The 57671-nt window shown below is 40.1% G+C and carries 46 protein-coding genes and 1 tRNA gene (2 of these 47 cut by a window edge); 23 read left to right on the top strand and 24 right to left on the bottom strand.

All coding sequences use genetic code 11. The features are described 5' to 3' along the window. A protein-coding gene (locus A9970_RS07185) for an RsmB/NOP family class I SAM-dependent RNA methyltransferase (protein WP_182981792.1) crosses the window boundary here: on the top strand, positions 1 to 604 show its 3' portion. It extends 572 nt beyond the left edge of the window; 604 of the gene's 1176 nt are visible here — the last part of the coding sequence; the start codon falls outside the window, past its left edge; the stop codon is at positions 602 to 604. 77 nt (positions 605 to 681) lie between these two features. Here A9970_RS07185 and A9970_RS07180 read toward each other — a convergent pair whose 3' ends face one another. Beyond that, positions 682 to 1155: a universal stress protein gene (locus A9970_RS07180; protein WP_120334088.1), complete on the bottom strand. Its 474-nt coding sequence runs from the start codon at positions 1153 to 1155 to the stop codon at positions 682 to 684. Between the two features lie 73 nt (positions 1156 to 1228). Between A9970_RS07180 and A9970_RS07175 the strand changes: the two genes are divergently transcribed. Continuing rightward, positions 1229 to 2002: a C40 family peptidase gene (locus A9970_RS07175; protein ID WP_182981791.1), complete on the top strand. Its 774-nt coding sequence runs from the start codon at positions 1229 to 1231 to the stop codon at positions 2000 to 2002. 73 nt (positions 2003 to 2075) lie between these two features. On the opposite strand, the gene A9970_RS07170 is transcribed toward A9970_RS07175, so the two are convergent. The 6 genes from A9970_RS07170 to A9970_RS07145 form a co-directional block, all read right to left on the bottom strand. Then, positions 2076 to 2663 (bottom strand): outer membrane beta-barrel protein, encoded by a 588-nt coding sequence (locus A9970_RS07170; protein ID WP_153844710.1) that lies wholly within the window; start codon positions 2661 to 2663, stop codon positions 2076 to 2078. Positions 2664 to 2974: 311 nt separating this feature from the next. Beyond that, positions 2975 to 4129 (bottom strand): molecular chaperone DnaJ, encoded by a 1155-nt coding sequence (gene dnaJ / locus A9970_RS07165; protein WP_046672894.1) that lies wholly within the window; start codon positions 4127 to 4129, stop codon positions 2975 to 2977. A gap of 10 nt (positions 4130 to 4139) precedes the next feature. Next, positions 4140 to 4691: a nucleotide exchange factor GrpE gene (locus A9970_RS07160; RefSeq protein ID WP_046672893.1), complete on the bottom strand. Its 552-nt coding sequence runs from the start codon at positions 4689 to 4691 to the stop codon at positions 4140 to 4142. A 152-nt stretch (positions 4692 to 4843) separates the two neighbouring features. Beyond that, the gene (locus tag A9970_RS07155) at positions 4844 to 5524 is read right to left on the bottom strand and encodes a cell division ATP-binding protein FtsE (protein WP_046672892.1); all 681 of its coding nucleotides are present in this window, start codon (positions 5522 to 5524) and stop codon (positions 4844 to 4846) included. 5 nt (positions 5525 to 5529) lie between these two features. Further along, positions 5530 to 5733, bottom strand: coding sequence for a fructose-6-phosphate aldolase (locus A9970_RS07150; protein WP_153844709.1), 204 nt, complete (start codon positions 5731 to 5733; stop codon positions 5530 to 5532). 55 nt (positions 5734 to 5788) lie between these two features. Then, entirely contained in the window at positions 5789 to 6802 is a 1014-nt protein-coding gene (locus A9970_RS07145; RefSeq protein WP_182981790.1) for an acyl-CoA reductase, read from the bottom strand. A 156-nt stretch (positions 6803 to 6958) separates the two neighbouring features. On the opposite strand from A9970_RS07145, the gene A9970_RS07140 reads away from it, so the two are divergent. The 4 genes from A9970_RS07140 to A9970_RS07125 all read left to right on the top strand — a co-directional run bounded on the left by A9970_RS07140 (position 6959) and on the right by A9970_RS07125 (position 9692). Beyond that, the gene (locus A9970_RS07140) at positions 6959 to 7309 is read left to right on the top strand and encodes a 4Fe-4S dicluster domain-containing protein (protein WP_046672889.1); all 351 of its coding nucleotides are present in this window, start codon (positions 6959 to 6961) and stop codon (positions 7307 to 7309) included. 175 nt (positions 7310 to 7484) lie between these two features. Next, positions 7485 to 8921: a dicarboxylate/amino acid:cation symporter gene (locus A9970_RS07135; protein WP_075992868.1), complete on the top strand. Its 1437-nt coding sequence runs from the start codon at positions 7485 to 7487 to the stop codon at positions 8919 to 8921. Between the two features lie 132 nt (positions 8922 to 9053). Beyond that, positions 9054 to 9212, top strand: a complete 159-nt coding sequence (locus A9970_RS07130) for a hypothetical protein (RefSeq protein ID WP_182331852.1) — start codon at positions 9054 to 9056, stop codon at positions 9210 to 9212. Between the two features lie 51 nt (positions 9213 to 9263). After that, entirely contained in the window at positions 9264 to 9692 is a 429-nt protein-coding gene (locus A9970_RS07125; protein WP_182981789.1) for an alpha/beta fold hydrolase, read from the top strand. 189 nt (positions 9693 to 9881) lie between these two features. Here A9970_RS07125 and A9970_RS07120 read toward each other — a convergent pair whose 3' ends face one another. From A9970_RS07120 to A9970_RS07080, 9 genes are all read right to left on the bottom strand, one after another. After that, on the bottom strand, positions 9882 to 10301 hold the full coding sequence (locus A9970_RS07120; protein ID WP_182981788.1) for a YchJ family protein: 420 nt from the start codon (positions 10299 to 10301) through the stop codon (positions 9882 to 9884). After that, positions 10279 to 11091 carry a methionine ABC transporter substrate-binding lipoprotein MetQ gene (metQ, locus tag A9970_RS07115; RefSeq protein ID WP_088161762.1) on the bottom strand — a complete coding sequence of 271 codons (813 nt, stop codon included), beginning with the start codon at positions 11089 to 11091 and terminating at the stop codon, positions 10279 to 10281. Before metQ ends, A9970_RS07120 begins: the two co-directional genes overlap by 23 nt. 15 nt (positions 11092 to 11106) lie before the next feature. Then, the gene (metI, locus tag A9970_RS07110) at positions 11107 to 11760 is read right to left on the bottom strand and encodes a methionine ABC transporter permease MetI (protein ID WP_159726428.1); all 654 of its coding nucleotides are present in this window, start codon (positions 11758 to 11760) and stop codon (positions 11107 to 11109) included. After that, positions 11753 to 12772, bottom strand: a complete 1020-nt coding sequence (locus A9970_RS07105; protein WP_182981787.1) for a methionine ABC transporter ATP-binding protein — start codon at positions 12770 to 12772, stop codon at positions 11753 to 11755. Before A9970_RS07105 ends, metI begins: the two co-directional genes overlap by 8 nt. A 149-nt stretch (positions 12773 to 12921) precedes the next feature. Further along, positions 12922 to 13782 (bottom strand): fumarylacetoacetate hydrolase family protein, encoded by an 861-nt coding sequence (locus A9970_RS07100; protein WP_182981786.1) that lies wholly within the window; start codon positions 13780 to 13782, stop codon positions 12922 to 12924. A gap of 58 nt (positions 13783 to 13840) precedes the next feature. Next, positions 13841 to 14773: a TIGR01777 family oxidoreductase gene (locus A9970_RS07095; protein ID WP_182981785.1), complete on the bottom strand. Its 933-nt coding sequence runs from the start codon at positions 14771 to 14773 to the stop codon at positions 13841 to 13843. A 176-nt stretch (positions 14774 to 14949) separates the two neighbouring features. After that, positions 14950 to 15783: a DUF3347 domain-containing protein gene (locus tag A9970_RS07090; protein ID WP_182981784.1), complete on the bottom strand. Its 834-nt coding sequence runs from the start codon at positions 15781 to 15783 to the stop codon at positions 14950 to 14952. Positions 15784 to 16383: 600 nt separating this feature from the next. Next, the gene (locus A9970_RS07085) at positions 16384 to 18762 is read right to left on the bottom strand and encodes a hypothetical protein (RefSeq protein WP_182981783.1); all 2379 of its coding nucleotides are present in this window, start codon (positions 18760 to 18762) and stop codon (positions 16384 to 16386) included. 47 nt (positions 18763 to 18809) lie between these two features. Further along, positions 18810 to 19670 carry an SH3 domain-containing protein gene (locus tag A9970_RS07080; protein ID WP_182981782.1) on the bottom strand — a complete coding sequence of 287 codons (861 nt, stop codon included), beginning with the start codon at positions 19668 to 19670 and terminating at the stop codon, positions 18810 to 18812. A 281-nt stretch (positions 19671 to 19951) separates the two neighbouring features. Here A9970_RS07080 and A9970_RS07075 point away from each other — a divergent pair, with 281 nt between their 5' ends. The 3 genes from A9970_RS07075 (at position 19952) to A9970_RS07065 (ending at position 23980) form a co-directional block, all read left to right on the top strand. Next, a complete protein-coding gene (locus A9970_RS07075) occupies positions 19952 to 20764 on the top strand; it encodes an AraC family transcriptional regulator (protein WP_310889269.1) in 813 nt (270 codons plus the stop codon). A 110-nt stretch (positions 20765 to 20874) separates the two neighbouring features. Further along, positions 20875 to 22659: a DUF885 family protein gene (locus A9970_RS07070; protein WP_182981781.1), complete on the top strand. Its 1785-nt coding sequence runs from the start codon at positions 20875 to 20877 to the stop codon at positions 22657 to 22659. A 451-nt stretch (positions 22660 to 23110) separates the two neighbouring features. After that, positions 23111 to 23980, top strand: coding sequence for a helix-turn-helix domain-containing protein (locus A9970_RS07065; RefSeq protein WP_153844697.1), 870 nt, complete (start codon positions 23111 to 23113; stop codon positions 23978 to 23980). A 143-nt stretch (positions 23981 to 24123) separates the two neighbouring features. Here A9970_RS07065 and A9970_RS07060 read toward each other — a convergent pair whose 3' ends face one another. Next, positions 24124 to 25011 (bottom strand): MBL fold metallo-hydrolase, encoded by an 888-nt coding sequence (locus tag A9970_RS07060; protein WP_182981780.1) that lies wholly within the window; start codon positions 25009 to 25011, stop codon positions 24124 to 24126. Between the two features lie 630 nt (positions 25012 to 25641). On the opposite strand from A9970_RS07060, the gene A9970_RS07055 reads away from it, so the two are divergent. Beyond that, entirely contained in the window at positions 25642 to 26220 is a 579-nt protein-coding gene (locus A9970_RS07055) for a Crp/Fnr family transcriptional regulator (RefSeq protein ID WP_182981779.1), read from the top strand. 63 nt (positions 26221 to 26283) lie between these two features. Further along, positions 26284 to 27258 carry a zinc-binding dehydrogenase gene (locus tag A9970_RS07050; RefSeq protein ID WP_182981778.1) on the top strand — a complete coding sequence of 325 codons (975 nt, stop codon included), beginning with the start codon at positions 26284 to 26286 and terminating at the stop codon, positions 27256 to 27258. 151 nt (positions 27259 to 27409) lie between these two features. Here the strand turns inward: A9970_RS07050 and A9970_RS07045 are convergent, their stop codons facing one another. The 3 genes from A9970_RS07045 to A9970_RS07035 are packed head-to-tail and all read right to left on the bottom strand — an operon-like array spanning position 27410 to position 34164. Next, a complete protein-coding gene (locus tag A9970_RS07045) occupies positions 27410 to 29491 on the bottom strand; it encodes a RagB/SusD family nutrient uptake outer membrane protein (RefSeq protein ID WP_182981777.1) in 2082 nt (693 codons plus the stop codon). Between the two features lie 13 nt (positions 29492 to 29504). Beyond that, a complete protein-coding gene (locus A9970_RS07040; protein ID WP_259655339.1) occupies positions 29505 to 32717 on the bottom strand; it encodes a TonB-dependent receptor in 3213 nt (1070 codons plus the stop codon). 22 nt (positions 32718 to 32739) lie between these two features. After that, positions 32740 to 34164 carry a DUF5125 domain-containing protein gene (locus A9970_RS07035; RefSeq protein WP_182981775.1) on the bottom strand — a complete coding sequence of 475 codons (1425 nt, stop codon included), beginning with the start codon at positions 34162 to 34164 and terminating at the stop codon, positions 32740 to 32742. Between the two features lie 613 nt (positions 34165 to 34777). Between A9970_RS07035 and A9970_RS07030 the strand changes: the two genes are divergently transcribed. The 7 genes from A9970_RS07030 to A9970_RS07000 all read left to right on the top strand — a co-directional run bounded on the left by A9970_RS07030 (position 34778) and on the right by A9970_RS07000 (position 44128). Continuing rightward, positions 34778 to 36232 (top strand): glycoside hydrolase family 30 beta sandwich domain-containing protein, encoded by a 1455-nt coding sequence (locus A9970_RS07030; RefSeq protein ID WP_182981774.1) that lies wholly within the window; start codon positions 34778 to 34780, stop codon positions 36230 to 36232. Positions 36233 to 36254: 22 nt separating this feature from the next. Next, positions 36255 to 37466, top strand: a complete 1212-nt coding sequence (locus A9970_RS07025) for an alginate lyase family protein (RefSeq protein WP_182981773.1) — start codon at positions 36255 to 36257, stop codon at positions 37464 to 37466. A gap of 256 nt (positions 37467 to 37722) precedes the next feature. Beyond that, positions 37723 to 39375 (top strand): DUF6377 domain-containing protein, encoded by a 1653-nt coding sequence (locus A9970_RS07020; RefSeq protein ID WP_182981772.1) that lies wholly within the window; start codon positions 37723 to 37725, stop codon positions 39373 to 39375. A 65-nt stretch (positions 39376 to 39440) separates the two neighbouring features. Beyond that, a complete protein-coding gene (locus A9970_RS07015; protein WP_182981771.1) occupies positions 39441 to 39905 on the top strand; it encodes a hypothetical protein in 465 nt (154 codons plus the stop codon). Further along, complete coding sequence (locus A9970_RS07010; protein ID WP_153844686.1) at positions 39905 to 40831, top strand: ThuA domain-containing protein; 927 nt, start codon at positions 39905 to 39907, stop codon at positions 40829 to 40831. Before A9970_RS07015 ends, A9970_RS07010 begins: the two co-directional genes overlap by 1 nt. A 4-nt stretch (positions 40832 to 40835) precedes the next feature. Then, on the top strand, positions 40836 to 43301 hold the full coding sequence (locus tag A9970_RS07005; protein WP_182981770.1) for a glycoside hydrolase family 9 protein: 2466 nt from the start codon (positions 40836 to 40838) through the stop codon (positions 43299 to 43301). Between the two features lie 29 nt (positions 43302 to 43330). Beyond that, entirely contained in the window at positions 43331 to 44128 is a 798-nt protein-coding gene (locus tag A9970_RS07000; RefSeq protein ID WP_220801533.1) for a ThuA domain-containing protein, read from the top strand. 396 nt (positions 44129 to 44524) lie between these two features. On the opposite strand, the gene A9970_RS06995 is transcribed toward A9970_RS07000, so the two are convergent. Both A9970_RS06995 and A9970_RS06990 read right to left on the bottom strand, forming a co-directional pair. Next, positions 44525 to 44614, bottom strand: a tRNA-Ser gene (locus A9970_RS06995). A gap of 127 nt (positions 44615 to 44741) precedes the next feature. Further along, positions 44742 to 46859 (bottom strand): HD family phosphohydrolase, encoded by a 2118-nt coding sequence (locus A9970_RS06990; RefSeq protein WP_182981768.1) that lies wholly within the window; start codon positions 46857 to 46859, stop codon positions 44742 to 44744. Positions 46860 to 47008: 149 nt separating this feature from the next. On the opposite strand from A9970_RS06990, the gene rpe reads away from it, so the two are divergent. From rpe to A9970_RS06970, 4 genes are all read left to right on the top strand, one after another. Further along, positions 47009 to 47689 carry a ribulose-phosphate 3-epimerase gene (rpe, locus tag A9970_RS06985; RefSeq protein ID WP_145326877.1) on the top strand — a complete coding sequence of 227 codons (681 nt, stop codon included), beginning with the start codon at positions 47009 to 47011 and terminating at the stop codon, positions 47687 to 47689. Positions 47690 to 48049: 360 nt separating this feature from the next. Next, positions 48050 to 50812 (top strand): bifunctional aconitate hydratase 2/2-methylisocitrate dehydratase, encoded by a 2763-nt coding sequence (locus A9970_RS06980; protein WP_182981767.1) that lies wholly within the window; start codon positions 48050 to 48052, stop codon positions 50810 to 50812. Between the two features lie 50 nt (positions 50813 to 50862). After that, complete coding sequence (locus tag A9970_RS06975) at positions 50863 to 53127, top strand: aconitate hydratase (RefSeq protein WP_153844680.1); 2265 nt, start codon at positions 50863 to 50865, stop codon at positions 53125 to 53127. Positions 53128 to 53301: 174 nt separating this feature from the next. Further along, on the top strand, positions 53302 to 54174 hold the full coding sequence (locus A9970_RS06970; protein WP_153844679.1) for a hypothetical protein: 873 nt from the start codon (positions 53302 to 53304) through the stop codon (positions 54172 to 54174). Positions 54175 to 54268: 94 nt separating this feature from the next. Here the strand turns inward: A9970_RS06970 and A9970_RS06965 are convergent, their stop codons facing one another. Next, positions 54269 to 55105, bottom strand: a complete 837-nt coding sequence (locus tag A9970_RS06965; protein WP_153844678.1) for an MBL fold metallo-hydrolase — start codon at positions 55103 to 55105, stop codon at positions 54269 to 54271. Between the two features lie 473 nt (positions 55106 to 55578). Here A9970_RS06965 and pckA point away from each other — a divergent pair, with 473 nt between their 5' ends. Further along, positions 55579 to 57198: a phosphoenolpyruvate carboxykinase (ATP) gene (pckA, locus tag A9970_RS06960; RefSeq protein ID WP_182981766.1), complete on the top strand. Its 1620-nt coding sequence runs from the start codon at positions 55579 to 55581 to the stop codon at positions 57196 to 57198. Between the two features lie 82 nt (positions 57199 to 57280). On the opposite strand, the gene ppk2 is transcribed toward pckA, so the two are convergent. Beyond that, positions 57281 to 57671, bottom strand: partial view of a polyphosphate kinase 2 gene (ppk2, locus tag A9970_RS06955; protein WP_182981765.1) — the end only. 419 nt of this gene lie beyond the right edge of the window; 391 of the gene's 810 nt are visible here — the last part of the coding sequence; the start codon falls outside the window, past its right edge — the gene reads right to left on this strand; the stop codon is at positions 57281 to 57283.

Here is a 57671-nt window from a genome sequence, read left to right as displayed (position 1 = left end):
ATTGGAAGGGATGATAGAAGTGCAGGATCTTTCTTCGCAACGCACTTTGGATTATATGGAGCCCGCTGAAAGAGAATCATGGTGGGATGCATGTGCTGCTTCGGGTGGCAAATCGCTCTTATTGATGGATGCTTGTCCAACTGTTAATCTTTTAGTATCCGATGTTCGCATGAGTATTCTCCGAAATCTCGATGAACGTTTTGACCGTGCCGGAATAAAGCATTACCGAAAAAAAATACTCGATCTTACCAAGGATAGCTTCGCAATTCTTGGGAGCGAACGATTTGATGGGGTGTTATTGGATGCGCCTTGTACTGGATCAGGAACATGGGGGCGTACACCAGAAATGGTTAGACAGTTTCGGGCCGCTAAGATTGCCGAATTCAATGCACTACAAAAGAATATTGCAAGTAATGTGGTAGGGCATGTTAAAGTGGGCAAACCTTTGATTTATATAACCTGCTCTATTTTTAAAGCAGAAAACGAAGATGTTGTCAATTACATTGTGGATAATTTTGGTTTTGAAATAGAACGCATGAACTATTTGAAAGGTTATGAAGAGAAAGCGGATAGTATGTTTGTGGCACGATTGATTAAAAAGTGATTTATATATAATAAAGCAAAAAGGCTATTTTTTCCAATGAAGAAATAGCCTTTTTTATAAATATGGATCGTTTAATATCAGTCACATTTACTTGGAACAACGAGCACAGGGCAGGTAGATTTACGAATGACTGACTCGGATACAGAGCCAGAAATGAAATGATCAAAGCCAGTTCGTCCATTAGTCCCCATAATAATAAGATCTGCAGACCATTCATGGGACGCGGCCAGAATTTCTTCTTTAATGGATCCGATTCGATTAAAAAGATATACTTCGCCTGCACCTGTAAATTCGCGGCTTATTTTCTCAAGATATTTTTGTGCATTATCTTGTTCCATTTCCGATACTTCTGGAACGATGATGGGTTGCTGACCTAATAGCGGGTCCGCACCAAAGCTGGCCGGAGAAGTAGGGGGAACAACAGTGACAAGCGCTATGGAGGCTCCAAATACCGCGGCCATTTCTTTGGCATATAGTATAGCCTTTTCTGAGCATGGTTCGTCGTCAACAGCGACGAGTATCCTTTTGAATTTTGAATTTGTATTCTCCATTTCTACTATAATTAATTTATCTTCGTCATATAATATATAATCACATTTTTGACGATTTTGTTTTGTTTAGCACATGAAATATGGTATTTGTACACTAGCTCTCGTTCCGTTACGTTTAGAACAGGCACACCGTAGTGAGATGGTTTCTCAGGTATTGTTTGGGGAACTTTTTGAGATCCTTGATGAACAGGCCGATTGGACATCAATACGTCTGTTGGAAACGGACTATTTAGGCTGGATTCAAAACGGGCAGTTTCAGGAACTAAACGACTTGGATATGCAACATTATCTGACCGGAACACCAATTATCGTTGGAAGGGAAGGGGGAATTCTGTTTACTGATACCGCACAATTTCAGCTCTGTCATGGAACCAAGCTTTACCTAGATGCAGAGAATACTGTCAATTTATCTCCATTGAGATTAACTTATCAAGGTAGTATCAATCCGTTTACTAGAAATCAATTTGAAACTGAGGTGTCGCGATTGGCTTTGAGTTATCAGGACACCCCTTATCTATGGGGCGGGCGTTCGCAATGGGGGATTGATTGTTCCGGTTTCTCCCAATTGATTTATGGTTGTTTTGATCTTTCCTTGCCTCGTGATGCTTATCAGCAAGCTGAAAAAGGGGAGACTGTAGATTTTATTTCAGAAATAAAAGTAGGCGATTTGGCCTTTTTTGACAATGCCGAAGGAAGGATTACCCATGTAGGGATTATGCTGGATCGCGATACGATTATCCATGCCTCAGCGAAAGTCCGTGTTGATCGGATGGATTCAGAGGGTATTTTTAATGCAGAACTCGGTCGTTATACACACAAACTCCGGATTGTTAAGCGTTATGTATGATGTATGGTTATTAGGGATATAAAAAAGGCTATAAGTAAATTATAGCCTTTTCTATTGATAAACTCCTTATCGACTAGAAGTGAAATTGTACACCTAAAGTTGGCGCTAGTGAGTTTACATTCAAACCAAATGTATTTACTGCAACGTCATGAGTTTTATCTTTATTATAGTTGTAGTATAAACCTCTAACTTTTAATTCGATGCCGATTTTGCTTGTTGGGAAGTAAGCTAAACCTGGAGCCAATTCAACACCATATGATTCGAATTTATTCTTTGACTCTACGTTACTTACTTCAGTGGTTGTTGTGCCCCATGCCATCGGAACTGACAATTGAGCAAAGAATCTTACTGGGCCGTTTGCAGTGTATTTTCTGGCAAAAGGAGAAACTTGAAAAGCATCGTTTTTAACGCTATTATTTTTGTCTGATTCAGTTTTGCCCCAATTGTAACCGATTCCAGTACCAATTGCCAAGTTGTCACTTACAAAGTAACCAACTGTTGGGTTGATAGAGAATGAATTGTTTTTATAGTCTGTATCTTTCACTTTAGAAGTTTCGAATCCTATTTGACCACCAACCATAATTTTTCCTTGTTCAGTTTGAGCTTTTGCTGCTATTGTTAAACCTGCAATGGCAGTTAATGTTAGTAAAACTTTTTTCATGTCTTTTTATTTAATAGTTTGTTTTAATGCGCCAGTAATTACTTCCTGACTTTTTAAATTTGTTAGTCAAATATCGAAATCTTATTTTGATTTTTTGTCACTAGATTGTCTAGATGTTTTGTCATTATTGTAAATAATAGTGGTTCAATTAATTAAAATTTGATGTATTTTTATTTTTATCGTTTCTATTTAGTAATAATGATATTGGGCTGACTTTTTGTTTTTAATTGTCAATTTCAAGTAAGAAGATAAAAAAAAGCCATTTGTCAACAGCGGACAAATGGCTTTTTTTTGTATTTGAAAGACCGATTTTAATCGAAATATTCTTTGATTCGCTCGAAGAATGATTTTTCACTTTTACCTGGTTGAGGTTTAAAGTTTGGCGATTCTTTCAGTTTGTTCAATAATTCTTTTTCTTCGTTAGATACGGCTTTTGGTGTCCAGATATTAACGTATACAAGTTGGTCCCCTTTGTGATAAGAGTTGACTTCAGGAATACCTTTTCCTTTTAACCGTAAAATTTTACCACCTTGTGTACCGGGCTCAATTTTGATTTTCGCTTTTCCATCTATTGTAGGAACTTCAACGCTTGTGCCTAAGGTTGCATCTACGAAATTAATGTATAGGTCATAGATCACATTTAGTCCGTCACGTTTTAAACTTTCGTGTGGTACTTCTTCGATCAGGATAATTAAATCTCCTGGTACACCACCACGCGGAGCAGCATTTCCTTTTCCACTCATGGAAAGTTGCATGCCTTCACTTACTCCTGCAGGAATATTGATTGCGATTGTTTCCTCACCGCGTTCGAGTCCTTCACCTCTACAAGTTGTACATTTTGCTGTAATTTCAACGCCTTCACCATTACAAGTAGGGCAAGTGCTTGTTGTTTGCATTTGTCCTAGGATGGTATTTGTTACTCTTCTAACTGATCCGGATCCCCCACAGGTTTTACAGGTATGGAAAGAAGATTTATCTTTAGCACCGGATCCGTCACAAGAATGACAGACCACTTGTTTGTTAACCTTTACTTTTTTCTCGACGCCTTTGGCAATTTCTTCGAGTGTTAATTTAACTTTTATACGTAAGTTGCTTCCACGAGCTACCCGACGGCCGCCACGCTGGCCACCACCGCCGCCAAAGAAACTTTCAAATGGATGTCCTCCACCAAAGATATCACCAAATTGGCTGAATATGTCTTCCATATTCATGCCACCGCCACCGCCAAAGCCACCACTTGCCGAATTACCGGCATGGCCAAATTGGTCATAACGTTGACGTTTTTGTGGATTGCTCAAGATATCGTATGCCTCAGCAGCTTCCTTAAACTGTTCCTCAGCTTCATGATCACCAGGATTTTTATCCGGGTGGTATTTTATCGCCAATTTGCGATATGCTGATTTAATCTCCTTCTCGTCCGCTGATCGCGAGACACCAAGTATATCGTAATAATCTCTTTTTGACATCGTCTTAATATTATTGACCTATAACTACCTTTGCGTGACGGATCACTTTGTCACCTAAGTAGTACCCCTTTTCGATCACGTCCACTACTTTATTCTTTAATTCTGCTGTGGGTGCAGGAATTGCCGTGATAGCTTCTTGTAATTCAGGATCGAAGGCTTGGCCTGTAGCTTCCATTTCCTTTAACCCCAATTGCGACAACGTTTGTCTGAATTTGTTGTTAACAATATCCATTCCTGTTTTTACAGATTCAACATCTGTCGCTGTTTCCATGGCTGTTAATGCTCTGTCAAAATCATCTAGTGTAGGTAATAGCTTACTGATGACATCTTTTCCCGCTGATTGAATCAATTCAACACGTTCTTTGCTTGTACGTTTTCTATAATTGTCAAATTCAGCAGAAAGACGAATGTATTTATCCTTTGCCTCTGCCAATTCTGCAGCCAATTTCTCTTCAGTAGACAGTTCTTCTGCTATATTATCCGCAGGCTGTTCTTGTTGTTCAGAAGAATTTGTTTCTACTGGATCTTGACCTTCATCGTAATAATTATCTTGCTCATTCATATCTTCAATGCTAAAATTAGATTCAAAAATTTACTCTATGCTTCGTTTGTCAAAGTTTTTGCCAAACAATAAAATTCCGACAGCTTGTCAGATTTTATTAAAAAAGCCTAACAATTTGTCGGAATCTCATTTTTTATATGTCAGTTTTCCGTCTAGATACTGACATTATCCTGTAATACCCCATCGGCGGTTTTGATGATGCGGGATGGCATATTACGGATAATAGTATAATCGTGGGTTGCCATTAAAATAGCTGTTCCCGAATTGGCAATGTCACGTAATAATAAGACGATTTCTTCTGATGTAGCAGGATCTAAGTTACCGGTAGGCTCATCTGCCAGAATAATTTCGGGGTTATTTAGCAATGCGCGGGCAATTACAATACGCTGTTGTTCACCGCCAGAAAGTTCATGCGGCATTTTCTTAAGTTTGGAACGAAGTCCAACTTTTTCCAGTACATCCAATATACGGCTATCGATCATTTTCTTATCTTTCCAGCCTGTTGCTTTCAGTGCAAATTCGAGGTTTTTCTCGATGCTTCTATCGGATAAAAGATGAAAATCCTGGAATACAATACCCAATTTTCTACGCAGGTAGGGAACATCATTTTCGTGCAGCTTTTTAAGATCAAAGCCCGCAATCATTCCCTCACCATTGCCGATGTATAAATCGCCGTAAATGATTTTTAGTAAACTACTTTTTCCACTACCGGACTGACCGATAAGATAAATAAACTCTCCTTTACCAATGTTTAAATTGACATTGGACAATACCAAATGTTTTTGTTGGAAGATATCAACGTTTTTTAATGTAATTACTTTATTTTCAATCATGGAAGCTAAAATTCTAATTTTTTAATTTGCCCAAAAGGCATTTCTTTAACCAGTTGCATGATATATTCTGCCTTTTCTCCTAATCCAACCTTATCGAGTGATTTATCTGGGCGGTCGACTCTAAAATATGCCAGCAAGGTGAAGGCATCATCTCTTAATTGAACATAATCAGGGATTTTGGCGACACCTTTTACTTTAATGATATACATGATTTCAAAGTTAGTATTTTTAATGCAATTTATTTACTATGAATTTAAAGGAAGCTTATTGGTTTGCGAATAAAAAATCCAGTGTATTCACGCCATCAGCAAAATCATCTAAAGCAGGGCATTGGCTTTCTCCAAAATGAAATACCGGTGACGGCACATTTAATGCTATTTCTGATACAATACATTGGATATTTTCTTGCGCTAGTTTGAGTTTATTTTCAACTTCAGCCAGTGTTTCGTATGTTTCGAAATAAACCACAGCAAGGGGAGAAGCCGTGCGCTCATCTTCTTTGAGCAATAAAAAACCATTATCAAAATGCTTGTCGCCATTGATCAGATAGATGGATTTGTTGTAGTCGTAATTGTTATTGTATTTAAAATGCTCTGTCATGCTGTTAAAAGCAGCGATACCTTCAAAGAAGTGCCCTATTGGGTAATCTTTTGGGATAAATAGCTTTGATACAGAGCGACAGCCCAACCCAAAATAATCAAAGATGTCGTGTCCCAGTGATTCCAGCTGATTAGGAGATTCTTGGCCACCGATAACGGCAATACTATTTCTATTGCGACGAATAATATGTGGTTTGGTGCCAAAATAGTAATCAAAGTAACGGGAGCTATTGTTGGACCCTGTTGCAATAACCAGATCGAAGTCTTTTAGTATGTCGACAATTTCAAAGGCATCCTTAAAGTATGGGTCAATTTGTTTAAGAAGGTTGAGTACATAGCTTGTCAATCCTGCATCGTCCGATGAGACTTTGATTTTGGCTGTAAAGCCGCTGATCAGTACCGATAGGATATCATGGAAGCCAACCAATGGAATATTGCCGGCCAGAATTAAACCTACAATTTTCGTTGAATGAAGATCTGGATAAGGCGTCAACCAGTGATTCAGCTTTTCTATTGTCAAATTGGCAGCAATGGCTTGAATGGCGCGTTCAACATTTTGAGGGGTATACCAGGGGTTTTTATGTTGGGCGAATTGAATGATTTGAATCAAATCTTCAGGGCGCTTTTGCAGCTGTTCGCCTAATTTTACAAATGCATTTATTCGTTGTTGCTTTGTCAAAATATTAAAATTTTAAAAGATGAATACACAAATTTGTATTATATTTGTGCTGTTAACATTAATCAACGTGAATCAACTAGCCTTATTGTTCAATCAGACTTTGTTTCATATTGATAATGCAAAAATAGTTTATTTATCATAATTGTGAGGTTATAAATGGCGATTAAAATTACAGACGAATGCATTAACTGTGGTGCTTGCGAACCGGAATGCCCAAATAATGCAATATACGATGCTGGTGTAACTTGGAAATTCTCAGATGGGACGGCTTTGGATGGGGTTATTGATTTTGGCGACGGTGTTACACTAGATGCCAACGAGTCTCAAGAAGCAATCTCTAATGAAGTCTATTATATTGTTTCAGATAAGTGTACAGAATGTGTAGGTTTTCACGATGAGCCTCAATGTGCAGCGGTTTGCCCTGTGGATTGTTGTGTGGATGACGAAGATGTACGTGAATCGAACGATGAGCTATTAGCGAAAAAAGCTTGGTTACACGCGGAATAAATTTAGTACTCCGTTAAAATATAAGGCAGGATAAGAAATTTTCCTGCCTTTTTTGTGTCTTTCTATTTTGGCGAAATCGATATTTTGTTGCGAAACTTGGCTATTTGGAATAATAATATTTGCAAAAGCATAGTATTTTTTTATTTTTGTTCTTTTGACCATTAAAATCTTTTAAATGTTAAAAACCAAAATAGGGTTGATTACCCTGATCACAGTTACATTAGCTTGTATCATTGCTGTATTATACGAATTTGATGTTGTAGGCTTTTCGCATGAATTTCTAATGGCTGTCCGTTGGATAGTTGCTACCGTTTTGGTTGTAAATGCGCTCTTTAAGAAAAATTTGACCACCTGGATTTTGACCTGTATGATTATGGGGATATTTGTCGGGTTGGATTTTCCAAATCTAGCGATTTCCCTGCAACCTTTGAGTAAAGGTTTTATCAAGTTAGTCAAGACGATTGTGGGACCGATTCTCTTTTCTACGCTTGTTTATGGAATTGCAGGCCATTCTGATTTGAAACAGGTGGGACGTATGGCATGGAAATCTATGCTTTATTTCTTTTGCGCAACGACATGTGCTATTTTTATTGGTTTAGGTGCTATAAATCTGACTCGGGCAGGAGTGGGCGTTGATGTTGCACATATGCCACATGAAGAACTCCCTGTAGCGAAGGAAAGTATGGATGAGCATATCCTCAAAACACTTCCGGACCATGTGCATCCTGTATATAAGTTCACTTCTTTTATACGCGACTTGTTTCCTGAAAATATCGTCAAATCTGTAGCCGATAATCAAGTTTTACAGATTGTTGTATTTTCAATTTTGTTTGGGATTGGATTGGCAATGGTAGATGAGAAAAAGCGTAAACCCTTGGTTGATTTTACCGAGAGTATGTCTGAAACGATGTTTAAGTTTACGAACATGATTATGTACTTTGCACCTATTGGGGTTGGGGCCGCTATGGCCTACACTGTGGGGCATCTCGGTGTGGATATCCTAAAGAATCTTTTCATGCTTTTGGCGACGCTGTATTTTGCTTTAGTGTGCTTTTTATGTCTGGTTCTTCTTCCGGTAGCACTTTATCTAAAAATACCTGTGAAACGTTTTATTAATGCGATTAAGGAACCAGTTTCGATTGCATTTGCCACTACAAGCTCAGATGCGGCATTACCGAAAGCAATGAGCGCGATGGAGAAATTTGGTGTACCACGTAAGATTGTTTCGTTTGTAATTCCGACAGGATATAGTTTTAACTTGGATGGTACTTCACTTTACTTATCATTGGCTGCGATCTTTGTCGCTCAGGCGGCTGGTATCCATTTGTCGTTTGGACATCAATTAATGATTGCATTTACATTGATGATCACCTCTAAAGGTGTTGCTGCTGTCCCAAGGGCTTCATTAATTATTTTGATTGCAACAGCGGATCAGTTTGGCTTACCAACATTTGTCATTGCTGCAATTTTAGGTATCGATGAACTCATGGATATGGCGCGTACTTCTGTCAATGTAATCGGAAATTGTTTGGCAACCGTTGTTGTTGCTAAATGGGAGGGCGAGTTTGATGAAGAAGCTCCTTACCGCGAAGATACTGAAGAGGCGATCTAATAGATATAACTGACGAATATTCGTTGAAGAAAAGCAGTCTTGACATCCCGTTGAGACTGCTTTTTTATTGTTAGAATTTTAAACCAAATCCATGCAAGAAAATGAGATGATCTATATTTTTTTTTTTGTGTAATGATTACGATCAATATGGCATTCGCGCAAACAAAGACGACTGCTGTCGATCGGGATTCATCTGCTTATATTGAAACCCAGGATGGAGTAAAGCTTTTTGCGAAGTCTGCTGGCAATGGTCCGGTCTGTATCTTCGTACATGGAGGGCCAAGAGCCTAGAGTAAATCGTTTGAGGAGATGGGAGGTCGTGGTTTTGAAAAGTGGCTAAAGATGGTGTATTTGGACCAGCGAGGTTGTGGAAGGTCTGAGGTGTCGACTAGTGGAAATTATTCGTTAGAACGCATGGTAGAAGACATTGAAGCTATTCGTCATGCTCTAGGGGTTGAAAGAATCTATCTATTGGCGCATTCCTTTGGTGGGGTAATCGCTGTAAATTATGGAAAAAAATATCCAGATCATTTGTTTGGTTTAATATTGGCAAATTCGACTTTGGACCTCAATAGTTCATTGGAAGATCAGATAGGGCCTGTTAACCAATTAATCCACAGTAACTTCAAGGTTGTGGCCAGGGATTCCATCTTAGCAACTTTTTCATTGGCAAGGCGAGCACTTTCAGCGAAGATTTTAGGCCAGAAACAAAAGAGATTAAAGTGCCAGTTTTGGTCATTGTGGGTAAAAAGGATTATGCTATTGGGGTGAATCACTACCGAAAATTTCAATTTCCGCACCAAAGAAATGTGCCCATCGAAGGTGGGCATGTCTTGTATTACGAGCAAAAATAAAGCCTTTGTTGATGCTATATTTTTTTTATACAATAAAAAGCTGCTTGCAAGCTGTTGTTGACGGCCTGGGATCCTTTACAATAGCTTGCAAGCGAAATATTTTATATCAACGTCCATCAACGTAGTACCATAAATCACCTTGTTTTTTGAAAGTAGACTTTTCATGATGAATTTGAACTTCCAGCTGTGGATCCAGGTAATGTGCTTCAAACTCGACAGTGTGGAATGTAGATTTAAGGATAGAGAGTTGCATCCATTTATTCTCCTGCGCCCATTGTCCGATTGCCTGTTTATTTTGGAACTGTCGTGTTGAGGGATGAAACGTATCGTATAGGAAATCGATCTGTTGTGTCACAAAGGCGCTATAACGTGCGCGCATCAATGCCTCTGCTGTGGTTGCTTTGGCATGGAAACGATGAATTTGCTGGCAGCATTCCCCATAGGTATTGCCAGAGCCACAAGGGCATAATTGACCTGATTCTATCACTTGTCTGTTTAAAATTTTACCAGCCTTTAATAGCGCCATTTTTGAAGACTTTTTTTGCGGTCGCTTCGACTTCCGGTGACTGATACGCCTGAATAAACTGCTGCACCTTTTCATCGTTTTTATTATCTGAGCGGGCAACAATCAGATTAACATAAGGCGATTCCTTATCTTCTGTGAATAAGCCTTGTTTTTCGGGATCTAACCCAGCCTGAGAGGCGAAACTATTGTTGATGATGGCAATTGTAACCTGAGGATCATCAAGAACACGAGGTAGCTGAGGAGCCTCCATCTCTATGATCTTAACCTGTTTAGGATTGCTTACTATATCTGTTACTTTAGGTTGGATACCTACATTTTCTTTTAGACCGATAATTCCCTCGCGTTGGAGAAGTAAAAGAGAGCGTCCACCATTGGTAGGGTCATTAGGGATGGCAATAACGGCTCCCGGTTGTAACTCTGTAATTGTTTTTATTTTCTTTGAATAGGCAACAATGGGAAATACAAAGGTATTTCCGACAATGGTTAATTTCGTGAAACCGCGTTGTTTGGATTGCTCTTGTAGATAGGGCTGATGCTGAAATACGTTTACATCGATATCACCCTGATTTAAGGCTTCATTGGGTACGACATAGTCGTTGAAAGCCACTAACTCAACATCAAGATTGAACTTTTCTTTTGCAACTTTCTTAGCCGTCTCCGCAAGCTCCTTTTCTGGGCCGGAAACAACACCGACTTTGAGGATATTCTCTTTCTTTTCTCTGTTATTGCATGCCACAATCGATACGAGACTGAAGGCTAAGATTGCAAATGCATAGTTCAATTTTTTCATATGATATAATTTATGTTAACGATGGTTTACTTTTTTTGAGATGTAATCTCCTGTATATTGTAGCAGGAATACTATTAAAATTAATAAAATTAGAACAGAATTCATGATAAAAGTATCATATCCGACATAACCATACTGATAGCCAATCTGTCCAAGTCCACCGGCACCTACAGCACCGCCCATCGCGGAGTAACCAACAAGTGTTATTAAGGTAATTGTCGCATTGTTTACTAGTGAGGGAAGAGCCTCCGGAAGCAAAACTTTGAAAATTACCTGTTGTGCATTTGCACCCATTGCTCTTGCGGCTTCAATCAGGCCATTTGGAATTTCCAGAAGACTATTTTCCACAAGTCTTGCTATAAATGGGGCCGCGCCTATACTCAGGGGAACCAATGCTGCGGCCATACCGATTGATGTTCCGACAACGTTGCGTGTAAACGGAATCATCCATACGATAAGTATGATAAAGGGGATAGACCTAAACACATTCACCAGCAATGAAACAAGTTGGTGCATGGCTTTGTTTTCGAGCAGTTGATGTTTTCGGGTCAAGAACAGGTATATCCCGAGTGGGAGACCTAGGACAAAACCAAAGAAGCCTGATAGGAAAGTCATGGTTAGGGTTTCTAAAGTACCCGATAGCAGAAGATTAAATACCTGATCAGACATAGCCTAATATTTTAGTTTGTGAATGCTTTTCTTTTAAGAAAGATAGACTACGCGTTACATTTTCTTTTTCACCCGATAGTTCGGCCAATATAACACCAAATTTCATTTCGCCGATATAATCTATTTGAGCGGTAATGATATTTGTCTTGACTTGATATTGTTGTTCCAAATGCTGTATAAATGGGATGGATTCTTCATTTGAAGTTAGATAGATCTCTACGAGTGGGTTTCCAGCGCTTTTTAAGCGTTCCTGAAAACTTAGTGGAATTTCAACTTCAAGTGAAGACTGAATAAAGTTTTTTGTTGTTGTTTCCTGAGGATTGGCGAATATTGATTCTACCGGGCCGGTTTCAATCAATTCTCCGTGGTCTAATACGGCAACCTGATCGCAAATACTTTTTATAACATCCATCTCATGAGTAATCAACAATATCGTAAGGTCAAGCTGCTTATTGATTTTTTTTAGCAGTTTGAGGATGGATTTTGTAGTTGCGGGGTCTAAGGCACTTGTGGCCTCATCGCAAAGTAGAATGTAAGGATCATTGGCTAATGCACGCGCGATAGCAACACGTTGTTTTTGGCCTCCGGAGAGATTTGCAGGGTACACGTGGGCTTTGTCTTCCAACCCGACCAAACGCAATAGTTCCAACACTTTTTGGCTTATAAATTCTTTCGATTTACCTTCAAGCTCGAGCGGAAAGGATATATTTCCATACACTGTTCGTGATGATAGTAAGTTGAAGTGCTGGAAAATCATACCAATTTTTCTTCTTTTCAACATAAGACCAGTGGAAGATAGCGACATCAAGTCGTCATTTTCTATAATTACTTGACCACTGTCTGGTCTTTCCAAAAGGTTGACGCAACGGATCAAAGTACTTTTCCCGGCTCCGGAAGCGCCTATTACACCAAAAATTTCACCTTTTTCAATAGACAGTGAGACGTCTTTTAAGGCATCAATACGTGTCGCTTTTACCTCAAAAGATTTGGATATGTTGTTTAGTTGAATCATTGACCCTGTAGGGATTTAGCAATTTTAGTTGGACAAATGGATGATGTTGATATAAATGTACACAAATGCCAGGGATAAAATAAAATGAAGTGAAAGAAAATGGGTTCTTTCAGACGGAAAAAGAATGAAAGAACCCAGATATATGTTTTTTACAACGCTTGATAAGCTGAAATCACTTGTTTTGCAGATCCTAGTCCATCGATGCCATATTCGATGATATCGCCATCTTTCAGGAATCTTTGTGGAGATTTGCCCATGCCAGATCCTGCAGGTGACCCTGTGGAAATGATGTCGCCTGGAAGTAAGCTCATAAAATGGCTTAAATAAGAAATCAATTTGGGCACACGATAGATAAAATCACTTGTATTGCCATCTTGCATAAGCTCACCATTGAGTTTAAGCCATATTTTTAAATTATCGATATCTGTGATTTCATCTTTGGTAGCTATAAATGGACCAACAGGAGCGAAAGTGTCGCATCCTTTACCTTTATCCCAGGTTCCGCCACGCTCGATCTGAAATTCACGCTCTGTAACGTCATTGTGTAGCACATAGCCAAACACATGGTCCAAAGCTTCTTCTTCAGTAACATAAGAAGCTTTTTTTCCAATTACAATGGCAAATTCGGTTTCCCAATCAGATTTTACGGAGAACTTCGGAAGGGTGATTCCATCAAAAGGGCCATTGAATGCAGATACAGATTTCATAAATACGATAGGCTCTGAAGCTTGTTGCAATTTGGTTTCTTTGACGTGATCATCGAAATTAAGCCCTACACAAAGGATTTTGGACGGAGCTTCCAATGGTGTACCGATACGCTCGTCGTCGGCTATCTCTTTAAGCGTATCGCCTTTTTCATTTATATATGTTTGAAGTCTTTCTAAATTTGCAATATCCGCAAAGAAATTGCGGTTGTATTGAAAATTTCCCTCTGAAACATCATATTTCTTTTCGTTTAAAATGACTCCCGCTTTTTCGGAGCCCTTTGCGCCATATCTAAAAATCTTCATAAGCCGCAAATATACGGATTTTGTCCCAAAAAGGGCAGAAATTAACGCGAATTAACAATTAATCAATATGTAAATTATCTATACAATTATTGTCCAAAAGGGGATATTTAAAAGGGAATTTTTCATGTACTATCTTTTTGTTGCTTACCCAAGTGCCATTGAGCACCATTTCCTGCCCTTTTTTTCCAAGCATAAATTTAATCAAAAATGATGGGACGGGTAGGGGAATATAGAATGGACCGTATTTACGTTTGGCTATTCTTTTTGCAAACTCCGCGAGGGGAAGCGGTTCAGATGAACAGGCATTATAAATTCCGGCTATGGTATCATTTTGTATGCCAAAGAGCAGCATCCGACAGAGATCATCCATATGGATCCAACTGAGTATCTGTTTTCCAGAGCCTAATACCGGAATTGACCGAAAGGGTAAGAAACGGTTGATTTCCTTGAGTAAGCCTTGATCCTTGCTGATAACTACCCCAAAACGGAAGACTATGAGTCTTTTTCCCAATGTTTCGATAGGTTTCACGCTTCCTTCCCATAGGTTACATACCCAGGACAGAAAATTTCCGCCTTGTGGATCTCCTTCTTCAAAAGGTTTCTTTTGGTATTGATCGTCTGTTCCATACCAACCTATAGCGGAGGCCGATATGACTGCTTTTACTTGATTTGGTATTTGTTTTAGACTTTGATAGAGCAGTTGTCCACTTTCTACCCTGCTGGCAATAATTTCTTGTTGATATGATTTTGTCCAGCGTTTCGAATTGAGGTTTGCACCCGCCAGGTTAATGATATAGTCGGCTTCCTGAATTGATTTGACATCAATCTCCTGTTTACTGGGATCCCAATGTACATATCGGACATTGTTTTGTACGGGATGGGACTTCGGATTTCTGGTAAAAATAATAACTTCATAGAAATTGGCAACCAATAGCTTTGTTAAATGAAGACCTATAGCTCCAGCACCACCTGTAATAATTACTTTTTCCATGAATTGAACCTTGTTTTATAATATACGCGTGTTGTTATTTAAGCGAACCAATTTCTGCTGATACTAAATATACTATTTTGGTTTATAAAAATCCACCATTGCGGCAGCAATTGCAAAAAAAGGTTTATCTCGTCGGGAGATAAACCTTTTAAGAGTCGATTAAGCGACGTTATTCGTTAAAGCGTTTGAATTGTGCTGCCACATGTCAGCATCTGTGTGCCGTAGTAAGGATTTTTGATTTCTTTATGACGGCTTAACCAAGTCGCACCTTTACCTTTGTTGAACATCGGACACTTTTGGTAATAAACAGAAGAAGATGGTTTTGAGTTTTTGGACAAACTATAGATATCTTCCGACAATAGCGCGAAGGCTTCTCGTTGTTTACTGATATCCTTTGCCTGTTGTAGGCTCTTCACTGTCGCTTTGAGTGATGTTGTTTTGGTTTTCCAGACGTCCTGTTCCGCTTTCGTTAGATCAGCAGTTTGTATTTTAGCGATTGCATCGGCAAGATCGTTTGCTAGGCCTGCAGCTTGTTTACTATCCGCAGCTACAAGTGCATCTTTAAGCAGAAAGTATTGGTCATAGATCTTTTGAAAATTGCTTACGTTGCTGATGTTATCTACTGAAGCTACCGGCTCAATGCTTGCGTCTTGTGGGCTATCTGAAGCTGGAGGAGCTAAATTTCTTTCGTATTGGCAGCAAGCATGTAGTTTAGCATAAGTATCTTCCGCGGCAAGGTACTTTTCATTGTCATAGCCTGCCCCTGCGATACTTTTCAATACAGCATCTAAGGAAGTTTTCTTTGCGTCATAGGCTATTGTCGCAGTTTGGTTGTCTTCGTTCCATTCAACTTTAGCCTGAGCGGAGGCTCCTGCATTTTCTATTGTTTTTTTACACATACCGCAGTTTCCAGCAATTTTAACATTGGTGTTCACGGTGTTGTTTTGTGCATAGTTTGTTAAAGAGGATAGTACAAAAGCCCCTGTTATGATATAATGTTTGATTTTCATATGATTGGATGAAAGAGTAAATAAAAATAAGTAATCAAAAATGATTGATAAATGATCAATGTATGGATTAACTTATTTTTGGCGGGACCCAAGGACAAAAATATCCCTCAGAAATAAATGTTGGCGCTATGGGTTTATAATTTTTTTTGATTGCTATACCGCAAAGTTCATGACCTTGTTCAAGGGGGTTGGAAATTGCCAAAAATGTACCACTATACGTGCATTGACAATTGCAATTTTTACATGGTTTGTGATGTTTACAGAAAGCCTTTTTTTTGGAAGATTTAAATTTTGAACAACAATGGTCCTTTTTGTCAGTGGTAGCATCATCTTGCGTGTGACTACTGTGTGCATTCATTTTATGGCAGGCAAAAGCGTCGGGTGCACTTAAAAGGAAACCGAAGGTTAAAAATAGTAGTATAAGTCGCTTAAGTGCCATATCAGCTCAAATATAGTTGTTTTGGGTAGAATCTGCTTCTACTTTTAACTTTTTTTGGCATTATGGACTTTTTTTATAGGCTCCATGTTATTTGAGTTTGGGAGGACCAGATAACATGGAGCGACGTTTGGAATTCTTTTTTTCGGAAAGCAAAGAAATACTTAAAACTTAAAACCAGAAAAAAAGCCAGGCTTTTTCCAGGTACGTTTATATTCATCAGCTAAAGGAGAGTGATCCGAATAGGCGAGCACTTCATCAAGCAAATTGTGTGCTTTTTTCAGATTCCCTGTTTTATAGTTTGCATATGCCTCTGCTAATTTAACCGATTCGACATCATCGTCGTAGCCCCAATCGCATTGCTGATAAATACCGTTGAAAACATTGACGTATTTATTTACTTCGTTTATATCTCCGTTTTCGGCGAAAAGTTCAATTCCAAATTTTAACCAAAGGACATAATCATTGGGCTCCATGACTGACTGTACCCAGTTGTCATACGTTTGGAATGTTTCTATACCCGCGCTAAATTCCGTAAGATAGTAATGGCTTTTAACGATGAGATAGAGCGTCTTTGCTTTATCGAAATTATCGATGATAAATTCCGGTTTATTTTTAAGGTATTTCTGCGCAGCGAGGTTCATGGACTTGTAATTGCTCTTTTCATTATATAGTTGCATTAAGACATATTGAGACTGCGCTTCGTGTGGGTATTGTTTAGCCATCTGTTCGTAATAGGAGATACGTTGTGCCAAATTATCCTGTTCGATCATCTGATAGATAATATGTTCGATCCCATTCTTTGATGCCTCAAAATCACGATACTGGTAGTCGTCTAAATTGGGATGATCAATATAGAATTTGTAAATAAACTCGAGCAGCTGTTGGGCCCGGGATTGAATATTTGTTGAACGTCCTAGCTGGTATTCAACATCGATTTGATGCATAAGCATGCGGTAACAGGGAGGAAATATAACAGACTCCGTATCTTCGGCTTCTTCATCTTCTTCAGAGGTAAATGCTTGCTGCTCCAGGGTCGCTTCCAGCGAGATCTGATAGGTGTCAAAGTATTGTTGAAGTACCTCCTCCAGACGTACGTAATCTTCCAATGCTGACAAGGCATCGGCTCGGGTGAAATGAAGTTCTTCAAAGTCGGAATAGCTTAACCCTTCGGTGGCGATAGCATAACAGATTTCCAGTTCTCCCGCTGCCTTATACGCTAAGGCTAGATTATTACAATTCATGGCTCTGTTGTGGGAGCCCCCAAAGTAGTCACTTTCATATTTATTTTGTTCAAAATACTCCTTGAAAGCGTCGTAGGCTTGACGATAAAGTTCGAGGACGAGCAATTGTAGTGCAGATTGATCAACTGTGGTTAAGTTGTCCTGGGAGTGAATAAAATCAGATAGTGCGACAGCTTCATTATAACATTCACGGGGAAGGTCATGGAAAGTAGGAACCTGATCGTAAACTGTTCCATTGGCTTTAAAGGTGCATTCAACTAGGCGTCGCCAGGATGTTGCATTCCATTTTCGCTCACCTACCATTGTTAGATGCGGAATAGCCGCGGCATACTGCCCCTCGTCATAGAGATAGGCTGCCGCAAAATGGTAACCAACGTAAGAATCAGGATAGGCATCGACCAGTTTGAGTGCATGGAGATAATAATAGTCAAGCGGGATTCCGATTTCTTCTGAGTAATTGCGCTCAATGATAAGCTGATAGTAAAAGACCTCAGGGTGCTCATACCCCTCGGCAATCAATTCTTCAAAACGAGTATGCCATTTGACCAACTCCTGATGGATATGCACGGCTGAGTTTTCCCCTTTGATAAGCTTAAGTAAAATCTGCAGTGCTAGGTCGATTGCTTTATTTTCGTAAGCAATTTCAGCGAGATCCACATAATTCATTTCATTGCTGCTGATGAAATGCTTAAAATCAGCTTCCATTAAAGCTAAAATATTAGACTCATTGATCTGTTTGGTACGGTCAAGCAGGTATATTTTCTTTATCCAAAAGATGGAAAAATTATGATCCAAGGTTTCCCGCTCATCCTTGAATGTTTCTTTAACGAAATCAATGCTCGCCTCCAAAACTGGAAGCATCGCTGTATCGTCCTGGAGCCCTTCGTAGATATTGGTTAAATAGTTGTGCCCATATCCGGACATATTGGGGGAAGCGATTAGTTTTTTTGCGTATTCGATGAATAGACCTTTATTGCCTTCAGTAATATGGAATTTTGGACGACCAATTTGTGCTAATGTCGCTTGATTGTCCAAAACATAATTCAGTATATGATATAGGGTCGTTTCATTATCAGGTTCGATGGCCAATGCTTTTTGAAAATAGGGGATCATTTTTTCCTGAATAACATCAAAAATAGCTTCGTGGCCTTCATAGAATGCCTGATCATGATAGGCGATGGCTAGGTGTGTCCAAAGCGTAACATCTTGATCGTTTTGTCGCAGTTGGTTTTCTCCTTCAATGATAAATAAGTCTAGTTGTCCGCTGTAGAACAAATCATATATATTCTTTTCTTCCATTTATTAATTTTTATATGTATCCAGTATGTTAAAATCTGTGGAAAATACTATTTAGCTGTAGAAACCTTTTCAAAGCCATTACCATTCCATAGAAATTCTTCACTTTTTTTTGTGATCTTGAAATTGGGATTTTCTGCATTGTCGTCAATAGCTTCTCCCTCTTCAATGTATTTAAAGATAATCTGATTATTTTTTCGGTGTTCGGAAGGGAAAAGAATCTTTTCATCGTAATAGAAAACACCAGCATCACTAACAGAATACCTGCTGGGAAGATCCACAAGTCGTTGTCCTGTCCAGGCCACATAGTTGTACTCAGAAGGTATACCACAGGCTTCCCCCAGAAATTCGATGCGGATGATTTGTTTGACATTTTGAAGGCCCATTGCCGGCAGTAATTTACTCTGGGAGAACGATTGTTCTGAATAGGCGAAAGGGAAGGTGTGTTCAGCTAGAAAATTTCCGTTTGTGTCGAGAAGTTTTACCACTGTGGAGAAATGATCCTGTTCCTGTTCGTTGATACTTTTGGTAAAACGTTCAAAACCGTAAATATATTGCGAGCCGTCCGAAGCGGTTTGTTTTCCGAGCGCTAATAGTCCGAGCCAAATAAAACCGTTTTTTTTACTGCTACCGTCGGAATAACTTATCTCATACCAAGGAGCATAAAAATTTTTCAGCGTATTTCCTTTGAAAGGCGCGCTGGTGATCGTAACGACATTTCCTACCGATAAAGAATCTACGATTGCTGCCTTAAGACTAGGTTGAGCACGCACATAAGCTTTTGTGGCAAAAACAGTTGCCGACTGACCCTTTTGTATGTTCCATAGGTTGAAATTATCGTCAAATTTTAAATTTTCCTGCGCCTTTGAACAAAATGGTCCGATGACCAAGATGATTAAATAGCATCCCATTAGTTTTCTCATTTTTCACTCTCCTTTCCTGCAAAAATAGACGAATTGGTCCATACCCCTTATCACTGGTTTCAGGTATTTTTTGTAGAATGTCCCCAAAAGAAGAAATAGCTCGGGAGGAAGTTGTAAAATAAAAAGGCTGGACTTTCGTTCGAGAGAAAATATGTTGGGATCTTTAGATAAGTGATAGGACTAATCGGGTCGATCATTTTAGAACATGAATTTTAATTATATTTATCATTTCGGAAATATGAAAGTACATTTAAAATAGGGGGAAAGCTGTGGAAAATGAAAACAATAAGCTGCTCGTATTAGAAGCTGGCAAGTATATTGGGAATGAAGTTAGCCAAAGTTCTTTTGCTGGTATCATTACTTCTGATATTTATTACGAGGCTGGTATTATCTCTGATTGGCATTGTCATCAGAATCCACATTTTTCACATATTTTGAATGGTGGAAGTGTTGAAATCAGGCAGAATGAGAAAAATCGGCAGCAACAGGGTACTTCTCTATATTATTATCCCGGTATTATCCACCAGAATATTGGTTATATAAAAGGGACAAGAATCTTCAATCTTGAATTTACCGAAGATTTTCTAACTAAATATGATTTAAATGTACCAGATGAATCTTGCATGTTCTCGCATGGTATTCAATGGGGCACAAGCGGTTTAGTAAAGATTATGGGGGAACATTATTTAGACGACCAACAAAGCATATTGGCAATGGAGCAACTTTCCATCCTGCTTTTGACATGTACCACTACCATCAAGTGTATGGGGCCAGCGTGGATTTTCCGGATCAAAGATTTTTTGTATGATCATTGGAATATTCCATTATCGTTAAGTTATATTTCTGAAGAAATGAATTTGCATCCCGTTACCATCTCTCGATATTTTCCTCAATATTTTGGTTGTACAATTGGAGATTATCTTCGGCGGATTAAAATTGAAAAGGCATTACCCATGATCAGATCGAAGAAGCAATCACTCACAGAAATCGCATTCAATTGTGGCTTTGCTGATCAAGCTCATTTTATTAAAACCTACAAAAGGTTTATGGGGATTACGCCGAGTCAGTATCAACGGATGTAGAAAAAAGGTTGAGGCTAATTGGGTACAATTTTGTCTAGCGCGTTGATTTTAACTTTGATCATAAGGAAAATGGTCCAGATGGATTATTTATGATTAAAGCTTTAATTCCAATGAAAAATAAAATTTTAACAACTGTATTGTTGCTCTCCTCTATCTTGTACTCGAGCAAATCTATGGGACAGCATTTAAGTGCTTTACATAGGCTATTTGAAAAATACTATGAAAAAGAATGCTATTTCAATCCGCTCCAAGCAACAGCGGATGGTATTCATGTCTACGATGACTTGCTTCAGAATGAGGGTTCTTTTGATTTTTTAGTCGCTAAGAAAAATTTCTATCAGTCATGTTTAAACGAATTACAGCAATTCGATAGGAAAAACTTGACAGAGGCAGATCGTATTTCCTATGATGTATTGGATTATACGTTAAAAACGGGATTAGAGGGGCTCTCTATGCATTTTGAATATATTCCTTTTAATCAGTTTACAGCTTCGGTTCCAACAGACCTTGCACTATTTGGTTCGACCAATGGTCCCCAGCCATTTCATACCATTGAAGATTATACAAATTGGTCTAAAAGGATGATCTCTTTTAAGGCCTGGGCAGATACTGCTATCGCAAATTTCGAGAAAGGGAAGAAAGCGGGAGTTGTTCTACCAAGGTCTCTGGTTGGCCGCATGATTCCACAATTGATCGCACTCGGTGAAAGAGATACTTTAAAAAGTGTTTTTTACAGGCCATTGCAACAATTTCCGGAAAACTTTTCCCATGAGGAAAGGAAAAAATTGACAATGCTATATAACGAAGTTATACCGAACTATGTCTTGAATTCCTATGCGAAGTTAGCAAGTTATTTACAATACGATTATATGCCTTTTGCATCTTTACAATCGGGCTTAAATAGTCTTCCTGACGGGGATAAAATGTACCAATACTACATCAAGTTATATACGACCAGCTCTACACTTAGTCCCGACCAGATTTATCAGATCGGGCTTAAAGAGGTGGACAGTATAACCCATGAAATGAAGCAAAATATGGTTCTCAATGGCTTTAAGGGGTCTTTAAAAGATTATTTTAGATTTTTGCGCACAGATCAAAGGTTTAGACCATTTAAAACCCCAGAACAGGTGCTAGACGCCTATCAAAAAATATATAATAAGATTCAGCCTCATTTAAAAGATATGTTTTTAGTGGAGCCCAAAACGAAATTTGTTATAAAACGCGTAGATCCTTACCAAGAGGCGTCACAAGGAGGTCCTTATTATATTAAGGGAAACTTAAAAGAGAAGAGAGCTGGCACTTTTTTCGTTCCGATACCTGATCCGACTAAGATAAATACAGTTTTTTATGGCCTAGAATGCACATTTATACATGAGGCAATACCTGGGCATCACTATCAGATTGCATTACAGCAGGAGTATAGCGAACTTCCTACTTTCCAACAACAAAATGCCCTATATGCTTACATGGAAGGTTGGGCACTGTATTGCGAATCCTTGGGTGAACAATTGGGATGCTATACAGATCCATATCAAAAGATGGGTGCGCTAAATAATGAGATCCACCGTGCAATACGTTTAGTAATTGATGTTGGTATTCATACCGGAAGGCTGACTGAACAACAGGCAATTGTATATATGATGGATCATGAATCAATAAGCGAAAATATCGCAAAGGCAGAAGTTGAAAGATATATGGCTTGGCCAGGACAAGCACTTTCTTATAAAATCGGGGAGCTAAAAATCAAAGAATTGAGAAAAAAATACCAAAACTTACAGGGCGAGAAATTTAGTTTTCAGGCTTTTCATGCCGCAGTGTTAAAATATGGTTGTTTGCCATTGGATGTTCTTGAAAATTTCCTGGATGACTGGAATACAAAAATTTCCAATTAAAATTTGGAATATTATCTGGTTTGATCTTCTCATTGGTCCACAAACAACATTTTATGACCTTAGGCATGTCGCTGTTATTAGGGATAAAAAGAGCTATTTGTTCAACAAGTATATCAGTGGGAAGAGTGCTGCATTCCTAATCTATTTTTTGTGAATAGGGGCCTGTTTTAATGCAATCATTTCTTCTTGGTAGTAGGTGAAATGAAAAATCGTTTATAAAATTCATCTATATGCTTTATCAAATCATTCATTTTGCTGCTTACGTTTTGAGAATCGATAAATTCAATGTTATTTTAATTCGATATTATTTTCTGTTGAGGGAGAATTGATAAATTTTCTCACACATATGGGACAGGTTCCCTAGAATCATATGGATGGCGTTCTGATCATGTCAAAGATGTGGATGGCGTCATTTGTTGCAAATAACGTCATTTGTTGCAAATAATTGGATATGATGAAAAACAAAAATTATGAAATAGAGCATTTTGAATATTTTCAGGAATTGAGGGGGACAAAAGAAGAGATTCTATATTTCAAGACTGAGCGGCAGATGTATAGAAAAGAGCCTATCGGACTTGATTTTTTTTCGTTTTTGTTGTTTGAAAGAGGTGGTGGCACGCATACTATCGATGGGGTTGCTTATGAAATAAACTGTAAGCAGTTACACATAGTCTTTCCTGGCCAGCTTCATAATTGGGATATTTGGGCAGGAACGAAATCACATACCGTATTTGTTTCCGGGCGACTTTTTAAGGCATTTGAGAATTTCTTTATTTATCCGATTGAATATTGTAAAAAGAATCCTGTGATGAACCTTTCGACTCGGATTTTTCAAGAGATGTTGAGAGAGTTTAGGGGGATTGATCGAGAGCTTGCGTTCAAGCAGGGGATGAAGGAGATTATTTTTTCAAAATTCAGGATTATAGCATTAATGTTCAACCGAGAAGTTTTGGGAAAACTGAAACCCAAGAAAAAAGGTAAACTTGAACCTCTTCTCAAACGTTTTTCGTTGTTACTTTTAGCATTCTGTCGAGAGCATCGTTCGGTAAAATATTATGCGGATAAATTGGGGGTTTCTGCAAATTACCTGAATGTTTTCTGCAGGAAGCACCTCGATATGAATGCCAATGCTTTTATCGCGAAAGAAGTTGTTAATGTCATTATGTCTGAATTGCTGAGTACAGACAAATCGATCAAGCAAGTTGCTGTAGATCTTAATTTCAATGATCTGGCTGGTTTTTCCAATTATTTTAAAAGGCATAATGGATTATCGCCACGTCAGTTTTTGGAGCATTCTGGAATGCAAGAGGTTGAAGAATAGCGGTTGAAGTAAAAAATATAGTATACATCTGCCAAAACGAGCTGGGGCTGAGCCTTGCAGCTAATGGACTTTTAATTGCAAACGTGCATACTGCGCTATGTGAAGTAGCGCAATCTGCTGCGTGTTTTTTTGGAAAAGACATTTTAGTCAATGATGTTTTTAGGAATCCACTCCAATTCTTTACACTTGTTTTTTCGACCTATGAAGCCTATCCCTGGCCAAGGCATATGAGATGCGACCACAAGTGTTTGTTCTCGATAACAGCGATCAAGTATTTTTATCCGTGTATCCACAGCACGATTGAAATCAATATCCCATTGGGTTCCCCAATGAGGCTGGGAAACTAGGATAGGTGAATGTATTAGATCAACGAGATTTGTAATTGCGCTATTGTCGGATTTTATTGTATAGATGATATGTCCTGGGGTATGCCCAGCTGCTGATTCTGTATGAATGCAGGAAAAGAGTTGGTCGCCCGGTTCAAATAGCTGCAATTTGACCTCAATACCTAGAAGTGTTTTTCGTATTAAATCGATGTTAGATTGACCAATTTCAGGATTTTCGCTCTTCGAAAAATCAGGATGATCTGACATCCAAAATTCAAATTCGGGTTTAGCCATGTAGTATGTTGCGTTTGGATAATTGGGTGTGCCATCGACATCTAATATACCACCGATATGGTCCCGATGTGCGTGCGTAATGAGAATATCTGTGATCTTATTGCGGTCAATATCTGCTAAATGCAGACTTTCTTTTAAATTTCCGGCATTGTCAGTGTCATAATGTCCCTCACCAGTATCAATGAGTATATATCGATCCTGTTGTTTGATCAACATAACGATAATAGGCGCTTGATAGTCCTTTGTTGAAAGTGAAAGCCTTTGCAGTTCCATTTCGACTAGTTGAGAGGGTATTTTTGGGGCAAGGGTAGGCTGTAATGTTTCTAGTGTAAAATAACCATCTGTCAGGAGTACAAGTTCGAGCGTGCCGAAGGGAATTTGGACATGGCCTGTTCTTTTAAGCTGTTTCATATTGCCAAAGTTGGAAAAATGGCCTGTAACAAGCTAATTGAGTGATGAAAATCAAACACAATGTAATAAATCAATAAAATATTTGTGTCAAGAAGCTGTTGGCTCAGGATTAGCGTTAAGCTGAATACTACTACTTTCATGAAAACTTAGTGTTAAATACGTTTTTGATTTTGGCCGGGCGTGATGTGGCTATTGTTGTGGAAAGTTAGGGCAGAAGTTGATTTGTCTACAAATAACTATTCCATGTTTTAGATTAGAGATGTTGTGAATGTTATAAAAAAAGAAAGTGATGGAATAATTATGTTAATAAAAGACAATTAACAAAGCTTTATTTTTGATTTGAGGGATAGGTTTTTTCATACGGCTACCCAAATCCTAGTTTATCGAATATGCCCAATTTGGTTGTTGGGTAAATTTCGGAAAGTTTAAATGGCTATTGAACTTTACCTGTAGATAATTTGAAGAAACAGGAAATTGGGTAGAAAAAATGTGATTAGTTTGGTTCGGCAATTTGTCGAACCATTTTTTTGTATTACTCCGCCCTTTTCTTTCACTACCGTAATTTTTTGTAAGTTAGTAGAAGTGAAAGAGAGCTATTTTATATATCGACAGTGCAAGTACGACAAGTAAATGTTTGAACAATTCAGAAATAAATTCCAACTTGATGACGATAAATGGAACGAATATATAGGTTGCTTCCATCGCATTGAAGTTCCTGCCAAAACCATGCTTTTGAACGAAGGCGAAGTTTCCAAAAAAATGTTTCTGATTGAAAAGGGTGGGATTCGTGCTTGGTTCAATAATGATAGTAAAGATATTACTTCCCAATTTTTTTTTGAAAATGAAACTGTTGGCTCCATTGAAAGCTTCCGGAAAAATATTCCAAGCCAGACCAATATAGAAACCATCGAACCAAGCGTTTTGTGGTGGGTACACAAAACCGACCTAAACAGGATAATCGAAGAAATTAAAGAAATTCCACAGTTACGGGATATGCTTATAGACAAAATTTTTGAACGGACATTCGATTATATGAATTATTTTTTCTCAATGGTCAAAAATACGCCGCAGGAACGCTATATTAATTTGCTAAAAGAAAGACCCGAAATTATAAAACGTGTTCCGCAACATTATATCGCTTCTTATCTCGGGATTTCTTCGGTCCATTTAAGTCGGATAAAAAGTATATTGGCAAAAAAGCGGATTTAATAACAAATGTTATCGCCTGCTGAAGTATCGGTTTTTAATTTTGCTGCATAAAATTTAGACAAAATGAAAGCAGCAGTAGTATTGAAAAAAGGCGAAATGCCAAAATATGTAGCAAACTTTGCCGAGCCAATAGTGCAAAATGAAAACGAATTATTGATTTCGGTGAAAGCATCTGCCGTGAAAAACCTTGACCGGATGCAGGCAATTGGAAAACATTATTCCACACAAGACGAAGTGTTTGCAGCAAAAGTGGTCGGTGGAGATGGAGTTGGGGTACTAGTAGACGGTACACGTGTTTACGGAATTGGCGTTAGTGGAATGATCGCCGAAAAAGCCGTTGTTGAAAAAAAACGTACGGTAAGACTACCCGAAAATATTGACGATGCAACAGCAGCAGCTTTACCAAATGCAGTGATGGGCTCAGCTTTGGCATTAAGTTTCAGAGCGGGGTTGCAAAAAGGTGAAACCGTACTTATTAACGGTGCGACAGGTGTTACCGGCAAAATTGCTGTGCAAATTGCCAAACATTACGGTGCAAAAAAGGTGATAGCGACAGGAAGAAACGAACAGTCTTTAAACGAATTATTATCATTAGGTGCAGATGAGATCATTTCGTTGAAACAAGACGATGAAGCGTTTATTACACGACTAAAAACCTTGCAGCAGCAAAATCCAATTGACGTGGTTATTGATTACTTGTGGGGAAAAAGTGCAGAGCTGATCTTATCGGCATTAAAAGGCAATGGCGGATTTTCGCACCATACGCGTTACGTTACTGTTGGCGGAATGATGAGCGATTCAATTACGTTGTCATCTTCCATTTTACGCAGTACAGATATTCAGCTTTCAGGCTCGGGTTTAGGTACCTGGAGACCGGAAGAAATAAAGTTATTGATTACCGAAATACTTCCCGAAATGTTTCAGCTTGCTGCTGACGGAAAATTAGAAATCGAAACGGTAAATATTCCACTTAAAAACATTGAAAACGCTTGGGAAATGAATATCGATGGAGGCAAACGCTTAGTTGTTTTAATCTGAAAAATGCAGTCGTTAACTATTGATTTTGGCCTTTGGGTGTTTAATTTTTTATGTTGTCTTTACCATCAAAGTTGACTGATAAGCTCCTTTGATGGTAAAGACAACAGTTGATTGAAATATATGGTAATATATCTCGGTTTTCTATAATTGTTTACTGCGCCGCTCCAATAACCACAGGCCATAAAGGGTTCTGAACGAGTAAACGGCCCTTGCTTTTATTGATTTCATCTTGGGGAACAGGATACCAATAATACTCTTTTACCCACCGCCGGTTTTCTACGGATGTCCGTTTGTAGAAAGAATCGGGGTCACCTAAAGGTTTTACTGTTGTGGTATTCTGACCGTAAGTTTGTTGTACATTGTCAAAACCGTTCATATTCATTCCGGTCATACGTGTCATATCACCATCAACTCCGCCTTTGTCTGGTTGATTTACGCTTACAGGATCACAGATCATCCATCGGCGCATGTCAAACCAGCGCTGTCCTTCGCCTAATAATTCAACATGTCTTTCTTGAACAATCGCTTTAAACTGTCCGGCTTTATTACCGATAACACCGGTTTTAATACCGCTTGCTTCCATTTCTGCATAACCCGGTATCCCGGCGCGTTGCCTTACTTTGTCTATATATTCGATAATTTTTGGATCGTTGGGATTAATTTCGTTGAGGACTTCGGCGTAATACAAGTAGAAATCGGCTAAACGGAACAAAATAGAAGGTCGTGCCCAGGAAGTGTAAACGGTGAATGGAGTACCTGGTGCACCGGCGACGTTAATGGAACTAATTCCTTGTGCGATACGTCTGTTTTTAAATTTATATAGTAAATACCCTGCTCTTGGCCAATTCTCGCCACCGGCGATTCCCGAAGGTTTACCGCGACCGTACCATTGATAGTATATACCATTTGGATTATTATGCTCATTTGCATGAATATGCCAACTTTTTCCATTGTAGCCCACTGTAGCATAAAACCGGGGCTCCCGGTTGGCATACATATTGAAAATGTTTTGATCCGCATGATTATTGATATGGGTAGGGTTATTGACTGTCGTGAATCCATTTTCTTTGTAATTCGATCCGGCATCATAAATCGTTTTGCCATTGCTCATAAAAAATGCGTCTACAGACTCCTGTGAGATGCCTACGTTAGCAAAATTAGTGGGGCTTGCGTAGAGATCTACGGGATTAGAACGGCGCTCCTGATTATTGGGATTGCTATAATCGTTGTATCCCGTTGCCCAAATAATTTCATCATTGTACTTTTGAAATAGTTGATAAATAGATTCATTGGGATTGATCTCCTGCACGCCGGGGTTAGCAGGATCGGCCGGATAATACTCGATATGTAATTTGTGACCGAGACCATGCGCATAGTCCAAAAATTCTTCTAGACGTTGTTTTGCGGTTTGTATCTTTTGTGGATTATAGTCTGGGAATAAACGGCTCCCATCGGGATTGACAATGGCTAAGCTTTCGGTAAATCCACCGTTAAAAAGCTTGGAAGAAGCATATACCCAGAGCTTAGCGCGCAATGCACGTGCTGCGACAAGTGTCGGACGTACCATACTGCCCGTATCATATTGATTTGTACTGACATTACTTTTGATAGTGGCAGGTAGATTTCCTGTATTGATCAACTCTGCCAGTAGGCCGTCGATGTAGTTGATCACATCATCCATCGGAGCACGGGCATAGTCGAGATTTTGATCTTCCGGATCCGCCAGATCGGTTATTAATGGTACAGGACCATACAGCTCCAGCAGGGTAAAATAGGAATAAGCAACAAAAAAGCGGGCTTCATCCTTCATGCGATCTACTTCAGCCTGAGGCAAAGCATTATTGCCTGAACCCGAGATTGCATGTGCACGTTGGATAAAGATTAATGCCTGACGGATTTGCATATATTGAGTCGCCCAACGGTGATAACCAGCATTACCAGCGGTGTAACCCGATACCATCAGATTGCGCGCAAAGTTAGCGACAATCTCTCCGGAAATGGCAGACCAGGGATTGCTCATTCTGTCGGCAGAGGATGAGTTTTTGGAATATTCAATGATACAGTTAAAGATATTTCCGTGCCAACGTCTAGTGTATGCGGCATTTTCAAATACTCCTTCAATCGTCAGGTTGTCGGCAAGTTCAGATGAGACATCCAGGTATTTCTTGCAGGACGTAGATAATGTAGTCGTCGCTATTGCGACACAGATAAGAGCCTTATTAAATATTTTCATCGTATTAAACAGATTAGAAAGTAACGTTTAAACCAAAGGTCCATGTTGAGCTGATCGGATAACGCGAACCCGAACGTTCAGTGACCTCAGGATCCCAAAATTTAACTTTATCCCAGGTGTGCAAATTTTCACCCTGTACATATAAGCGGACAGTATTTAAATGCATCTTTTTGACAAATTCTGATTTTAGTGTATAGCCCAATTCGATATTTTTGAGACGGAGGTATGACGCGTCGCGGTACCACCAGGTGCTGTTGCGTGTATTATTACCATTGTTGGCAGTACTCAATCTGGGAAACAGCACGTTTTGATTATAAGGGTCGGCAAATGTCCAGCGGTCCATCGCCTCTTCGCGCAACGCAGCGTCGTTGACCGAACGTGCGAACGGAAAAAAGTTTTCTGTTTTTCCCAATAGATTTGTCGAAAAGCGACCGGCTCCCTGGAAAAATACACCAATATTCAACCCATGCCATTCTGCATTAAGTCCAAAACCGTACACTATTCCAGGTGTAATGTTGGAAGAGAATAGACTGTTGTACGTTTGATCGTAGTTGTTAATCAAACCGTCTCCGTTCAGGTCCTTATATCGGATGTCTCCGGGAGCAACCGCAAAACCAGGGTTTGCGAGGCCCGATTTAAGCTGGTACGTTTGGGCTCCATTCGCTGGGTTGACTGTAATGTCGAAATCATCCGGAGTATATAGGCCATCGGCAATATATATAAAGGGTTTGCCGATGCTTTGGCCTGTGTAGGCTTGATAGGTATAAGACGGTGGGATTTCATCAAACTCAACGACTTTGTTTTTGGTATAAGTATAGTTTAGACGCGCACTTAAGGTGACTTCATTGACCTTTTGTGTCCCCGTTATATTCATATCGAGTCCGCGATTGTTTGTGCGTCCAAAATTCTGCATCGGAGCAACCTGCAAACCTGCAGATGTTGGCAATGTACGACGGCGCATCAAAATATCAAAACGTTCATTGTAGAAGAAATCTATGGTCGCATCGATCCGGTTTTTGAATAAGCCAATATCAATTCCTGTATTAAATTTGTTTTCCTCCTCCCACTTAAGTGTCGGGGTCGCATAGTCGCTCTCTACGATACCAGCACCGGGACTTCCTGAACCCTGCCCGTCGCCTACACCAGCACCGCCGGTCCAGGAAAAGTTATAACCCGCGGCTCCTTCATTCAGTTTTTCTCGATAAGGGAAGCGCGAAAGATCATTTGCTAGTACATCATTTCCCGTTTTACCATATGATACCCGAAATTTCAATTTACTGACGATTTGCTCCAAAGGCTCCCAAAATTTTTCGTGGCTTACCCACCAAGCACCTCCTATGGAAGGAAATAGACCCCAGCGATTGCCCATGGCGAAGTTCTCACTTCCAGTCATTCCCATGCTTGCTTCAAGTAGGTAACGACCATCATAGCCATAGGTACCACGGGCAACAATAGACTGTTTACGGTAAGGAAGCATTTCCAGACCATTGCCTCGATTTTGGTATTGTTTTTCCTTTTGGTTATAGAGGACTAATCCCGATACATCATGTTTTCCCAGTGTACGTTTGTAATCCAGGGCTGTTTCCAGATAGATATTGCGTTCTCCTGAACTTCCTGCTGCCGCGGGATTGGAAAGTGCTGCACCACCACGAATCTGGCTAAAGACGAGATTCCCGTTTGCATCCCTTGAATTGGCATAATAGGATCTTGCCTCTTTAGTGCGGTTGGTACGACCCTGTGAGAGGTTGTCGAAACCAACTGCCCCACGCCAGGACAATCCTTGGGTAATCACATCCAGCGCTTGTGTCAAGTTGATTTTGGATTGTAAGGTCACTTCTTGATTTCGGCTATACCCCATGTTGTTCAGTAAGTTGTAGGGGTTGGCTCGCTCCCCGGTTCCAACTGATCCTGCAGAGTAGATCGGATGTTCGGCAAAAGTACCATCTGAATAGACCATTGGAAACAAATAACGTGGCGCCAAGGTGATAATGCTCCATAGGTTATCCGCTGTTTGTATCGGTGCATTTTGTTTAACAAAGAAACCTGCTAGATCGACTGACATTTTTGTTGTCGAAGTCAAGTCCATGTCTATATTGGAGCGTAGGTTGAAACGTTCGTATTTTAGATTCGCATTGTAATTTTCGACCGTATGTGAATTGTAAAGACCGTCTTCCGTATAGTAGGCTCCTGAGGTGAAAAAGCGGACACGATCACCACCGCCACGGAAATTTATTGTATATCTTGAAACATTCGTATTTGGTTTTAAAAGATCCAGCCAATTGGTATTTGGATATAAATCCGGGTCGGCTCCTGTTAAGTATTTTTCTAGCGTTTTATCGTCGTAAGTTGGTAACCAGCCTGAGGTTGGATTTCCTTTTTCGTTCCAGGTTGCTTCATTATACAAGCTTAGGGTTCGATACGAATCCAGTGAACTGGGCAAACGTAGTGGCTTACGGATAGCATGCTGTAAATCGGTGGAAATAACTGTCTTCTGTGGCATACCCCGTTTTGTGGTAATCAGTACCACGCCATTGGCACCCTCTGCTCCATATACTGCTGTAGCTGAAGCATCTTTAAGCACGGAGAACGTCTCGATATCTTCTACGGGTATGTTGCTCATATCGGATTTGCTGCGCGGTACACCATCAATAATAATCAGCGGGCTAGTACCACCAGCAAAAGAGCTTACCCCACGGATCCAAAAATTCGAGTCATCGTATCCTGGTTCTCCCGAAGGCTGTATCGCAACAATGCCCGGGACCTGCCCGGCAATGGAGTTAGATAGTGAACGTCCTGTAACCGCGAGATCTTTAGCGGTGATGGTGCTGATCGAGGCCACCAGACTTTCTTTTTTTTGTTTACCAAAGCCTACGACGACAACCTCGTCCAAATTGGATGCACTCTCTGTCAAACGGATGTTGATCGTGTTTTCTTCGGGTTTTAAGATATGTTCTTCTGTAATATACCCTACATAAGTAAATACAAGGGTATTTCCAGGTGCAGCCTGTATGCTATATTGTCCTGAGGCATTGGTATTTGTTTTTGCTGTTTGGTTTTTGACAGAAACAGTGACACCAGAGACCGGATTTCCTTTGCTATCCGTAATAAGACCTGATACTTTTGCCTGTTGTGCAAATAAGCCAAAAGGGGCACAAAGTAGGGAGAGGGATAGCAGATTTCGGTGCATAAAGCGGGTGCTAGTTGCAAATATTATTTTTTCGCTCATCTTCATAATTTTGTGATCGTCATTATTCTAGGGTAATGGTTACTGCGGCAGGAGACACCTTGGTATCTAAAGTGAATACATAGGTGCGATTTACGCCCAATGAGCGGTTGCTACCCGTCGAAATGATTGGCGCTCCTTTGCTCAGATTACCACTGGCAGTTTTTAACTCAAAACGTGCCGATCCTCCTGCAGAAGTTGGTTGTCCAGGATTACCATATAAGGTTTGTACTAAATTGAGCGCAAAGTAATTGTCAAAGGACCGGCTGTTTTGATAGAATGCTATACCAGCAGTACTTCCCGAAACATTGCTTAGAAATAGATTTTGACCAGCGATTAGTTTAATTTGATAGATACCATTTCCAAGCGGTGCCATGGCAACATTCTTTTCGGGATTCCATAATGCCCCATTAGTCGTCGCCGAAGGAATACCAAACCGTTCAGCAGGTGAAGATCCTGCCTGATCTCCAATGCCACCGTTTATCCATACAGCCCCGGTTTTACTTATAGGATCAAAATCGGCCAGCATATTCCCCTGCATAGGTTCAATCTTAAAATATTTTAATGCCTGATGGGCCGTTATACGATACTTGCCATCAGTTGCCCTAAATTTGTAGGAGCCATCTCCATTGTTGGATAAAAAGCTTGGGTCAATCCACCAATTCGCAATATCAAGTATACCATCTAAGCTAATGGATTGATTTTGTTTGAATTCGGTCTCTATGACCGCTATACTGTTTACGAAATTTGGAAAATCAATCCCCCCGAATGCTGGTTTTAGAAAAGGGGAGCCTTCAAAACTGCGCGTATCAAATGAGACGGTAAAGACGGTGCCAGGCGCCCGAACAATTTGAAATGGAATAGAATCTTTATCGGTGGCATAAGCACTGATCTCAGTTCCGCCAAATAAAAGGGTGTTTCCATTTTTCCCGTAAGCAGGGGCTTCAATCAAAGCATTCAGTTTTGTATTTGGGAAAGCTGCACTGACTGCGTATTTATAGGATTCTCCGGGTACAGGCTCCATTCGGTAATTTCCATATGCAGTTTTGAGTGTCAAATAAGGGAATTTAGGTCGGGTGACTTGAATTGGAGCCATAACTGTGCTGTAGTTAAAATTCTTATTTTTCACCATAAGTTGTATTTCTGCTGGACCATCCGCGATTCCTTTGGTAAAAGGTATTTTTAATCTGTTGCGGTAGCTTCCGGCTTCTTTCGCTGGAATGATGCTTTCTGCGATCTGTTCGCCATTCCGGAAAAAAGTCGCTTTGATGGTATTGATCGGATACTCCCCCTTAATTGTAATATCCAATGGAATGCTGTCACCCAAATAAGCTACTTCGGCCGTTTGGTACGAAGTAATACCCGGGGTGTCAATTTGGATGTCTTCTTTGCAGGTATAGAGAGCCGAGGATACCCCCAGTATCAGAAAAAGTTTGGTTTTTCTTCTCATGACATGTGTTAATTGATTATTTTATTCAGTTTATCTTAGGTTATATACAAGCTGTAGTAACAGCCTTCTCCAGGATGTTATGGTTCCTTAATTCTCATATGGATGTTATAGGTTTGCGTTTAAAAATTGGCTATTTGTATTTCGGGTGACAGTGCTGTTGACCTGAAAGTATTTTGCAACGGTTATGATACAAAACTAATGGTCTCGAAAATGAAATGGAGATGAACTAAAACAAAAGTGAGATTTTCTTGTTGTTGTTTTCTGTTTAATGTTTTGTTTTTTAGGTTGTTGTGTTTTGTTTGATTTGAAAAAGAAGTAGTGATTAGTGAGGTTTGACCTTTAAATAAAATAGTTTGGACTAAATTCCAATACGTGGATTTTTTGTTGGTCGTAGCTAAAAATAAATACTGTGATCTACTTTTTTTTGGCTTGATTTAATATTTAAACTACTTGTAGTAAGTTGCTTATGTTTAATTTTTAAGACTGGTTTTCTCATTTTTTCTTAGGTCTATATGTTGAAGGTTCCTGAAATGATAAATTTGCCTGCAACGGATTGACTTAAACTTCTGTGTCAATCAATAATATCAATTTTAAACCTCGATAAAACTAAAAAATGAAACAACGCAATTGTCGTTTACTGTCATTACTGATTTCGTGCCTATTTTATTCTTTTGTACAGGCCTCACCCGGACGTGCCAAGGATCAAGTTGACTTGTATGTGACCACGCAGGATAAAAAACAAGATTTGAAGAGTATACGGATCGATGCAAGGGTACAAAAAGATGTAGTTACTACGATTGTGCTAGATCCAAAGATCCGTTTTCAGCAAATGGATGGTTTTGGAGCCGCAATAACGGGATCTACCTGTTACAATTTGATGCAGATGCAGAAAAAAGATCGTCAGCGTTTTTTAAACGAAACTTTTAACCCCCAAAAAGGTTTTGGTCATAGTTATATACGGATTTCCATTGGCTGTTCAGACTTTTCGCTCAGTGAATATACCTGTTGTGATGAGGAAGGGTTGGAGCATTTTGCTTTACAGAATGAAGAATTGCATTATGTTTTACCGGTGTTAAAAGAAATTTTAAAGATTAATCCCGATATCAAAATTCTTGGATCTCCATGGACGAGTCCACGTTGGATGAAGGTTAACAACCTCGTTGATCTGCTTCCATTTAACTCCTGGACTAGTGGTCAGTTAAATCCCCGTTATTATACAGATTATGCTAAGTATTTTGTTAAGTGGATTCGTGCATTTGAGGAAAACGGGGTGAAGATATATGCAATAACGCCGCAAAATGAACCGCTTAATAGAAAAAATTCAGCGTCTCTGTTTATGGGGTGGATGGAACAGCGGGATTTTGTGAAAAGCTTGGGAGCGGAGATAGCATCCGCTGGTCTCCATACAAAAATATATGCGTTTGATCATAACTATAATTACGATAACATGAAAGATCAACAGGGGTATCCTCTACATATTTATGCTGATAGCCTTGCTTCGAAATATCTTGCCGGTGCGGCATATCATAATTACGGGGGTAAACGAGATGAGCTGTTGCGCATACATGCTGCCCGTCCTGATAAAGGGCTTCTATTTACCGAAACCTCCATCGGCACCTGGAATAAGGGACAGGATTTTGCTTTGCGTCTGATCGAAGATATGGAAGAGGTAGGTTTGGGGACGGTAAATAATTGGTGTAGCGGAGTTATGGTTTGGAATCTGATGCTGGATTCGGACAGGGGACCATGGAGAGAAGGAGGATGTAAAACCTGTTATGGCGCGGTAGATATTGACCGTAAAAACTATAAATCAATTTCCAGAAACTCTCATTACTATGTCATTAGTCACCTCTCCGCTGTTGTGAAACCGGGAGCGACACGTATTGGGACGAAGGCTGTAGCAGCAGATGGACTTATACACGCGGGATTTCAGAACAGTGATGGTACGATGGCTCTGGTGCTGTTAAATAAAACAGCAATGGAAAAAATCATTACCATCTCGGATCAAAGAACACAATTCACCTATACGGTACCACCTAAATCGGTCGTTTCCTATCGTTGGGACTAACACGCTCATAAAACTAGTAGATATGATAATACGAATATACACGACAGCACTTTTTCTTTTCCTCATGAACTTTGGGCTGTCTGCACAATGGCTGTGGAATAAAGAACGAATGAACTTCGTAAAAGATCGTCTGGAGACCACAGCTTATAACCCGGCTTATAAAAAATTGCTAAAGCAAGCAGAGGAGGCCATGTTGAGACCAGTGTATTCCGTTGTACACAAAGAAGCGATTGCGCCGAGTGGAGATAAACACGATTATGTAAGCCTAAGCAGGTACTGGTGGCCTAATCCAGCTACAGCAAATGGGTTGCCCTATGTGAATAAAGATGGTCAGTCCAATCCGGAGTTAGGTAAATATGACCGCGAGGTGCTGGGCAATATGTGTGCAGATCTGAATACGCTTTGTCTGGCTTTTTTTTATAGCGCTGATGAAAAATATGCCAAAAAAGCGGTGCTGCTACTACGGACCTGGTTTTTGGATAGCGATACGCGCATGAACCCTAATTTGGACTACGCCCAATTTATCCCGGGTAGAGATGACTCTAAAGGCCGACCGGAGGGATTAATTGACAGTTATTCGTTTGTGGAAATGCTAAGTAGTATACAGCTGCTGAAAACATCCTCAAGCTACAGCACACAGGATGATAAGAGCCTAAAACAATGGTTTGGCGAATTTGCACATTGGATGCAGGAAAGCAAACAGGGCGTAGCAGAAAGAAACGCGAAAAACAACCATGCTACAGCTTATGACGCTCAGCTAATGACCTATCTGTTGTTCTCGGGAGATGAGCAAGCAGGGCGAGAAATAATTGCAGATTTCCCTAAAAAGAGAATCTTTGCCCAGATCGAACCCGATGGAAAACAGCCGAATGAGCTGTGGCGCACCTTGTCTTACCATTATTCGCAATACAATCTGACTCATATGCTGGATGTATGTGAAACCGCAAGGACATTGGGTATTGATTTGCTTGGCAAAAGCTCCGGTGATGGACGTTCAATTCTGAAAGGGGTAGATTACCTAACCACATTTTTGGGGAAAAGTGTAGCAAGCTGGCCTTACAAGCAGATTAGTGGCTGGGAGGCCAAGCAACAGGATATATGCCGTGATCTGATTCGGGTTTTAGCGCTCGATTCCAGCCAGAAACAAAACCGGGTTTTATACCGACGTTATGCCAAGGAAGATAAGACTGATCGCTTGCGACTTCTGTATGGAGCAGACGATTTGATAAATTAAAATACGCAGCTTCTGATCTTGCGGACACCTGTATTTTAAAACCTAAAAATACAGGCGCATTAGAGAGAGTTAGCGGGAATGAGCCGATTATTTTCGGTTCTGAATAGAAGAAGATAACAAACACAATCGATAGAATTTGGTAAAATTGCTATATTTAATCATTCAATCCAACCTATAAACACCTTAAATATGTTTTTCATCGAAATGCTAAACATACGGCATGGCCATGGCTGGATGATTTTAGTAACCAATTTATATGAAAATAAACCTGTTGACTATCGTATTGTGTATTGTAACCAGTTCTGTTGTCCATGCGCAAAGTGGGATAGATTCGCTATTGCAAGTGCTGGATCGTAAAATTCAGGATAAAGATCTGTTTTTTAAGCAAAAAGAAGACCGGATACTTGGTTTGAAAGCACAGCGTAATGCATTGATGAAAAGCTCAGACAAAGGTTATCACTTTAACTTTGCCCTGTTTAATGAATATAGAAACTATGTGTCGGATTCGGCTATTCACTATTTGAATATGAACAGACCTATCGCTGTAGAACTGAAAGACCAATATAAGTGGAATGAATCTACAATAGCCCTGGCAAATCTTTTTGTGGGGTTGGGGATGCATATGGAGGCCGCTGATCTATTGGGGAGTATACAATCGGCCACGCTGGAAAATGATCTAAGATTGCCTTATGCAATTGCCTATCGGGAACTTTATCTTGGTATGGGAAAATATACGCAGCATACACAGGCCAGAAGCAGCTATTGGACCCAGGCAAACCGTTTTAACGATATGGTACGCAATTTGGCACCGGCAATGTCGGAAGAGTATTTACGGACCGTAGAAAAGAAATTTCGCCTGCAAAAGCAATATGTGGATGCCCTAAAAGTGAACGATGAACGCCTTCGGCTCACGTCGCCCAACCAACTTGGCTATGCATTGGTTACATTCCATCGTTCATTGATTTACAGAGAGCAGGGAGATGTCGAAAATGAAAAAAAATATCTAGCGCTTTCGGCGCTTTCGGATATACAGCTTGCGATCAGAGATAATGCCTCTATCTCAGTATTGGCCAATATTTTAATGCAGGAGGATGATATCAATAGGGCATACCATTACATCTGTTTTTCATTGGACAATATTAAAGCTTACAATACCCGGATTCGCAGCTCGGAGATTCTCAATATTCAAGCCATTATTGATCGGGAATATCAGCGAAAAAACGAACAGAAAAGTCAGCAGCTAAAAGGACTGCTGCTGCTTGTCTCCATTTTGTCTGTTATGCTGGTGATTTCTGTTCTGTATGTGTACAAACAGCTGAAGAAAGGACGCGCCTATGCGAATAAGCTGGCTGATGCAAATCAGGAACTGGCGAGTTTTAATAGTAAACTGCATGATATGAATCAGGAACTGGCCAGCCGTAACCTGGAGGTAGCGGAAGCAAACCACCTCAAAGAAGAATATATTGCCTATTTTTTGGGCGAGTGTTCAATCTATATAACCAAGTTAGATAACTATCGGAAGATGGTAAACAAGAAAATGCAAGAAAGACAATACGAAGAGCTCGCCCGGATGACACGTGACAATTCGTTGAAAGATGAAGAATTGAAGGAATTGTTTGCAAATTTTGATAGGATGTTCATTAATCTATTCCCTGATTTTGTTGATCAGGTAAATACGTTGTTGTCCAAAGAAGAACAAATTGTTTTAAAGAAAGGTGAAGTGCTGAATACGGAGTTGCGCATTTTTGCTTTGATTCGTTTGGGTATTGTAGATAGCCTGGAGATTGCCAACTTTTTTGGATATTCTATTAATACGATCTATAATTATCGGACAAAGATGAAGAATAGATCGCGTGTATCAAGGGAAGATTTTGAAGGACGCGTGAAGGAGATCGGAGCATTTACATAAAAATTAGAACGATTTTTTAAATAAATAACAAGGCGAAAAATGAGCATTAATTATAAAGATGGAATATGAATATTAACTATATTTTTTACGTATTCCTGTTTCTGTTTTTAACAAATACAGGATATGCGCAGTTTAGGGTTACAGAAGCAACGAATTGGGATCGCTATCCGGCGGACGTTCAAAAACCGGGTTTTGGTCTCCATAAAAGCCAACGTGTGCAGATGGACGATTCAAGTGAACTTGAAGAAGTGTTACTTTTCGCCTCAGACAATGGTCACTATCCTTATTTTGATCTTTTCAAATGTTATTATGTGATCATTGGCTATTATTCAAAGGAGGTAAAATACATCTCCGAAGTTACCCTTTCTGATCAGCGTGAACTGCTCCTGGAAGACCGGAACAACGACGGAAAATTTGAATTGTACAGGCGCTATATGAAAGATGGTAAATTTTCCGTGGATAAAAATGGAAATAATTTAAAAACAGAATGGCGATTCGATCGCGTAGAATATAAAAATAATGAAAAATAATGAAAAATAATATGAAAGTGTTGCTACTGATTCTGACCCTTCTTTCAGGCTGGACAACACTGATGGGGCAGCAAAAACATAAAGCACTTATTGTCACTGGGCAAGATGGGTCGCATTGGTGGAAGGGTAGTACCGATGCCATAGAAAAAATACTTGAAAACAGTGGCCTTTTTGATGTGGATGTCGCCATAAGTCCACCATACGGTCAGGATATTTCTACTTTTCGCCCGCACTTTCGTGATTATAGCTTGATTATTTCCAATTACGGGGGGACGACCTGGAGTCAAGAAACCCGACAGGATCTGGAACAGTATATGGCCAACGGGGGAGCTCTCGTCGTCATTCACTCAGCCATTGTACCCATGGCCGACTGGCCCGAATACAACAAGATGACGGCACTGGGCGCATGGGATGGTAGAGATGAGACGGTAGGCCCCTATGTTTATTTTAAAAACAATCGAATCGTCTACGATTACAGCCCCGGTCCCGCAGGACATCATGGATTACAGCATCCTTTTGATGTGACCCATAAGGCAACAGATCATCCTATTCTAAAGGGGTTGCCTACTGTCTGGAGTCATTTCAAAGACGAACTTTATACATACCTGCGCGGTCCTGCTGAACATATGGAAGTATTGGCAACGACCATAGACGACACACGTCCACAAGGGCTAGGTCGTGAAGAACCACTGATGTGGACTGTAAACTATGGAAAGGGAAGAGTATTTGTGACGGTAATGGGACATGTGGGCAATGACCCTGAACTGCGCTATGCCATGGAATGCACGGGCTTTCAGGTTACTTTGCTGCGAGGATGTGAATGGGCCGTAACGGGCAAGGTGACGCAGGCTATTCCAAAAGATTTTCCTTCGAAAGGCGTACAGACGTTTAGAAAAGAATTCAAAGCCCCTTTCAATGCAAAATAAAGGTATGAATAAGCTACTATTACTCTTCTTTGGGATGGTCTCTTGCGCTATGGTAACCAGAACTGTGGCTCAGACACCCAAACTCACTTCAGACCTGAAGTTGAATGAAGCAATTTGGCAGAGCGGAATTCTGCACCGTCCGCTACCATTGGATACAACATTGTCTTTAGAAAATCTGGGCATGAAAAAGAAAGTTCTGCGAGCATATCAACCCAAAGGAATCACCGAGTTTGCCCGTTGGCGTCAACAGGGGGTTGGCAAAATTTTCTTCGCGAAGAAAGCGGGGCAGTTTGGTGTGGGGACTATTAAATTGCAGGTTCCGACGGTCCGCAAAGAATGGGCTCCAGGAGCGCCTGCGGATGGAGACTATGCGAACTATGGTAGCGCATCTGCCGTATTTGACCTGGCAGGAGAAAATTGGGAAAAATACAATCGTATTGTTTTTCGTATTTATCCGGATTGTGAAGGCGGCCGCAATATTCATCTAAACCTACATTATTACAATGATGGCAAACAGAAAATTCCGGACGAATATTTTCGGGAGGGAACCCACGAAATAAACCTGGTCAACAGGACATGGAATACCTGCTTTTTGGAGATCGGTGACTTACCGAGAGATCGTATAACAGGTATTGCTTTTGGGGTACCCGGCTTTGGAAAAGATCGGGTCAGTGGGGATTCGTTAAATTTTTATATCGATGGAATTGAATTACAGGAAGTCGAAAAACCTGAACGGATGCTGGGCTGGGAACCTGTCGAGGGACGCATTATCTATTCATCCACTGGGTATGATCTCCGGGGGCAAAAGACCGCGATTTTGAAGCATAACAAAGCAGGGGATGATTTGTTTAAGTTGCTTCGCGCCGAAGATAGGGCTGTAGTTTATACCGGTAAGAAGAAAAGTGTAACTACCAGTATTGGCGAATTTGATGTGTTAGATTTCAGTGATTTTACAAAGTTCGGGCAATATATCATTGCGACAGCAGGACAGGAAACCCAACCTTTTGCGATAGGTGAAAATATATGGCAAAACTCCATATGGCGTGTGCTCAACTTTATTTTTTGTGAACGCTGTGGCCACCCTGTTTCAGAGAAGCATGGTTCCTGTCATGCCGATATCGGTGCGACCTTTGATGGACTTCGTTTGGCCTATAACGGAGGCTGGCATGATGCCGGCGACCTTTCCCAACAGAGCTTACAGGCCGGAGACGTGGTATTCTCGCTGCTGGAAATGGCCAATAAGGTTAAAAAAAGCAATACCGCGCTATATCAGCGGCTTATGGAGGAAGCAGCGTGGGGAGTAGATTTTATCTTAAAAACCCGCCTTGGCAAAGGGTACAGGGCCAGTAGTGCTGGAATTGTGATCTGGACGGATGGCCTGATCGGTAATAAAGATGATATGAAAGCACGTGTCCATGATAGCCCTTTTGATAATTTTTTATTTGCAGCCTATGAAGCATATGCGGCCATGAGCATGGTTCAAGATCCTGCGCTAAGTGAAAAATTGAAAAAGACAGCGATGGAGGATTTTGATTTTGCGCTGGCCAAATGGAAGGAAACGGGTTATGATCATTTTCCCGTTTTTTGGGAACATAGCTATGGCACTTCCGAAAGTCAATTTATGGCGACGGCTTCTTGGGCTGCCAGTCAGCTTTATAAGCTCACAGGGAATATAACATACGCACAGCATGCTGTTAATTTTATGGATGAGGTATTATTGGCGCAGCGTAAGGAACCATTAGGCGATATGGACGGATTAAAAGGTTTTTTCTATCGAGATAGAACGCAGAAGGTCGTTGTGCATGCCAACCATCAATCGCGTGAGCAAATCTATGCTCAGGCCCTTGTTGCTCTCGCCGAAGGACAAGCACAGCATGTCAAACACAGGCTATGGCAACAGGCGTTGCTTGATTATGGTAGTTACCTCACAAAAATTATGAAGTATACAGCACCTTACGGCATGGCTCCTGCAGGCGTCTATCATATTGACGAAGTCCAAGACTCAGTAAGTTTTCAACGGCAGCATCTTTTTGCAGGAGCAAAAGCCAAGGATGATTATGTAGCCCAACTCAAACAAGGTGTCCAATTGGATAAATCGTATTATTTAAAGCGTTTTCCTGTCTGGTTTTCTTTCCGGGGAAATGCGGCGATTCATTTGAGCCAGGGCAAGGCGGCAGCGATATTGGGTAAATACCTGAAAAGTGAAGCACTTCTACAGATCGCACGTGAACAACTTTATTGGACCGTTGGTAAGAATCCTTTTGGACAGTCACTTATTTATGGCGAGGGCGTAAATTTTGCACAGCAATATTGTCCGCTTCCGGGTGAAATGGTCGGTGAAATGCCTGTAGGTATACAGACCCGGTACAATGAAGATGTTCCTTATTGGCCGCAGGCTAACAATGCGACGTATAAGGAGGTATGGATGACAACAGCAGGAAAGTGGTTATCACTAACTTCGGAATTTTAAACTTTTTAATATACTTAAACCGCATACTTATGACACAAGTGTCGAATCCGAGAAACTTGATAATCTCATGCTTAAATATCGCGTTCCTTTTCTTTATGATGATCGGGACAATAAGCACGCTATCTGCTCAAGGCCGTAATACCTTTGCTGTACTCGTACTGACTGAAAGGGGCGGACAACATGCTTCATTTACAGATACTGGATTGGAATGGTTAAAGAATACAGGGGAGAAAGACGGCTTTCACATAACAGAAATTCATGATACAGAAAAAATAACAGCGGAATACCTGACGCAGTTTAAGGTAATCATACAGTTGGATTATCCACCCTATAGATGGACAGAAGAGGCTGAAAGGGCGTTTATAGATTACATAGAAAATGGAAGAGGAGGCTGGGTCGGTTTTCACCATGCGGCATTACTGGGGGAATTTGATGGCTACAAGATGTGGAACTGGTTTTCCAACTTTATGGGTGGAATACGATTTAAAAATTACATCGCTAAAACAGCATCTGCGACAGCTTATGTCGAAGATCGAAAGCATCCCGTTATGAAAGGAGTAAATCCTCATTTTTTGATTCCCAATGATGAGTTTTATGTTTTTGATAAAAATCCAAGACCCCATGTCAAGGTCTTGGCACATGTCGATGAAGATAGCTACCAGCCCGTTTCAACGATTAAAATGGGCGATCATCCCATTATTTGGAGCAACCCTAAAGTGAAAGCCAGAAACGTATATTTTCTGATCGGCCATAGCGGATCCTTATTTGCGTCTAAAGATTTTACAACGATGTTCAGGAATGCAATTCTATGGGCCGGAAGTAAATAAAGAAGGTCAAATAACAACGGTAAGCGAGATGACTAGGGCACTTCACTTGCCTTTTGTTCGTATGTTGTTCGTACCTGCTTCGGAGCTGAACAATTTGTTTAGCAATGTTGACTAAGTATGGAACCGGCTTTTCCTGGTCGGAGACTGGTCAATATCTGTACAGCATTTGTACAATATCTGTTGATGATCCGAAGCAGGTACGAAGCAGGTACGAATAAAAGGTTTCTTGTGTAGTAATCTCCTGGCAAAGGTAATTTATGTCGTCCCTGACGAGCCGCGCGTTCTTGAACTGCCTTGTCCTCATGAACCGCTTTCTGTAGAAATTTATACTTGGTGCAGCTAGTGCTCCAAAAACAAAAAAAACGCTTTCTGATTTCTCAGAAAGCGTTTTTGTCTTGGCGGAAGAGGCGGGATTCGAACCCGCGGTACCGTTTCCAGTACGACAGTTTAGCAAACTGTTCCTTTCGGCCACTCAGGCACCCTTCCTCGTTTTGACATTGCAAACATAAGGCAATTATTTGATTCTGCAAAGTCTAAATACTAAAAAAAATGCAAAAAAAATGTAACGTTGCAATAAGCGTTTGAAATTCAATTTGTTGTTTGACAATTAAAATTACATTGTTTTTTTGCTTAAATCGTAATCTACCCGAACATGGTAGATACTTTTGAGCATTGCCTTGAAAATAACGGCAGATTCGGTGATATCTTTTAGCGTGATGTTACTATTATTGAACTGCCCCCGCATCAATTTATGTTCGATAATTTTATCGACAAGGTTATTGATCGATTCTTCAGATGGTTCTTTTAATGCACGGGATGCGGCTTCGACCGAATCCGCCATCATGAGTACAGCTGTTTCCTTGGAAAAAGGAATAGGTCCGGGGTAGGTAAATAAAGACTCGTCAACCAGTTTGTCTGGGTTGTTCTTGACAAAAACGTTATAAAAATAGTCAACACGTGTCGTTCCGTGGTGTGTGCGGATAAAATCAAGGATCACGTCAGGCAATTGATGTTTTTTGGCAATATCAACGCCTTTGATGACATGTGATATAATAATTTGTGCACTTTGTTCCGGTGAAAGCTCGTCATGCGGATTTTTTTCTGTCCTCTGATTCTCGATGAAAAACTGGGGGTTTGTCAATTTTCCGATATCGTGGTACAGGGCTCCGGCGCGGACCAACAGCGGATTCCCGCCAATTTTATAGATAGCGGCTTCGGCTAGATTAGCCACCTGTAAGGAGTGCTGAAATGTTCCCGGAGCTTTAAAAGAGAGCTCCCGCAATAACTTGGAGTTACTATTGGTAAGCTCCATGAGTGTTAGATCTGATACAATACCAAATAACTTTTCGAATGCATAGATCATTGGATAAGCTAATAAGGTAATCATCACGCTTACGAAAAAGGGAAGAAGGTCAGACCAGTAAATGGTGTCTATAGATCCATTTCTCGTGACGACCAAGCCAATGTAAGCAATCCAATAGGTACCGAGGATAATAGCAGAGGAAATGAACAGCTGCTCTCGTTTAACCAATGTTTTAATACTATAGATCGCAACTATCCCCGCCATAAATTGCAAAAAGACGAACTCAAAACTATTCGGTACAAAAAGACCTGCCAGCAGAACCATCAACAGATGTATATTGAGTGCAACACGCGTATCAAAAAGAATACGAATAATAATGGGGACGGCACAAAATGGGATGTAATAGAGATTGGGGATTTTGATTTTGATGGCCCAAGATAGGACAGCGAGCATACCAATGATCACAATCATGATAATGACCAGCAACCTATTGTTAAAATAGATGTCCTTACGGAAAAGAAAAAGGAATACCATCAAAATAGACAGGGCGAGCGAGATAATCAGAAATTGCCCCAGGGTCACATAGTTTTGATTTCCGCTGATCTTGCCTTCATCTTCATATACCTTACGAAGCGACTCGAGTTTCTGGTACGTCTCATTGGATATGATTTTCTCCTTTTCAGCGATCAGTTCTCCTTTTTGGACCACACCGCGCGTAGCCGATATGTTTGCAATGGCATTTTGTTCTAAAGCTTCTGTTTGTTGATCGTTGTAGATGTAGTTAATGGTAATGTAATTTTTTAAAGTTTCCTCCAGCCAGCTCTTTTGCTTTATCTTGGTCAATTTGGGCATAATTTCATCCATATAACCATAAGAGCTTTCGATGGTGTAACAGTCGGCCGTGTTTTTTTGGCTGGCAACTTTGTCCTGGATCAGTGTAAAGTTGTAATGCTTGGAAGCTGGAGATTTGTCATTGCTGCGGTTCTGAAACCGATTGTTCAATGACAGAATGCCTTTGCCATAAAGATGGCTTAAGATGGCATTACCGGCATTTCTATAATCTATTATATTTTCATGCGTTGTATCCAATTTGCTGCTTTGCCACTTTTCGGCCAGATCCGTGTTGAACTGATCAATTTGCTCTTTGCTTGTTGTCGTATTGGCATTATAAATCGGTTGAATCGTGTTTAAGATACTTTTCTTGTCCGCATTCAATTCCTCCTGCGTTTTTAATATGGCAAAATTATAGGGTGATATCAGATTCTCATGATTCCATACTTTTCCCTTTTGGAATTCATAGCGAAAACGAGGCTGTTTGGGAAGGAATATACAGATCAGAATAATGGTGATAAGTATTAATCCAATTTTTCGGACGAGGTTCTCCGTTGTATTTAATTCTCTTCTGTATTTTATTTTTAGTCTTCCCACGGTAAGCTGTATTTTATTATCATGTTAATATACAAATGTAATTATAATTATTTTCTGCAGCTTCAGCCAATTGTCGTTTATAGGTATTAAATCGGGTAAACGCTGTGATGGACAAAAAATACTTGTTATCTTTGCAAAAAAAATACAACATGTCAACAAAATCACATCTAATTGCACCATCCGTTCTTGCTGCAGACTTTGCAAAATTATACGATGATATCATCATGGTAAACAACAGTGAGGCAGATTGGTTTCATATTGATATTATGGACGGCGTTTTCGTTCCAAATATCTCTTTTGGATTTCCAGTTATGCAGGCTATTGCAAAACATGCTGCTAAACCTTTGGATGTACATTTGATGATTGTTGATCCAGACCGTTATCTGCAGGTGTGTAAAGACTCGGGTGCAGCGATCATTACCGTGCATTACGAGGCCTGTACACATTTGCATCGTACATTGGCTGCTATTAAAGAATTGGGCTGTAAAGCAGGCGTTGCATTGAATCCACATACGCCAGTAGCACTTTTAAAAGATGTTCTTGCGGATCTGGATTTGGTTTGTATCATGTCGGTTAACCCAGGTTTCGGCGGCCAGAAATTTATTCCAAATACCTATGCCAAAGTACAGGAACTAAGGGCCATGGCACAGGGAGTGAATGATGGTCTGCTGATTGAAATCGATGGGGGAGTAACGACTGCGAATGCAGCGCAGTTATTGAAAGCCGGAGCAGATGTGCTGGTGGCAGGTTCATTTGTATTCAACGCGACAGATCCTCTGGAAACCGTGAAAGCATTAAAAGACATTGATATAACTGTAGAAAGTATATAAAACGAAAAGGTGATTTAATAATATAAATCACCTTTTTTTTTGAAAGAAATAAATACAATATAGCGGATTTCAAAAAAAGATGGCAGGATTGCATAAATGCTGTTTAGAACAATTCCAAATTGATTTAAATAAATGGAATGCATGCGTTTAAAGTTGGATTTTCACTATTTTTGTAATTAGTCATACAAGTTGATTTACGACAAATAGATCAGCTTCAAAACATGAAGTGGAAGGGCTAATTTGTGATTTGTCAGGGAGGACCTGATAGATGGCGTATTAGCTTAATTATATTACAGACATGGTGGTGTAGAAAGACATAGGTGTTTTTATGCTGCCCATAAAATAGAAAGATAGATATCTATGAGTATTTACAACGATTACGTACAAGAGGTTGTAGAACGAGAAGGTCAAGGATTACATCCTAAGCCTATTGACGGAGCAGAATTACTAAGTGAGGTAATTGCTCAGATTAAAGATTTAAACAATGAAAATAGAGCTGAATCTTTAAGATTGTTTATTTACAACACGTTGCCGGGTACTACGCCAGCAGCGGGTGTTAAAGCACAATTCCTAAAGGAAATTGTTTTGGGTGAATCAGTTGTTGCTGAAATTACACCTGATTTCGCTTTTGAATTGTTGTCACATATGAAGGGTGGTCCTTCAATCAAGGTTTTATTGGACCTGGCTTTGGGTACAGACCTAGCTATTGCAAAACAGGCGGCTGAGGTTCTTAAAACACAAGTTTTCTTATATGATGCGGATACCGCTCGTTTGAAAGAAGCTTTTGAACAAGGCAATGAGGTCGCAAAAGATATTTTAGAAAGCTACGCAAAAGCAGAGTTTTTTACAAAACTGCCTGAGGTTGCTGAGGAAATTCAGGTGATTACTTTTATCGCTGGTGAAGGTGATATCTCGACAGATTTATTGTCGCCAGGTAACCAGGCGCACTCGCGTTCAGATCGTGAATTACATGGAAAATGTATGATCACACCTGAAGCACAGCAACAGATCGTTGAGTTACAGGCGCAACACCCTGGTAAAAGTGTCATGTTAATTGCTGAGAAAGGAACAATGGGTGTGGGGTCATCTCGTATGTCGGGTGTCAACAACGTTGCATTATGGACGGGTAAACAAGCGAGTCCTTATGTTCCTTTTGTGAACATCGCACCAATTGTAGGCGGTACAAATGGTATCTCACCTATTTTCTTGACCACAGTGGATGTGACCGGAGGTATCGGTATTGACCTTAAAAACTGGGTGAAGAAAGTGGATGAAAATGGCAACGTAATCCGTAACGAGAAAAATGAGCCAATTCTTGAAGAAGCTTATTCTGTCGCTACAGGTACTGTCTTAACGATCAATACCAAGACTAAAAAATTATATAATGGCGAGCAGGAGCTGATCGATATTTCCAAAGCTTTGACTCCACAAAAAATGGAATTTATCAAAGCGGGTGGTTCTTATGCGATCGTTTTCGGTAAAAAGATCCAGACTTTTGCCGCTGCTGCGCTGGGAATTCAGGCACCTACAGTGTTTGCTCCATCAAAAGAAATCACGATTGAAGGACAAGGTTTGACTGCTGTAGAGAAAATTTTTAATAAAAATGCGGTTGGTGTAACTCCAGGTAAAGTGTTACATGCCGGTTCTGACGTTCGCGTTAAAGTAAATATTGTTGGTTCTCAGGATACAACAGGTTTGATGACAGCGCAGGAGCTTGAAGCAATGGCTGCGACTGTAATTGCACCTACTGTAGACGGCGCTTATCAATCGGGTTGTCATACGGCATCGGTTTGGGATAAAAAAGCACAAGCGAATATTCCAAAACTGATGAAATTTATGAATGACTTTGGATTGATCACAGCACGTGACCCTCAAGGTGTATATCATTCGATGACAGACGTTATTCATAAGGTATTAAATGATATTACAATTGATGAATGGGCGATCATTATCGGAGGCGATTCACATACCCGTATGTCTAAAGGTGTTGCTTTTGGAGCTGACTCTGGTACGGTGGCGCTAGCTTTAGCGACAGGCGAAGCTTCTATGCCAATCCCAGAATCGGTAAAAGTTACATTTAAAGGCAGTATGAAAGAACACATGGATTTCCGTGATGTGGTTCATGCTACACAAGCACAGATGCTGCAGCAATTTGCTGGCGAGAACGTTTTCCAAGGCAGAATTATTGAAGTTCATATCGGAACGCTTTTAGCCGATCAGGCATTTACTTTTACTGACTGGACTGCAGAAATGAAGGCGAAAGCTTCTATTTGTATTTCACAGGATAATACATTGATCGAATCATTGGAGATCGCTAAAAACCGTATCCAGATTATGATCGATAAAGGCATGGAAAACAAAAACAACGTTTTGCAAGGCTTAATTGACAAGGCGAATAAACGTATTGAGGAAATTAAATCTGGTGCTAAGCCTGCTTTAACTCCAGATACCAATGCGAAATATTATGCAGAAGTTGTTATTGATCTGGATATCATTGAAGAACCAATGATTGCTGACCCGGATGTGAATAATGCGGATGTTTCCAAACGTTATACACACGATACAATTCGCGACCTTTCGTACTACGGTGGAAACAAAAAGGTAGACTTAGGTTTCGTCGGTTCTTGTATGGTTCACAAAGACGATTTGAAAATTGTATCGAAGATGTTGAAAAACATTGAACAGCAAAAAGGTGTCGTTACATTTGAAGCTCCTTTGGTCGTTGCAGCTCCAACGTACAATATCATTGATGAACTGAAAGCTGAAGGCGATTGGGAATTCTTACAAAAATACTCTGGATTTGAATTTAGCGATGCTTTGCCAAAAAGTACTGCACGTACTGAATACGAGAACATTATGTACTTGGAACGCCCGGGTTGTAACCTTTGTATGGGTAACCAGGAAAAAGCAGCTAAAGGTGACACGGTAATGGCTACTTCAACGCGCTTGTTCCAAGGACGTGTTGTTGAAGACAGGGATGGTAAAAAAGGGGAGTCTTTATTAGCATCAACTCCAGTTGTTGTTCTTTCAGCGATCTTGGGTCGCATTCCGAATATCGAAGAATATAAAGCTGCTGTGGAAGGCATTAACTTAACAAAGTTTGCGCCTATTCCAACAAAATAATGAGTGATTAGGGTTTAGTAACTTAATTAAACAACATAAATTAGAGAGATATGGCTTTTGATATAGATATGATTAAAAAGGTCTATAGCCAATATGACGAGCGCATTGCTGCGGCTCGTCAAGTGGTTAACAAACCTTTGACTTTATCTGAGAAAATTTTGTATGCCCACCTTTGGGATGGCAATGCTACTGAAGATTACAAACGCGGCGTTTCTTACGTTGACTTTGCTCCAGACCGCGTTGCTATGCAGGATGCAACTGCACAGATGGCATTATTGCAATTTATGCAAGCTGGACGTCCAAAGGCAGCAGTTCCTTCTACCGTACACTGTGATCACCTGATTCAGGCGAAAGAAGGAGCAGACAAAGATTTAGCGCGAGCTAAAAACGAAAGCTCTGAAGTATTTAACTTTTTGAGTTCTGTGTCCAATAAATATGGTATCGGTTTCTGGAAACCCGGAGCAGGTATTATTCACCAGGTTGTTTTGGAAAACTATGCTTTTCCAGGCGGTATGATGATTGGTACGGACTCGCATACGGTGAACGCCGGCGGTTTAGGTATGGTTGCAATCGGTGTGGGTGGTGCTGATGCTTGTGATGTCATGGCAGGTTTGCCTTGGGAGCTTAAATTCCCTAAGCTGATCGGTGTAAAATTGACGGGTAAGCTCAGCGGATGGGCTGCAGCAAAAGACGTGATCTTGAAAGTTGCAGGTATCTTGACTGTAAAAGGCGGAACAGGTGCTATCGTTGAATATTTTGGCGAAGGTGCGGAGTCTTTATCTTGTACAGGAAAAGGGACAATCTGTAACATGGGCGCTGAAATTGGCGCGACAACCTCAACTTTTGGGTACGATGAATCCATGGAGCGTTATTTACGTGCTACTGGTCGTGCCGAAGTGGCGGATGCGGCAAATGTAATTAAAGACCACCTGACAGCAGATGCAGAAGTTTATGCTAATCCTGAGCAGTATTTTGATCAGTTAATAGAAATCAATCTATCTGAATTGGAACCTTCTCTAAATGGTCCTTTTACGCCAGATTTATATACACCAGTTTCACGCATGCGCGAAGAGGCTGAAAAGAATGGCTGGCCATTGCAAGTGGAATGGGGATTGATCGGTTCGTGTACAAATTCTTCTTATGAAGATTTATCCCGTGCTGCCTCCATTGCAAAACAAGCAGTTGATAAAGGGCTTATCACAAAAGCTGAATTCGGTATTAATCCCGGGTCAGAGCAAGTGCGTTTTACGGCTGATCGCGATGGTTTGCTGAAAACTTTTGAAGACCTCAATGCGACAATTTTTACCAATGCATGTGGTCCATGTATCGGTATGTGGGATCGTGTAGGAGCCGATAAACAAGAGAAAAATACAATCGTTCATTCTTTCAATCGTAACTTTGCAAAACGTGCAGATGGCAATCCAAATACTTATGCATTTGTTGCATCGCCAGAATTGGTAGCTGCAATCGCGATTTCTGGTGATTTGGGTTTCAATCCGGTAACTGATACCTTGACAAACAATAAAGGTGAACAAGTGAAGCTAGATCCACCTGTAGGGGATGAGTTGCCAACGAAAGGCTTTGCGGTAGATGATCCTGGATATCAAGCACCTGCGGCTGATGGTAGTTCGGTGGTGGTTGATGTAGCTCCTACTTCTGATCGTCTTCAACTGTTGGAGCCTTTTGCTCCATGGGAAGGTACCGATTTGAAAGGGTTGAAATTATTGATTAAGGCGAAAGGTAAATGTACTACTGACCATATTTCTATGGCTGGTCCTTGGTTGAAATACCGTGGTCATTTGGACAATATCTCAAATAACATGTTGATTGGTGCTTTGAATTTCTTCAATGAGAAGACTGATAGTGTTAAAAATCAACTCACAGGCGAATATGGTCCTGTTCCTGCTACACAGCGGGACTATAAAGCACACGGTATTGGTTCAATTGTAGTCGGTGATGAAAACTACGGTGAAGGTTCTTCCCGCGAGCATGCAGCGATGGAACCTCGTCATTTGGGTGTTCGTGCTGTTTTAGTTAAGTCTTTCGCGCGTATTCACGAAACGAACTTGAAAAAACAAGGTATGTTGGGATTAACTTTTGCAAACAAAGACGATTATAACAAGATTCAGGAAAATGATACCATTGATATTATAGGCTTGACAACATTTGCACCAGGTAAACCTTTAACACTTGTATTACATCACGCAGACGGAACGCAAGAAGAGATTTTGGCGAACCATACCTACAATGCGCAACAAATTGAGTGGTTTAAAGCTGGTGGGGCTTTGAATATTATTCGTAAAAATCAAGGGTAACAATTCCTTGGAAATATAATAACTGAAAAGCTGCTTTCCTGGAAGGCAGCTTTTTTTGTTTCCAGCGTGGAATGACATTTCTGTGATCTTCGTCATATTTTTCCAATTTCCATTGATTTTATTTGCTTATAAAATAGAATGCGGGTACTTTTGCCCAACGTTTTTAGCACCGATATGAGAAAAATATTTTTAACGATTGGAGCACTTGCATTAAGTGTTTCTGCCTTATTTGCCCAAGAAAATCCTGAGATAGGAAAAAGCATTTTCAAACCGAAAAATTTGAGAACAGAAAGTAACAAGGGCAAATTCTTCTTCTTTTGGGGGTACAACTTCTCTTCTTACGCGAAATCAGATATTCATTTTACGGGTCCTAATTATGACTTTATACTCCATGATGTAAAAGCGGGTGATAGGCCAACTAAATTTGGTTCGACGTATTTTGATCCAAGCCGATTAACTATTCCACAATTTAATCTGCACTTTGGTTATTATATCAAGGATAATTACTCAATTTCGTTGGGATGGGACCATATGAAATATGTGGTCGATATTCCGCAGCAAATCAAAATTTCAGGTTATATTGGGGATGAAATCTCAAAACCCGGTATACCTACGGGAGATAAAGCAGGACAGTATGATGGTAAAGTTATTACTGTAGACTCTGCCATGCTGACATTTGAGCATACAGATGGTTATAACTTTGCCTCAGTAGGTCTGGAGCGTTATGATGACATCATCAATAATCGCAAAGGTCAACAGGTGCTGACAATGGAATCTGGTGTGGATGTAGGTCTATTGATTCCTCGTTCCGACGTCCATCTTTTTGGCGAAGGAGCCAACCACTTTTGGAACATTGCCGGTTATGGTGCTTCGGCAAAAGTTGGTTTGCACTACCGTTTTTATAAAGGACTCTATCTTCAGGGGAACTTCAAAACGGGCTGGACTGATTTAACAAACATTCGTACAACTGGAAGAAGAGGGGTAGATAAAGCATCCCAACAAATATGGTTTTTTGAAAATTACTGGGCTTTGGGCTTTAGATTCTAAACATATTCATGAAACAAAAAAGGCTACTTTCAAAGTAGCCTTTTTTTTGTTTATCCTTTTTTATATCCTATTTGATCTCCTTTGATTAGACCTGCTAAATCTCGCCCAATTTGAAAATGTCCTTTACCCGGATACCTTTTTCAGTACGTTGAAGTGTACAGCATTCATGTATGGGATCGTGTTCGAAAAATAAGATGTATTCATTATCGACGATCTCATTCCAATAGCTGCTACGTTCCTCCATGGTCACGAGGGGTCTGACATCATAACCCATAACATAAGGAATGGGGATATGTCCCACCGAAGGTAATAGATCCGCCATATAGAGGATTGTTTTGCCTTTATACTGTATCTGTGGCAACATCATAGCTTCTGTATGGCCGTGTGCATAACGTATAGCGATATTGTTTCCAAAAGGATTCTGATGATCTTCAACAAATTTTAATTGTCCGCTCTCCTGTATCGGTAGAATGTTCTCTTTTAAGAAAGAAGCTTTTTCGCGCGGGTTAGGATCGGTAGCCCAAGACCAATGGTCGCTATTGCTCCAAAAATGAGCATTTTTAAAAGCCGGAACCAGCTGTTCACCTTCACGGGCTATAGCCCCGCCACAATGGTCGAAGTGCAGGTGTGTAAGGATGACATCGGTGATATCGCTTCTGTCAAATCCAATATTTTTTAATGATTTATCCAGCGTTGCATCTCCGTGAAGATAATAATAGCTGAAGAATTTTTCATTTTGTTTGTCTCCCAGTCCTGTATCGACCAGCATTAATCGATTACTGTCCTCGATGAGGAGCAAGCGGTTTCCCCAGGTACACATATTGTTGGAGTCGGCCGGGTTTGTTTTGTTCCAGATACTCTTTGGGACAACGCCAAACATTGCACCGCCATCGAGTTTAAAAAATCCCGTTTCTATAGCATGTAATTTCATTCGCAGATTATGTGTCTTTTAATGGTTATATAGCATATCCAGTTTATTTTAAGCACAAGCAATTATTTGTCAGATGGCATGAAAGTCACCCCGTGCTCTTCCGTGTTCGTGCTAAAATTGTAGCTATTTCATCTCTTTATCTTTACATATGTTAGTCCGTCCGCCTGGACATTGCTGCCGCTTTCAACGATCAATAGCTGGTGGACCTTACACTGTCTGTTTTTTTACCTTATTAATATTTGTAAAGGTTGGAACAATTTACGAAAAATATGTGATATTTTTTGATAGTGATAAATTGATGTGCTAAAAAAATATGCTAAAAAGTTTATTTTTTTTTATCTGTATAAGTTATTGTTAATGAGTGGTTTGTTTTTGTGTTTTTTGTACAATAAGCTTGATTTTTAGATAATTAAGTTTTGTTTTTAGCGAAAAATGCCTTTAAATTTGGGCACATTTTAAAACAAACAAAAAATATGAAAAAGGGTAACATTGGAAACGCGCCTGATTTGAAATATTTAAAAATTGATAGTACAAAAAATGTATTTTATCAATTGCCTGTTTCTGAATTGGTCGAACATGCCTTAGCAAATCACGAAGGTCGACTTTCTGATACGGGAGCACTCGCTGTTGATACGGGAAAATTTACTGGAAGATCGCCAAAAGATCGGTTTCTGGTCGAAGATTCTTTAACAAAAGATAGCGTTTGGTGGGGAGAAATCAATCAACGGATGTCTCCGGCTAATTTTGAAACACTATTTTCGAAAGTAGCTGATCACTTAAGTGATAAAATCATCTATGTAAGAGATTGTGCCGCAGGGGCTGATCCAGCTTATCAAATAGATTTGCGTGTTGTTACGGAGACAGCTTATCAAAGTATATTTGCCAATAACCTGTTTCTGCGGCCGGAACCAAATTTGGATGCTCAGCCTGCTTGGTCGATTTTAGCTGCCCCGACGCTGCTTATCGAAGAGCCGCATCAATATGGCATTATCAACGAAAATTTTGTCGCGATTGATTTTACAAAAAAGATAGTACTGATTGCGGGGACCGGTTATACAGGGGAGATTAAAAAGAGCATTTTCTCAATATTGAACTTTATTTTGCCATTCCAGCATAATGTGCTTTCTATGCACTGTTCGGCGAATACTTCAAAAGAAGGGGAGACAGCTTTGTTTTTTGGACTTTCGGGTACAGGGAAGACGACCTTATCAGCTGATAGAAACAGAAAGTTGATCGGTGATGATGAGCATGGATGGAGCGAAAGGGGAATATTCAATTTCGAAGGAGGCTGCTATGCCAAATGTGTAGGTTTGTCGGAAGACAAAGAGCCTGAGATCTTCCACGCAATTCGTTTTGGGTCTCTGCTTGAAAATGTTGTTTTGGATGAATTTGATCGACCTGATTACAACGATATTAGCAAGACGGAAAATACCCGCGTATCCTATCCAATAGATTTCATGGAAAATGCCGAAATGAGCGGTATTGGTCGTGAACCTGAAAATATTTTTTTCCTGACGGCAGATGCTTTTGGTGTACTTCCTCCCATTTCATTGTTGACCATAGATCAGGCGGTATATCATTTCGTTAGTGGTTATACAGCAAAGGTTGCGGGTACAGAGGTAGGGGTAAAGGAGCCTACAGCAGCATTTTCAACCTGTTTTGGACAGGCATTTTTGCCGCTTCATCCTTCAAAATATGCGGCTTTGCTGCGTTCAAAACTAGAACAAAATCGCAACATCAAAGTTTGGTTAGTGAATACGGGCTGGATTGCCGGTCCTTATGGAATAGGCAGACGTATTAAGCTAAATTATACGCGATCGTTAATCCGAGCAGCAATGGATGGCTCACTGCTGGAGTCTCACTTCAACAAGCATAATATTTTTGGACTGGAGTATCCGACGAGCTGTGGCGAGCATGTTCCCGCACAAATTTTAGATGCGCGAGGCTTATGGAACAATGACGAGGCTTATGACATGCAGGCAAACCGCCTGGCGAAACTGTTTATTTCGAATTTTGAAAAATTCAATAATGAGATGCCAGCCTCGGTGCATGCAGCAGGACCTAAAATAGAAACTACAGTTCTGGTGTCCTAATTCGTTCTGACATTATAAAAAACAGGAGGAAATACTTTTCCTCCTGTTTTTTATAATTGTACCTTTTCTAATCAACAGACCTTTAATCGTGTTTTGTGACGAAAGAATCTATTTTTTCCTGTTCACTTCCAACAAGAGCATTGATAATCAGTTTGAAGGACGCCAGGCGAGCCTTTTTCTTGTTATCTTTCGTGATTTCTAGCCAAGGCGATTTTTTGCTGCTTGTCTTTTTAAATAAATCCTCAATATAGCCCGTATATACATCCCATTTCTCCTGCGCTTGCTGGTCTAACACACCAATTTTCCATTGTTTTAGGATATCCTCTTTTCGCTCTTTTAACCTTTCGGCTTGCTCTTCTTTGCTGACGTTCAGGAATAATTTGATGAGGATGATGCCATCGTCGATTAACTGCTTCTCAAATTCAGGGACCTGGTTCATAAACAGTTCATGTTGCTCCTTGGAGCAAAACCCA

Origin of the sequence: Sphingobacterium sp. UME9, assembly GCF_014170215.1 — a bacterium.
Lineage (GTDB): Bacteria > Bacteroidota > Bacteroidia > Sphingobacteriales > Sphingobacteriaceae > Sphingobacterium > Sphingobacterium paramultivorum.
Note: the sequence above shows the minus strand (reverse complement) of the source record. Positions and strands in the feature narration are given on the sequence as shown.

Excerpts from the sequence above, each read along its gene's own strand:
- A9970_RS07180 (WP_120334088.1), bottom strand. The coding sequence starts at position 1,155 with ATGGAGAATACAAATTCAAAATTCAAAAGGATACTCGTCGCTGTTGAC.
- A9970_RS07050 (WP_182981778.1), top strand. The coding sequence starts at position 26,284 with ATGAAAGCAGCAGTAGTATTGAAAAAAGGCGAAATGCCAAAATATGTA.
- A9970_RS07170 (WP_153844710.1), bottom strand. The coding sequence starts at position 2,663 with ATGAAAAAAGTTTTACTAACATTAACTGCCATTGCAGGTTTAACAATA.
- A9970_RS07125 (WP_182981789.1), top strand. The coding sequence starts at position 9,264 with ATGGTGTATTTGGACCAGCGAGGTTGTGGAAGGTCTGAGGTGTCGACT.
- A9970_RS07160 (WP_046672893.1), bottom strand. The coding sequence starts at position 4,691 with ATGAATGAGCAAGATAATTATTACGATGAAGGTCAAGATCCAGTAGAA.
- A9970_RS06965 (WP_153844678.1), bottom strand. The coding sequence starts at position 55,105 with ATGAAATTACATGCTATAGAAACGGGATTTTTTAAACTCGATGGCGGT.
- A9970_RS07005 (WP_182981770.1), top strand. The coding sequence starts at position 40,836 with ATGAATAAGCTACTATTACTCTTCTTTGGGATGGTCTCTTGCGCTATG.
- A9970_RS07085 (WP_182981783.1), bottom strand. The coding sequence starts at position 18,762 with ATGGAAGAAAAGAATATATATGATTTGTTCTACAGCGGACAACTAGAC.
- pckA (WP_182981766.1), top strand. The coding sequence starts at position 55,579 with ATGAAAAAGGGTAACATTGGAAACGCGCCTGATTTGAAATATTTAAAA.
- A9970_RS07175 (WP_182981791.1), top strand. The coding sequence starts at position 1,229 with ATGAAATATGGTATTTGTACACTAGCTCTCGTTCCGTTACGTTTAGAA.
- dnaJ (WP_046672894.1), bottom strand. The coding sequence starts at position 4,129 with ATGTCAAAAAGAGATTATTACGATATACTTGGTGTCTCGCGATCAGCG.
- A9970_RS07080 (WP_182981782.1), bottom strand. The coding sequence starts at position 19,670 with ATGGGATGCTATTTAATCATCTTGGTCATCGGACCATTTTGTTCAAAG.
- A9970_RS07025 (WP_182981773.1), top strand. The coding sequence starts at position 36,255 with ATGATAATACGAATATACACGACAGCACTTTTTCTTTTCCTCATGAAC.
- A9970_RS07010 (WP_153844686.1), top strand. The coding sequence starts at position 39,905 with ATGAAAAATAATATGAAAGTGTTGCTACTGATTCTGACCCTTCTTTCA.
- A9970_RS06980 (WP_182981767.1), top strand. The coding sequence starts at position 48,050 with ATGAGTATTTACAACGATTACGTACAAGAGGTTGTAGAACGAGAAGGT.
- A9970_RS07070 (WP_182981781.1), top strand. The coding sequence starts at position 20,875 with ATGAAAAATAAAATTTTAACAACTGTATTGTTGCTCTCCTCTATCTTG.
- A9970_RS07120 (WP_182981788.1), bottom strand. The coding sequence starts at position 10,301 with ATGGCGCTATTAAAGGCTGGTAAAATTTTAAACAGACAAGTGATAGAA.
- A9970_RS07060 (WP_182981780.1), bottom strand. The coding sequence starts at position 25,011 with ATGAAACAGCTTAAAAGAACAGGCCATGTCCAAATTCCCTTCGGCACG.
- A9970_RS07055 (WP_182981779.1), top strand. The coding sequence starts at position 25,642 with ATGTTTGAACAATTCAGAAATAAATTCCAACTTGATGACGATAAATGG.
- A9970_RS07150 (WP_153844709.1), bottom strand. The coding sequence starts at position 5,733 with ATGTATATCATTAAAGTAAAAGGTGTCGCCAAAATCCCTGATTATGTT.
- A9970_RS07030 (WP_182981774.1), top strand. The coding sequence starts at position 34,778 with ATGAAACAACGCAATTGTCGTTTACTGTCATTACTGATTTCGTGCCTA.
- A9970_RS07020 (WP_182981772.1), top strand. The coding sequence starts at position 37,723 with ATGAAAATAAACCTGTTGACTATCGTATTGTGTATTGTAACCAGTTCT.
- metI (WP_159726428.1), bottom strand. The coding sequence starts at position 11,760 with ATGTCTGATCAGGTATTTAATCTTCTGCTATCGGGTACTTTAGAAACC.
- A9970_RS07015 (WP_182981771.1), top strand. The coding sequence starts at position 39,441 with ATGAATATTAACTATATTTTTTACGTATTCCTGTTTCTGTTTTTAACA.
- A9970_RS07105 (WP_182981787.1), bottom strand. The coding sequence starts at position 12,772 with ATGATTCAACTAAACAACATATCCAAATCTTTTGAGGTAAAAGCGACA.
- A9970_RS07155 (WP_046672892.1), bottom strand. The coding sequence starts at position 5,524 with ATGATTGAAAATAAAGTAATTACATTAAAAAACGTTGATATCTTCCAA.
- A9970_RS07090 (WP_182981784.1), bottom strand. The coding sequence starts at position 15,783 with ATGAAAATCAAACATTATATCATAACAGGGGCTTTTGTACTATCCTCT.
- A9970_RS07130 (WP_182331852.1), top strand. The coding sequence starts at position 9,054 with ATGATTACGATCAATATGGCATTCGCGCAAACAAAGACGACTGCTGTC.
- A9970_RS07095 (WP_182981785.1), bottom strand. The coding sequence starts at position 14,773 with ATGGAAAAAGTAATTATTACAGGTGGTGCTGGAGCTATAGGTCTTCAT.
- A9970_RS07135 (WP_075992868.1), top strand. The coding sequence starts at position 7,485 with ATGTTAAAAACCAAAATAGGGTTGATTACCCTGATCACAGTTACATTA.
- A9970_RS07065 (WP_153844697.1), top strand. The coding sequence starts at position 23,111 with ATGATGAAAAACAAAAATTATGAAATAGAGCATTTTGAATATTTTCAG.
- A9970_RS07140 (WP_046672889.1), top strand. The coding sequence starts at position 6,959 with ATGGCGATTAAAATTACAGACGAATGCATTAACTGTGGTGCTTGCGAA.
- A9970_RS07040 (WP_259655339.1), bottom strand. The coding sequence starts at position 32,717 with ATGAGCGAAAAAATAATATTTGCAACTAGCACCCGCTTTATGCACCGA.
- A9970_RS07000 (WP_220801533.1), top strand. The coding sequence starts at position 43,331 with ATGACACAAGTGTCGAATCCGAGAAACTTGATAATCTCATGCTTAAAT.
- metQ (WP_088161762.1), bottom strand. The coding sequence starts at position 11,091 with ATGAAAAAATTGAACTATGCATTTGCAATCTTAGCCTTCAGTCTCGTA.
- A9970_RS06975 (WP_153844680.1), top strand. The coding sequence starts at position 50,863 with ATGGCTTTTGATATAGATATGATTAAAAAGGTCTATAGCCAATATGAC.
- A9970_RS07100 (WP_182981786.1), bottom strand. The coding sequence starts at position 13,782 with ATGAAGATTTTTAGATATGGCGCAAAGGGCTCCGAAAAAGCGGGAGTC.
- A9970_RS06970 (WP_153844679.1), top strand. The coding sequence starts at position 53,302 with ATGAGAAAAATATTTTTAACGATTGGAGCACTTGCATTAAGTGTTTCT.
- A9970_RS07035 (WP_182981775.1), bottom strand. The coding sequence starts at position 34,164 with ATGAGAAGAAAAACCAAACTTTTTCTGATACTGGGGGTATCCTCGGCT.
- rpe (WP_145326877.1), top strand. The coding sequence starts at position 47,009 with ATGTCAACAAAATCACATCTAATTGCACCATCCGTTCTTGCTGCAGAC.
- A9970_RS07045 (WP_182981777.1), bottom strand. The coding sequence starts at position 29,491 with ATGAAAATATTTAATAAGGCTCTTATCTGTGTCGCAATAGCGACGACT.